We start from the raw sequence: 57,671 nt of genomic DNA on the forward strand, positions 1-57,671 counted from the left end.
TGCTAAATCTTCAAAGTAAGAGATGCTGTAATCTTGGATAGTTTGATTAGGCCCTAAAACTAATTCATTTTGTTGAGTCAGGTCAAAAAATACTTCTCCGTTTTCAAAATTAGATTCACATTCTTCAATATCAGGAATAGGAGTTGTGCCTATTTCTACGTTAAGTAGTTTAATATTAAATGAATATAATTCAGCGCATCCTCCTGTTTCGGGGGTGTTTTGTAGACGAATAAAAATGGTCTGTTCATCAACCCCAAAAGGTAGATTGTAATTTTCTGGGTTTTCAATACTATTAATACCCTCATCAGCATCTGCTTCAGTTAAATAATACGTGGTATTAACATTTTCTGGACTTTCTAAACCTAATGTATTTTCATTATTTTGAGTTAAATCAAAGCTTTGAGAGAAAGTAAAATCGCCACATAATTCAAAATCTTCTACATTACTAGAATCTTCAACCTCAGGACGTTTATATACTTCAACAATCGTGCTACTTGATTCGTTACAGCTGAGGTTGTTGTCTTTGCTTACCGTAACTGTATAAGTACCTTCTTCATCTACCAGTAGTTCTTCTTCTGTTTCTCCTTCAATAACTTCATTGTCTTTAAACCACTGATAGTTTAGATTGTTATAATTAAACCCTTCATCAATAAAAGGAATAATTTCTGATGTTATTGTATTAGAATCTCCTTCACAAAAGCCAAACTCAACTTCGGTTAAAACTTCAAAAGCGTACTCTAACTCAATACTAGATTCTGAAGTTTCTTCTATTACATCACCATTACAGTTAGTGTAAACTATTTCTGCAGTATAAAAATCTTCATCAATTACAGGAACGTTAATGATTTCTTCATCTGAAAAAAAGTTACCATCTTGGTCAAGCCATTGAAATTCATAATTAGGTTCACCATCTGGCACAAACCTCCATGCTTCATTTTGGGCATTCCATGACCCCAAGTTTCTATTAGGTGGAGCATATCCTTGATTGGCACTATCATTTTGAATTCCTAATACCGCCAAATCACTATTCCATGAACACCCATTTGGTTTGTTTTCAATATAAAAATCTATTGCATTAGTAGTTTCGTACAAAACAATCATAAAAGTTGATTTTTTTTCTGTACATGAAAAAAAAGCTACATCTTTAAAACTTACAACAAATGTTCTACATGGGGCTTCACCTATGATTTCCCAGGCTATTTCAGTGTCTGAATTATTCACTGCTGGATTCATGTCATGATTCAACATAATGTTTGCGTCATTCATAGCTTCAACATTGTCTGGAATTGGGTTTGAATCTTGAAGATCCCATAGGTTAGTTCCAGATGGGTTTTGAAAACTGATAATACCATTAGAACCTACTTTAATTTCGGTTTGCACATCACCAAAATAACAAAAGTCAAATGGGAGTTGGATGTTAGGGGACCATACATCATCGGTATTTACAGATATAGGGTTAGATAAACCCTCATAAGGAAATGGTGGATTATAATCGATACTTTCTACTCTATATTGATCTGTTAGTCCTGTTTCTAAAAAATCAGCTTCTATACTTACTGTCTCTGGTTCACCATCATAGCATTCATAATCAATGTTGGTTGTAGTGATTTCAGTTTCTACATTAGGGCAACCTGAGGGTGCTTCTCCAGCATCAAATGTAACGCTAACATTAGTTTGAACTACTTCTACATTTTCGCAACCATTTGCATCAGTAACTGAAAGCGTTACCTGATATTCGCCTAAAGACGCGTAAGTATGTGTGACTACTTGACCAGTAGCAGTATTACCATCACCAAAGTCCCACTCATAAACTGCTCCTTCTGAAAAATCATCACTAAAATCACCTCCTCCAGTAAAGGTTATTTCTTCAGAAAAACCTGTAATATATGTGTCGTCAGAAATTTCGCTTGGCTGTACATCTAAAATTTCAGGAAAAATTATTTGACATGGTACTTGGCAGGAAATGTCTGCTTCAAAGCCTGATTCAAAACCTGGGATTCCCGCTGAATTTATATCCATTACAATAGTTAAACAACCAGATGAATTAAAGTCTGATGCTACAATACCATCAGAAAGCTCATCGTTAGCATTTAAAGTGCCTAAAAAACTTCCAATCAGTGGATCATTATCAGGATCATCACCGTCATGAATTTCAAAATAATTACCCGAACTATTATCAATAAAAAAGGTTGTAAATTCTAAAACTACTCTCAAATCATCTCCATCAGGACATAGTGTAAAAATTTGTTCATTAGGAGTGGTTTCAATTGTTCCTCCTGGGCCTCCACCATTGTCATTCAATACCCCATCACAAGTAGTAGCGGTCTCTCCATCTTCAAATGTGAAGTTTTGTGAAAAACCAAATTGTACAAGTAAACTAAAAAATATATAAATGTAATTTTTATTCATCATTTTTATTTGTTTGGTTCTACAATTACTACATAATTGGTATCATCTATGTGAATGATTGTTTTTTCAGTTAGTTGTTCTAATCCATACTTAAATGGATTAAACTTGGTCGGTAAAAACTTTTCAGTTCTATAGGATTTTTTTGAAATTATAGGATAATCTGAAAGCTTATTTTTAATGTGTTTTGGTGTTTTCCTATTTTGAACTAAATAAATATTTGTTGTTAAGAACTCTTTCATCTCATCAATTACCTCCGGTTTAGAGGTATAAATTTCTTTGGCTTCATTTCCATATCGCTCAGAGAAAAAACTCATTACGTTACTAGTATTTATTTTAATCGCGTTCTTTGGTTGTCCAAAACCAACAAAAACGCTTAAGAATAGAATGATTAAAAGGCTGTGTTTTGAAAAACATTTCATTGAAAACAAATTTTAAAATTTCGGTATAAAACTATGAATAAAATTTAATATAGTCTTAATATTGCAATTTAAAATAACTATAACAATTAAATAAGCACTTAGCTATCGAATTAATTTATATTTGCTGTTAAAAAAAATTGCTAGAAGTTATGGAAATTGATGAAAAATTGAAAGAAATTGAAGAAATGGGAGATAATCACGTAGGTACTTCTACAAACACTCCAATGAGAGAAAATGCCTTTGAAGTACCAGATGATGAAAAAATGGATAAAATTATCCAAAACGTACAAGAAATTATGCACACCTTAGGCTTAGACCTAAATGATGATAGCTTAAGCGGAACGCCTAAACGCGTGGCTAAAATGTACGTGAAAGAAATATTTTCTGGCTTAGATCCAAAAAACAAGCCCAAAGCCTCTACCTTCGAAAATAAATACAATTACGGAGAAATGCTAGTAGAAAAAAACATTACCTTATATTCTACTTGTGAGCACCATCTTTTACCTATTGTTGGTAGAGCACATGTTGCTTATATTTCTAGCGGAAGGGTAATTGGACTTTCTAAAATGAATCGTATTGTTGATTATTACGCTAAACGTCCTCAGGTTCAAGAACGCCTTACTATGCAAATTGTAAAAGAATTACAAGAAGCTCTAGGAACAGAAGATGTGGCCTGTGTTATTGATGCTAAACACCTGTGCGTAAATAGTCGTGGTATTAGAGATATTGAAAGCTCTACGATTACAAGTGAGTTTGGTGGAAAGTTCAAAGAAAAAGAAACCAAAAAAGAATTTTTAGACTATATTAAACTAGATACTGTTTTTTAAAACAACAAAGAATGCCAAATTACCAGCATCAAGCCTTGAAGATTTACAATTCCTTAACTGGCGAAAAAGAGAAGTTAACAAGCATCACTCCCGGCAATATTGGAATGTATGTTTGTGGACCTACCGTTTACAATAAGGTACATTTAGGGAATTGTAGAACTTTTATTTCATTCGATTTAGTTTTTAGGTACCTTAAATACTTAGATTATAAAGTTAGATACGTTAGAAATATTACTGATGCGGGTCACTTGGAAAACGATGCTGAGGAAGGTGAAGATAGAATTGCCAAAAAAGCAAGATTAGAGTCGCTTGAACCCATGGAAATTGTTCAGAAATACACAGTTGATTTTCACCAAATTCTTGCTACATTTAATAATCATCCGCCTAGCATTGAGCCAACTGCAACCGGGCATATTATTGAGCAAATTGAAATCGTGAAATCGATTATTGATAAAGGCCTTGCCTACGAATTTAACGGAAGTGTTTACTTTGATGTGCTGAAGTACAATGAAACTGAAGAATACGGTATTTTAAGTGGTAGGAAAGTAGAAGAATTAATGGCTAATACTAGAGATCTTACAGGACAATCTGAAAAGAAAAATCCACAAGATTTTGCGCTATGGAAAAAAGCTGAACCACAACACATTATGCGCTGGCCCTCACCTTGGGGAATTGGTTTTCCTGGTTGGCATTTAGAATGTACGGCTATGAGCACGAAGTATTTAGGTAATCGATTTGATATTCACGGTGGCGGAATGGATTTAAAATTTCCTCACCACGAATGTGAAATAGCTCAAGGTAAAGCTTCTACGGGAGAAGAGCCAGTGAATTTTTGGATGCACGCCAACATGCTTACTTTGAATGGTAAGAAAATGGCAAAAAGTACGGGGAATAATATTTTACCAGAGGAAATTTTTACAGGTAATAACCCCAATCTTTCTAAAGCTTATTCGCCTGCTGTAGCTCGCTTTTTTATGTTACAAGCACATTACAGAAGCGTTTTAGACTTTTCTGATGAAGCACTTCAGGCCGCTGAAAAAGGCTTTTACCGTTTAATGGAGGCTTACAAGAATATTAGTCAGCTTCCATTTTCAGAGCAATCTAGTTTTGATGTAGATGCCTTTGAACAAAAGTGTTTTGATGCTATGAATGACGATTTTAACAGCCCTGTTTTAATCGCTCATTTGTTTGATGCAGTTAAGTTAATTAATTCGGTAAAAGCAGGAAAAGCTGAATTGACCCAGAAGGATGCTACAAAATTGGAGCAGGTTATAGGCGATTTTGTTTTTGAAGTAATGGGGATTCATAAAAATCAATCGGATGTGCAACAAACCTCTACGGGAGAAACAAAAGTATCTGAACTTGTTGAAATGCTCATCGATTTGAGAAATAAAGCAAGAGCAAATAAAGACTTTGCAACGAGCGATAAAATTAGAAATCAGCTTATTGAAATGGGTATTGAGTTAAAAGACGCCCAAGGCAAAACCGAGTTTAGTATTAAATCTTAAGCCCTTATTCATGTACAAGCTACTGAAGAAATTGATGGTTTTTGTCATTCGAATTTATCAGTATGCGATTTCGCCTTTTACACCTTCAAGTTGTCGGTTTGCTCCAACCTGCTCTGCTTATAGTGTAGAAGCTATCCAAAAACACGGACCATTCAAAGGTTTTTGGTTAAGTTTGAAGCGTATTTCTAAATGTCACCCCTGGGGCAGTAGTGGTTACGATCCGGTTCCAGAAGTTGAAAAAGAAAAATGATTTTTACTAACTTTGAGATGACTCAATTTGAAGTATAAAACCAGTTTTTTTGAATTTTTTGTAAAGTAAAAAAAAACCTTTTATCGTGGTAATTTTAACTGATATAAAATACTTCACTTATCTTTGCCCAAAACAAAAACATGAAAAAAAATAGCTTAGGAATTTTAGTTGTTGCTTTTGCGCTCTCATTTTCTTGCAAAGAAACCCCGAAAGAAAACAATCAAGTAAATCAAACTAATAATTCAGTAGAATCGGTAGAAGAATCTTCATCAAATTATAGTGCTAACTCTCAAAATTCTTTAGATTGGGGAGGGACTTATCACGGCGAATTACCCTGTGCTAGTTGCGCTTATATTCAAACTTCAATCAGCTTGAATTATGATGAAACTTATGTTTTGACTACCATCCACATTGGTAAAGAAGAGGAGATTAAAAACACTAAACGCGGTAATTTCAAGTGGATTGATGGTCAATTTGTTGAACTTCAGGGTATTCCTGACGGCGAACAAGCAAAACTTTATAAGGTTGAAGAAAATAGATTACGTCAATTGGACCTTGAAGGGAACGTAATTGAAGGTGAATTAGCAGATAAATACTTGCTTTTTCAAGAGTAACCCGCAAAACCTTAGTATTTCTCTATGAAAAAATGAATTCATAAACCTTTACATTTGTTCAAAATCAATGCATGAAAGCAAAGTATTCTAAGTACGTTTTAGATTTTAAACGCCCAAGCGGAACTTCAAGAGGAGTTTTAAAAACCAAAGAAACTTGGTTTATTCAGTTGTCTGAAGGAGCTAATTTTGGCATTGGAGAATGTGGGATTTTACGGGGTCTATCTATTGATGACCGACTTGATTATGAAGAGAAACTTAAGTGGACTTGCGCACATATTCATTTAGGTGAAGCTGAATTACTTGCTCAATTGATTGAATTTCCTTCTATTCAATTTGGCTTAGAAACAGCTTTTCGCTCGTTGAAGGCACATCAAAAAACAAATGATGCTTTTCAGTTGTTTTCATCAAAATTTTCTGAAAGTAAAGAAGGAATGAAAATTAACGGACTGATCTGGATGGGAGAATTTGAGTTCATGAAAGAACAAATTCAAGAAAAAATAAACCAAGGCTTCAGTTGTATAAAAATGAAAATAGGGGCTATTGATTTTGAAAAAGAAATTCAATTATTAAAACAAATCAGAACTCATTTTTCAGCTGAAAAAATTGAATTACGGGTAGATGCTAACGGAGCTTTTCATCCTGATGAGGCATTGACGAAAATTCAACAACTAAATGAATTCAATTTACATAGCATAGAACAGCCTATTGCTGTTAAGCAGTACCAAGAAATGAAAACATTATGCGCAAAAACTCCATTGCCTATTGCTTTAGACGAAGAGCTTATTGGTGTTTTTAATCAGGCGGATAAAAAGCAAATGCTGGATCAAATTCGTCCGCAATTCATCATCCTTAAACCGAGTTTAATTGGAGGTTTTCAAGGAAGTGAAGAATGGATTAAACTTGCTGAAGAAAGGAATATTGGCTGGTGGATAACAAGCGCTTTAGAAAGTAATATCGGTCTTAATGCAATTGCTCAATTTACCTATACCAAAAATGTAAGTATGCCTCAAGGACTTGGAACGGGCAGTTTATATACTAATAATTTAGACAGCCCTCTTCAAATTAAAGGCGAAGAAATTTGGTATCAATCCACTCAAAAATGGATGCCGGTTAATTCGATTTTTAAATGAAATATTCACCTATAATTTTACTTAGCTCCTTCAGGAATTAATCATATCTTTCAACTAATGAACTTATTTACAGCATTGACAATTTTTTCAGCATTTTCATTTGTGATTTATGGAGTAAGGTCATTAACTACTGAACACATGAAGTTAGAGTTTAATCGCTATGGTCTGCAAAAATTTAGAATAGTAGTTGGCTCTTTAGAAATTATAGGAGGCTTAGGTCTTATTGGCGGATTGTATTTTCCACCCCTTTATGTAGTGGCTTCCGGAGGATTGTTTTTGCTTATGATGCTAGGAACAGCAACTCGAATTTATATCAAAGATCCATTACCACAGACTTTACCTGCTTTTATGTTCATGTTGGTCAACGCCTATTTGCTTGGGGTAGCTTTAGATATTTTCTAAATTAAACATTTGGCAAATACTTTTTATCAGCGTAAAAAGGACCAAAAGGCAAAACCGAACACAGCATAACAATTCCTAAAACTTTGAAAGTCCAATTGAGCTTTTCATACATCCAATAGGCCCCAAACAAATACATAACAAATAAAATTCCGTGCGCCATTCCAACTACTCTTACATATTCCGGCATATCCCAAATGTATTTAAGTGGCATAGCAATAAATAATAAAAGTAAAAAAGAAATAGCTTCTAAAAAGCTAACAATTTTAAAAATTCTGATACTTGTATTCATAGTAAAGTTTTGAGTTTGCAAATTTACGGAACAAAGTAAATTTTCAAGAGGTTTTTACTTCTTTTTCTCATTTTGTACGCAAAGTGATTATCAATTTTAGTAAATTTACCTCTTTAAAATAAATGTTACTCAAATCCTTATTAAAATGAAACATAGATTTTCTATCTTCATTCAATAGGGAATGATTTTTCTGCTTTTCAAAAAAGTAAAATGATGATTGTAGCCATTCTATTTTAGAAATAATAATCAGTAATCTTTAAGTATTTCAGTTTTTAGGATTTATTGATTAACTTTTGTAACTGCGATTTAAAGAATTAAAATAAAAACCAATGAAAATATTAGTTACAGGTGGTTTAGGATTTATAGGATCACATACTGTTGTGGCTTTGATTGAAAAAGGCTATGAAGTTTTAATTATTGATAATTTATCAAATTCATCCATCAGTGTTTTAGAGGGAATAACAAAGATAACTTCAGTAACTCCCAATTTTACTAAATTAGATGTTAGAGATAAAATCAAATTACGTGAGTTTTTTGAAAAAAACCAAGCTATACAAGGCGTAATTCATTTTGCAGCTTCTAAGGCGGTAGGCGAGAGTGTTGAGAACCCACTTTTGTATTATGAAAATAACATTAATGCATTAGTTCATTTACTTAAAGAGGTTAAAGCATTAGAGCATCAAAATTTTATATTTAGCTCATCGTGTACAGTTTATGGTCAAGCCGATGAGTTACCAATTACAGAAGATGCTCCGGTAAAACCTGCCGAGTCGCCTTATGGAAACACCAAGCAAATAGGGGAGGAGATCATTAAAGATAGCACTAAAGTTAACCCTGAAATGAAAGCTATTGCCTTGCGTTATTTTAATCCAATAGGGGCTCATCCTTCTACTGAAATAGGCGAATTACCCATTGGAGTTCCTCAAAATTTAATTCCTTTTATTACACAAACCGCCGTTGGAAAAAGAGAAAAGCTTTCGGTTTTTGGAAAGGATTATCCAACCGAAGACGGAACTTGTATTAGAGATTATATTCACGTAGTAGATTTAGCTGAAGCTCATATTGTTGCTCTAGAACGTTTGATGAAGAATAAAAATAAATCTAATTTTGAAGTGTTTAATTTAGGTACAGGAAAAGGAAATTCGGTTTTAGAAGTTATCACTACTTTTGAAAAAGTTGCTGCACAAAAACTGGCTTGGCAATTTGCAGACCGAAGACCTGGCGATGTGATTGCCGCCTATGCAGAAACCACAAAAGCCAATCAAGAATTGGGCTGGAAAACAAAATACAATCTTGCTGATGCCTTAAAAAGTGCATGGCAATGGGAGTTAAAATTAGCAAATAAAAATTAAAAAAAATGGCAGACGATAAGAAGATTATTTTTTCGATGTCGGGAGTAACAAAAACTTTCCCAGGGGCATCAAAACCTGTTTTAAATAATATTCATCTTAGCTTTTTCTACGGAGCTAAAATAGGAATCCTAGGGCTCAATGGTTCAGGGAAATCTACTTTGATGAAAATTATTGCAGGTAAAGAGACTAACTTTAGAGGTGACGTTGTGTTTTCCCAGGATTATTCCGTTGGTTTTTTAGCGCAAGAACCCGAATTAGATAATGAAAAAACCGTACTGGAAATCGTAAAAGAAGGAGCAGCAGAAACGGTGGCTATTCTTGACGAATACAATAAAATTAATGACGATTTTGGATTGCCTGAAGTCTATGAAAATCCAGATAAAATGCAAAAATTGATGGATAGACAGGCCGTTTTGCAAGATAAAATTGATGCCACTAACGCTTGGGAACTAGACAATAAGTTAGAATTAGCGATGGACGCCCTAAGAACACCTCCATCCGATAAAAAAATTGGCGTGCTTTCAGGAGGTGAACGAAGACGAGTAGCCTTGTGTAGATTGTTGCTTCAAGAACCAGATGTGCTTCTTCTAGATGAACCTACTAATCATTTAGACGCAGAGTCTGTTCATTGGCTTGAGCATCATCTTCAATCTTATAAAGGAACTGTAATTGCGGTAACTCATGATAGGTATTTCTTAGATAATGTGGCAGGCTGGATTTTAGAATTAGACCGGGGCGAAGGCATTCCTTGGAAAGGAAACTATTCTTCATGGTTGGAGCAAAAATCTAAACGTTTAGAACAAGAACAAAAACAAGAAAGCAAACGAAAAAAGAACCTTGAACGCGAACTAGAATGGGCAAGGATGTCGCCTAAAGGAAGACAAACTAAACAGAAAGCTAGGTTGAAGAATTATGACAAATTACTCAACCAAGACCAACAGAAACTAGACGATAATTTAGAAATTTATATTCCTAATGGCCCACGATTAGGAACCAACGTGATTGATGCCAAAGGTGTAAGCAAGGCTTATGGAGATAAATTATTGTATGACGATTTAAATTTCAGTTTGCCACAAGCAGGTATAGTTGGAATTATTGGTCCTAACGGAGCAGGTAAAACTACCATTTTTAGAATGATTATGGGCGAAGAACAACCTGATGGAGGAAGTTTTGACGTAGGAGAAACTGCAAAAATTGCTTATGTTGATCAAGCACATTCTAATATAAATCCACAAAAAACCATCTGGGAAAATTTTAGTGACGGGCAAGAACTTATTATGATGGGTGGAAGAAAGGTAAACTCCAGAGCCTATTTAAGTCGATTTAACTTTAGCGGTAGCGAACAAAATAAAAAAGTAGAAACCCTTTCTGGAGGTGAGCGAAACCGACTTCATTTAGCCATGACACTGAAGGAAGAAGGTAACGTATTATTACTGGATGAGCCTACTAATGATTTAGATGTAAATACGCTTCGAGCCTTAGAAGAAGGGCTTGATAATTTTGCTGGATGTGCTGCAGTAATTTCTCACGACCGTTGGTTCTTAGATCGAATTTGTACACATATTTTAGCCTTTGAAGGCGACTCACAAGTTTATTTCTTTGAAGGAAGTTTTAGTGATTATGAAGAGAATAAAAAGAAACGATTGGGAGGAGATTTAATGCCTAAACGGATTAAGTATAAAAAGTTAACTCGATAAGAACTTCGCTTAATTCTCTAAAATAGTTTCAGCCTGACATCAAATTTAAAGTTTGTTAGGCTGTTTTTTTTTAGACAAGAATGCTTCTTTGACTTTGTTTCATAACGAATGACAAGTCTATTTTGAAGGCTAGTGTTTTTCCTGTATATCAGCCTAATTTTGCATTTGTGTTAAACGAAGTATTCTTTAAATCACCTGTTTTTAATTAAAAAGTAATTAATTCTTCCCTTTAAGATAATACCTTAACATTTTAGATATTTTGAATTTCTTATATTTGCAAAATATACCCCTATATTAATGAAAAATATAATTTTATTGATAGGCCTATTTTTTTATGGCTTTACAAACGCACAGGTTATCATAAACGAAGTAGATGCCGACACACCAGGTATTGACGATATGGAGTTTATTGAATTAAAAACACCAAATTCTTTCACTGCTTTAGATGGATACGTATTGGTTCATTTCAATGGATCTAACTTTGGAAACAACGAAGTTTATTGGGCTTTAGATTTAGATGATTTTGAAACTGATGTAAATGGACTTTTTACAATAGGTGGCCCCGAGTTATCACCAGTGCCTAATCATTATATTCCTACTAATTCAATTCTTAACGGAAACGCAGCATTTGGAATATACACAGGTTCCTCAGCCGATTTTTCTGAAGGAACTCAAGCTACAACGACAAACTTAATTGACGCATTAGTTTATAGTGTAAATAATCCGCCAAGTCAGACCCTTCTTGATTTAATGGGAGAAACAGAACATCTTGACGAAAACCTTAATGGGAGTAAAGATTTTGAGTCTATACAACGTAATAATGAAGGCGATTGGGTTATAGCTGAACCCACACCAAGAGCCTTAAACGATGGTTCAGGTGTTACACTTAATGGGGTAGCTATTAAGTTTAATGAAGCTATTATTGAAGAAGGAGATATTATCGAAATAGAATTTGAAACCGATTTTCCCGTTGAAGAAGACTTGGTTATTGATTTTACATTAGCAAATGATGATTTTATTCAAAATGATTTTGATGGCGAAACAAGTGTAACTATTCCTTTTGGAGAAACTTCAGCTTCAACAACAATTGATATGCTTTTGGATAATCAGCCTGAAGATGATGAGTTAATGATTATCTCCATGCTGCCTCTTGACCAAACCACTTACATGAAAAATAATAATAATATTCAAGTATGGGTATTAGACGCAGATTTTTTTGTTTCTCCTTACGGAACACCTGCAGAACCTACTTATGGTTTAGTTCAAAAAGCTATTCCACAAGGATATTATGATGGTTTGGATGGAAAATCTGGAGAAGAACTCAAGCAAGCATTAAAAGACATAATAGCTGAAGAAGGCGTAGTAAGAATTCATCCTTATGAAGATGTTTGGGGAATGCTTAATGAATTAGATCAAAACCCTAAAAACTCAAATCAAGTATGGCGAATTTACACGGAATCTCCTGAACAAAAATTTTTAAGACAACGAACTTCAAGTGGAGTTGGAAGATGGAATCGTGAACATGTGTTTCCCCAATCAAGAGGTGGTTTTTCTTCTTATGGTGATTTTGATGATTTTTCTACAGGAATTAATAGTTGGCAAATTACCAGTGTTGATTCATTAAGGCATGGCTATTCAGATATTCACTCATTAAGAGTAGCCGATGCTACCGAAAATACTGTGCGTGGGAATAAACATATTGGTCAATATACTGGTCCTTCAGGAAATCAAGGTAGCTTTTATGGTGATGTCTCGCGTTCTGCTTTTTACATGGCTATGAGGTACAATGGACTTGAACTAGTAGAAGGTTTTCCTACTGAAACACAAAACGGTCAACTTGGAGATTTAACTACTATGCTAGATTGGCATGAACTAGACCCGCCAGATGATTTTGAAATGAATAGAAACAACTTAGCTTGGAATTGGCAAAGAAATCGAAATCCATTTATAGATTTACCTGAATTAGTAGATTATGTTTTTGGTGATAAGCAAGACCAAGTATGGAATAACCCTATGTCTGCCGAAGATTTTAATCAGCAAAGTTTCAGTATTTACCCCAATCCTTCAGCTGATGGAAGATTTTTTATAGAAGGATTAGAAGAAAAAGCAAATATTCAACTATTTACTATGCAAGGAAAAAGAGTTCATCTGCAAAAAATACAAGCTAATGAAGCTGTTGAATCAAATTTAAGCTCCGGAACATACCTGTTAAAAATTGATACCAAAACATCTTCAAGCTCTACAAGAGTTATAATTAAATAGCTAGACTTTTTACCTTACAATAAAGCCAAATAAACAAACAAGTTTATTTGGCTTTATTGTTAAATGACATCAATTTAATTACTGGGCTTAACTCATTCAAAGAAGCTACCTCCTTATAATTAATCTAACCTCTACACGTCTAGCTTCGGCCAAGGAAGAAGCTTCATTGTCAATTCCTTTGTAATCGGTTAAAATCCGGTTTGGAGAAACCCCTTTATGCATAAGTTGTTTCTTTAATTCGTGAGCCCGTTTCATTGAAACCTGCTGGTTGTATTCTTTAGCCCCTGTTTTACTAGCAAAACCAGAAATCATCAAGTCAATTTGATCTTCCTTTTTCAGCAATTCTTTTAATTCATTAACTAAGCTAGCGTAGTTATCTTTTAGTTCAGTTGAGTTATTATCAAAATAAACAACTTCTTTAAAGCCTTTGTATTTTTCTTTTAATTCTTTGTATATGCGGTCTCTTTCGTTTTCAATTTGTTCTTTAATAGAAATGGTGTCTGTAAGTTTATTCTGATTTAGTTGAGTTACTCGAGCAGTTGAATTACTCCCTAAACTGTCTTTATTAATTGAAATAAGTTGATCAATTTTTGCATGAAGCAAATAAACTTGATTCTTTAATCGAATCATTTCTTCATCTATTTTTGATCTTGGGCTTGCTTTAATTTGCAGTGAGTCGCTTTGTTGTAATTCAGCTTGCAAGCTGTCTAGGCGAGAAAGCACTTCTTTGTTTTGGGTAGTATCAACTGTTGTGCTTCGCTGAACAATAACGCCTTGGGGAGTCCTAATATTTCTTTGTTGTGTTCTTACCACAACTTCATCGCTTTTTCCATTTAAAACCCTAACTTCTGGCTGTTGTTGCTTTAATTGTTCAATTTCTCTACGTAATACGCTAAACTCTCTTAATAATTCTTGATTTTGATTGGTTTGATTTTCGTTGAAATTCTCAATAACTTGCAAAAAATCTTTCATTTCTTGAGAATTTAATTGTTTTGCATTTTCCTCAGAAGAAATACTACTTGATCTTAAATTTACTTGATTTTCATTCGTTTCAATGGTAGAATTTTTTTCTGTTTTTTTTTCGTTCGTTTCAGTTGAAGAAATGCTATAGTTTTCTTTCTCTAAAAGTTGATTTTTCAATTTGTCTTCAGAAATTTGAAAGGTATCTATGTTATCAGAGGACCTTGCTTTTTTTAGTTCGTAGAGTTTAATGGCTAGCTCTTGAAGATGTTCTTCAGAAATAACCACCTCACCTTCTTCTTGAGCAATCAAAAGCGAGAAAGGTAAAATTATTAATTGTAGAAAGAATGCTACTTTTTTTTTCATTTTTTTTAATTTTATGGCTAAAGTATTAAGTTATTTTTATTTGTTCTGCTTTTTATAGGTAAATTTAATTTATTTTTGTAATTTAATAATTAAATATTATTTAAATGAAAAAATCAATACTCTACACAATTTTATTAGTGACTAGCTATAGTTTTTCTCAAATGAAAGACATCAGTTTTACTTTATCTCCAATGGCTGAATACACATGGTGGGATGAACAATCTGGATTAGAAGATAATTTATTATATGGAGGGAAAGTGGGTTTTGGCTTTGGACAATACCTCGAGTTGAATGGTATATATATGACTAACAGGAGCATGAGCACTGATTTTAGTTCTTTTGGAAATGGAATAGATGCCAATTTAATTCCACAAAGAGATGTTCGTGTAGATCAATACGGAGGAGAATTAAAAATCAACCTTTCTACCAGTGCAATTTCTCCTTATTTCACTTTAGGAACAGGTATTCAACAACTTCAGCTAGAAGATCAAGAAAAAAACGCACAAATATATGCTAGTTTTGGTCTAGGCTTGAGACTAGCTTTATCTAAGCGTATTAATTTTTTAATTGAAGGTAGAGCTTTAGGTTTCCAAAATAATTCTGTAACTAATTTGTTAACCAGTCAGGATAGAGATGATTTAGGTATTTTAGCCAGCAATTATGAGCGTGAAGATCTTTTAAACTTTAGTGCTATTGCTGCTCTTCAAATTTATTTAGGAGGCAGAAAACCTGGAGAGCTTTCTGATTTAGATCAAGCTTATTTAAATGCGTATAAAAATAACTTTAAAGGATGGTCTTGGATTATAGAGCCAAGTGTTGCTTATATTGACTTCGACTCAAATTCACTGTACCGAGATACTTATTTAGGAGGGGGATATTTTGGTGTAGATTTTAATGAATATGTTGGGGTAAGGGCTTACTTTTTTCAATCTATGGAAGACGAAAAATTATCTTTAGACTTTGACCGCATGAATATGTATGGTTTTGAATTTAGGGCAAAACTGAACGATGGTAATGGAGTAACCCCTTATTTAATTTTGGGCGGCGGTCAATTGGTAACTCAGTCTAATTACGAAACGAGTATCGCTTCAATTAATGCCCCTAACAGCACTTTTGCAAATGCAGGTCTTGGTTTAGATATCCCGTTAGGAAAAAACTTTCTGATTACTGGTGGGGTAAGAGCAATGGCTTCTTCAGAAAGAAGTAACGCTAACCTTTTAGCCCCTGAAGCTCTTCAAACTCACTTGATGTATAATGCAGGGGTGAAATTACAACTGGGTAAAAAGCACAAAATTGATTTAAATGATGAGTTAGAAGAAACTCCATTAAAAGAAGATGCAACACAGAAAGATACTATAACAAACGATAGCTTAAATAAATACAAGATAGAGAAAGATAGGCTAAATGAAGAAAAATTGATGAAGTATGATCCTGTTCAAGATCGTGAAAACTACCGTAAACTTCAACAAATGAAGCTTGATTATAATGAAGAACTGGAAAAAATTGATAAGCAATTAGAACGCGCTTACGAACAAAATAACGTAACTAGAGCAGTACAGCTACTAGCAGCAAAAAAGCAAATTGAAGAAGCTTTACGCGATATTGAACGTACTGAAAAAATGCAAGGTACTTATGGTAAAGAAAACACTAGTGAAGAGTATTTAAAAATGACTCCAGATGAATTTGAGTCCTTAATTGATCGTATCTTACAAGGAATTGATGAAAAATACCAAGAGGAAACTAAAGAAAAATCTGTTAAAACTGAAGATAAAGTTTCTGAAAATGTGCTTAATCTTGAAGAACGATTAGCGAAGTTAGAACAACAACTTGCAGAACGTGATCAAGAGCTTTTAGCAAAACAAAAAGAACTTGATGAAGAGAATCAAGAAAGCAAAGAAAAGGCTAGTAAGGATACCTCATCACAAGTGGCTCCTTCAAATCAAGTAAAGACTGATTCTACTCAGCAAAAATCTGAAGCAGATCAAGCCTTTGAGGATGAAATGGAGTCTATTCTGGAGAAAAAAAACAATGAATTTAAACAACGAGAAAAAGAATTAGATCAACAAATGCAAGAGCTTGATAAAAGAATTAAGGCATTTGATGAAAAGCTAGAAAAGTCTTCAAAGACAACCACTGAAAAAAAAAGAACAGTGAGTCCTGAAGAAAATAAAACAACTAGCTCTGTAAAAAATAAAACTGATAAAAATGAAAAAGCAATAGAGTCTTCTTCTAGAAAAGTGATTTTTAACTCTACTATAGAAACGCGTAATAATGTTGGAAGTCAGTTTATTAGTAATGAAAAACCTTCTTGGATGTGGAGTTTTTTAAAGTATAAAGGGGCTGCAATTTATACAGGATTTAACACTGGAGAACAGACTACTTATAACTTAGGAATTAGAGGATACTATGGGTTGGGTAACTCGGCATTTGAAGCTGTTCCTGAGCTGTTATTTGGCTTTGGAGATGATGTTGCCTATGGTTCACAACTAAATATAATTTTACCCTTTACCATTAGTAAAAATAAAGGCTTAAAGGCTTATTTAGGAACCGGTGGAGGAGTTTTACACATCAATAATTCAACAGGAATTAATTACAACTTGTTAGTAGGTTCCTATATCAACTGGGGTAGAGGTAGAATTTTTATTGATTATACGGTAAGAAATACCTTTGATAACAACCACTTTTCTATAGGATATAGATTACCCTTTTAAAATAAAACGTAAATTTGCACAATTACAATAACCATAAATAATAAATTAAAAACAAGTAAAATGAAAAATAACTTAATCAAAATTTTAGCCCTAGTATTAGTCATAGCCATCACTTCATGCTCAAGCGATGATGATGGGTCAAGTGTATCTCAAGAAAGTAAGGATTTAGTAGGAGTATGGGATGTTGACTTTTTAATTGTAGATGGGCAAAATGAATTTAATGTACCTTGTATAGAACAAACTGAGTTTGAATTTAGAAATGATTTGACATACTCTGAACGAAATTTTGATGGAATTGATCCAGGTGATTGTTCTGTAGCATCAGATGCTAACGGCACTTGGGAAGATATTCAAGAAGGTGTTTTATTATTAAAACCAGCAGGTAATAATCCATCTAAAAGCTATACAATTGATTTTTTGCCTAACAACCGAATGGAATTATCTCAATTTGGCTCTTCAAAAGTGAGGATTTTTAAAAGGAAAAATTAGAATTTTTAAAACCTAAATACTAAACCTGAATTAATCCTAATTCAGGTTTTTTTATATCCCCATTTCTACCTGAAATCTCACATAGTACTCATCAAACTTTTCGGCATTAATAGGAAGAAACTCTCTCCTATTTACTTCAACTTGAATTTTAAACGCATGTTCCCAAAAATAGCGGGTAAGTCCAATAGCTATTTCATTAGAAGAGGGAACAAATTTTTCTATTTCACTTGCTAGATTTTGCTTAGAATAGCGCGCAATGATTTCATAATTTGAAGGGAAGACATAACTCAATTGAGAATCATAACCCTCACCTACCACTATAAATCGTTGATCATTTATATTTTCTGGATTTGACTGAAATACTTCAGGAGAAGTCCTATTCATGTAAGCAAACATACCTGCAAAACCTTGATATTTGAACATGACATCTATAAAACCTGACCTGATGGTAGCCGTCTCCCACAAATCAAGTCCAATTTGCCCACGATTTCTCAATGCATTAGAGTTGTAGTGATAAGCCCCAGAAAGCATTAATTTAAAACGTTTTTCTCTAAGGATATCACCCTCAAAATACCTTCCATCTTTCTGAAATGTTCCAAAGGGAAATAATTCTGCTTTCGTAGTTACAGCGCCTCCTGCATCAAATTCATTTGGAAAATTTCTCCCTCTTCCTGAAGAAAACGCAGTTAAAAAATTATACGATAACTTATCTTGAAAATCTTTTATGTAATGCACTTGAACACCAAAATCACGGTCAATATTAAAACTCGCATTGTTGATGGTTCGGTCTGTAAGTTGAAGGGCTCCCGATGAATTTACCCGTTGCCTGTTTCCTGGAAGTTTAGTTTGACCAAAAATGATATTCCAATTTTCATCAGGACGATACATGACAACCGCATCTCTTATAACATTAAAGCGTTCTTCATTTTCCTGAAATTCTCCTAAATCATCTGAGGTAAAGGACAATTGTATGGCATATAAAAACTTAGGATTACCTAAAAACCCATCAAAACGTAAGCGGAGGCGTCTAATCTTAGCATCCATTTTATCATAATCTTCCTCAGGTAAGTGATAATAACTGGCTCTATTTTGCATTCTGAAGCGCAAATTCATTTGAAATACACTATCTTTTGAGGTTACTCCTAAGCCTCTTCCATAATTGTAATAAGGAAGCGAGGATAGACGCAAATCATTTGATAATGAATCTGCTTCTATTTGAGCCGTAAGTTGACAACTACATATGAAAATAAAAATTTTTACAATTCGTCTCATCGTTCAAAAGTAATTCTAAAATTAAGCACCGCAAAAATATTATTTTTTTACACCTAAAGATTTATTTTTAAATTATTAATAAACTAATTCACCTAAAAAGCCATAAAGCTACATTAATGTTAACTAATCAATGGTGTTAGAACAAAGTAAAAACTCGAAATTTTATCATAAAAACCAATAATAGTTGATGTTTTATAAATCTGTAAGCTCTTTTATTTCTCGAATTTTCACAAAATTTGACTAAATGTTATAGCTAATTAGAGTTTTCTAGATTGAGATTAACCAGCAAGAATAATGAATTGTATTAAACTTATCAATAACAATGATTAAAAATTAAATGATAAGCAAATTCTTTTGTATATTTTAGCATATATTATTTAAATCCCGTACAATGAAAAAATTTATATTAAGTGTCTTGGTAAGCGCTTCCTTGTTAAGTTGCCAGCAAAACACAGAAAAAGAATTAACGATGAACACAGCGAATCCTTTGCTAAAAACCGAATTTTCAACTCCTTTTGAAGTACCCCCATTCAACGATTTACAGCCTGCACATTTTGAAGAAGCCATGCTGAAAGGTATGGAGGAACAAAAAGAAGAAATTCAATTAATTATTGATCAGACTGATGCCCCAACATGGAAAAATACGATTCTTCCAATGGAAAATTCAGGCAAGACCTTCGCTAGAGCTAGTCGAATTTTTTATAATCTTAACTCTTCGCATACCAATGATGAAATTCAAGAAATAGCCAGAAGTATGTCGGCTGAATCAGCGGCTCATTCTGATTTTATTTATATGAATTTAGAGTTGTTTGAACGCGTTTCTTCTGTTTGGGAGGATAATCAAGAAAGCTCAGAATTAAGTCCACAGCAGTTTAAAGTCCTTGAAAACACTTACAAACGCTTTGTAAGAAGTGGAGCAGTTTTAGAAAAAGAAGCCCAGGTGCAACTGGCTGAAATCAATGCCAAAATTGCAGAAATGACCACCCAATTTGGTCAAAATATTCTTTCTGATACAAATGATTTTTCACTTTTAATTGATGATGAAAAACGGCTTAGCGGTATTCCTGCCTCATTGATTGAAGCGGCCAAGAAACGAGCAAAAGAAAATGATTATGAAACGAAGTGGATGTTTACGCTTCAAAATTCGAATGTCATGCCTATCTTAGCTTATGCTGAAGATCGTGAATTGCGAAAAGAAATCTACAAAGCCTACAAAAATAGAGGGAACAACGACAATGACTTCAATAATTCTCAATTGGCGATTGATTTGGCCAATTTACGCTTAGAAAAAGCTAATTTACTTGGATTTGACACCTATGCAGACTATGCATTAGAAAATACAATGGCTAAAGATAGAAACACGGTAGAAGCGTTTCTAGAAAAACTTTGGAAGCCAGCTTTGATTGTTGCTGAAAAAGAACACCAAAATATTGCCCAGCAATTAGTTCAAGATGGAATTGAAGATGAAGTTCAACCTTGGGATTACAAATTTTACCTTGAACAAATTAAAAAAGATGAATTTGAAATCAATAACCAGGAAGTAGCTGAATACTTTAGTTTAGCACAAGTACGAGATGGTATTTTTACTGTGACTGATAAACTTTTTGGACTTCAATTTAAAGAGTTAGAAGATGTTCCTGTATATCATGAAGAGGTTAGTGCTTGGGAAGTAACGGAAAAAGATGGTACGCATGTAGGTGTTTTATACATGGATATGCACCCAAGAAGTTCAAAACGCAGTGGGGCATGGATGACTAGCTTTAGACCGCAGTCTGTAAAAGATGGCGAGCGTTATGCTCCAGTGATTTCAATCAATTGCAATTTTACTGAAGCTACATCAAGCAAACCTTCCTTGCTTACTTTTGATGAGGTAACAACGTTTTTCCACGAATTTGGACATGCGCTTCACGGACTTCTTTCAAATGTTGAATATGAAAGTTTAGCGGGTACAAGTGTGCCTAGAGATTTTGTTGAATTGCCTTCTCAAGTAATGGAAAATTGGGCTACCGATCCAGAAGTATTAAAAATGTATGCTTTCCATTACGAATCGGGCGAAGTAATTCCTGATGAGTTAATTAACAAACTTGAAGAATTAAGTACTTTTGGTCAAGGTTTTGCTACAACAGAGTATTTAGCTTCTTCGCTTTTAGATATGAATTATCATACTATAGAAGTTCCTCTTAAGGTAGATGCATCCACATTTGAAGTGGAAACTTTAAATGAAGCAGGTTTACCTTCTTCCATTACGGCAAGACATAGTAGTACACATTTTGCCCATATTTTTGCAGGCGGATATTCTGCGGGATACTATTCATACATTTGGTCAGGGGTATTAGATTCGGATGCATTTGATCAATTTAAGCAAACTGAATTGTTCAATCAAGAAAAGGCAAAATCCTTTAGAGAAAACATTTTAGAAACTGGCGGCACTGAAGAGCCTATGGAATTGTACAAGCGTTTTAGAGGTTCTGAGCCAAGTATTGAACCACTTTTAAAGAAAAGAGGTTTGGATGTAGAAAGCTATGATGATGAGTTAAAAGGTTAGTTTTTCTCAGTTTCATAAAAAGCATAAAAAAAATCGGTTGAGAAATTCAGCCGATTTTTTTATGGAAATTGTTTTGTAGTTTAACTGAGTAATTTCTGAATTCTATCAAAAGCATTTTTAATATCAGCCTCACTGGCGGCATAAGAGATTCTGATACAATCTGGATTGCCAAAGGCTTTTCCTGTTACTGTTGCTACGTTGGCTTCTTCAAGTAGAAGCATGCTGAAATCTGAAGCATCATGTATCGTTTTTCCTTTGATGGTTTTTCCGAAGTAATGAGCCACATTAGGGAATACATAAAAAGCTCCTTCAGGTTCATTACAAGTAAAACCTGGAATTTGATTTACTAAATCTAAAGTAAGTTTTCTTCGCTCTTTAAACTTGTCAATCATGTATTGTATTTTCTCAACTGGAGCGTCTAAAGCCGCTATCACGGCACGTTGAGCAATACAATTTGCACCACTTGTTACTTGACCTTGTAGTTTTGTGCAAGCTTTGGCAATGTATTCTGGTGCACCTATAAATCCAATTCGCCAGCCTGTCATAGAAAAGGCTTTTGATACTCCGTTTACAGTTACTGTTCGCTCGTTCATAAAATCGATTTGAGCCATAGAGAATTTGTTTCCTGAGAAATTAATGTGTTCGTAAATTTCATCACTTACCACAATAATTTGAGGATGTTTTTTAAGTACCTCTGCCAATGCTCTTAATTCGTTTTCACTATAAATTGAACCGCTTGGGTTGCAAGGTGATGAATACCAAAGCATTTTTGTTTTAGGTGTAATTGCTTCTTCTAATTGCGCTGCAGACATTTTGAAGTCGGTAGCTACACTTGTAGGAACTTCAATGGGTTTTGCTCCGGTAAGCTTTACAATATCTGCATAACTTACCCAATACGGACAAGGTAAAATAACTTCATCGCCAGGATTTAAAATGGCATTGGCTAAGTTATATAGAGACTGTTTTGCTCCTGTGGAAACAACAATTTGAGATAATTGATAATCAAGTTGATTATCTCTCTTGAATTTGTTTTTAATACTTTCCTTAAGCTCTTTGTAACCATCAACTGGAGTGTAAGAATGATAATCTGCGTTAATGGCTTCAATTGCTGCATTTTTTATAAAATCAGGTGTAGTAAAGTCGGGTTCACCTAAACTCAAACCAATAATATCTTTACCTGCTTCTTTTAATTCTCGCGCTTTTGCTGCCATGGCTAAGGTTGCCGAAGTTTGCAATCGGTTAACCTGATCAGAAAGTTGGTTCATTGAAAATCTATTTTTTAAGTTAATTGAGGTTGCCTTCCTAATTCTTTAAGGTGTTTAAAATGAGAGATAATTGCCTTTCGGGTAGATTGATATTCTTTGTAAGGTAAATCAAATTCAGCAGTTGTTCTCTTCACTATTTCTCTAATTTTTGAGTAGTGAATATGACTGATATTTGGAAAAATATGATGTTCTACTTGGTGATTAAGGCCCCCAGCAAACCAATTCATAAACTTATTTTCAGTAGAAAAATTACTTGTTGTAAATAATTGATGCGTTACCCAAGAGTGCGCAAGTTTTCCTTCTTCATCTGGCAAAGGCATTTCAGTATCTTCAACTACATGAGCAAGCTGAAATATAATGCTTAATATTAGGCCTGCGGTATAATGCATCATTAAAAAACCAAGAACAATAACCCACCAACTAACATCTGTAAATACAATAGGCAGTACAATCCAAATAGCTACATAGGCAATTTTTGCTAAAACAACAGTTGACCATTGCTTTAGTGGACTTGGAAGTTTACCGTAAGATAATTTCTTTTTTAGATAGCGTTTGGATTGTTTAAAATCGGTAGTAATAGCCCAATTGATAGTAAGTAGTCCATACAAAAACACAGAATAAATATGTTGAAATTTATGGAATTTGCGCCACTGACTTTCTTGTGAAAATCGTATAATTCTTCCCGCTTCTAAATCTTCATCATGTCCGTGAATATTAGTATAAGTATGGTGTAACACATTGTGTTGAACCTGCCAATTGTAAACATTTCCAGCAAGCAAATAAATGCTAGCACCCATTAATTTATTAATCCAATTGTATTTAGAATAAGTACCGTGGTTTCCATCATGCATTACGTTCATACCTACGCCAGCCATTCCAACTCCCATAACAATAAATAAGGATAATTTAACCAAAACAGGCCAGGAAGTAGCTATGATAAAATACATAGGAACTAAAAGCAATGAGAACATTATACCTGTTTTTAGGTATAATTTCCAATTACCATTTTTTGAAATATTATTTTCTTTAAAGTATTCGTTTACACGTTTGTTAAGGGTTCTTACAAAATCTCTTGAATGTTTTCTAGAAAACCTAATTTGATTTGACATATATAAAATTCAATTTGAAACAAAAATAAGCTTTAAAGTTCAACTAAATTAATTTTTTATGTGAAAGTTTAATTTAACTGACAATCATTAGTATTTTTGCAAATAAAAAAGAGTGGATCAAATTAATCACTACTTCCCAAGTTTAACCGAAGATCAGATTCAAAAAATTAGACAAATAGCTGATTTGTATAAAGATTGGAATCAAAAAATAAATGTTGTTTCTAGAAAAGATATTGATGAAATATACACTAGGCATGTACTTCACTCCCTAGCCATAGCTAAGATACTTCAGTTTAATCCGGGTACTAAAGTTTTAGACGTAGGAACAGGTGGCGGTTTTCCAGGAATTCCTTTAGCTATTATGTTTCCAGAAGTTCATTTTACTTTAATTGATAGTATTGGGAAAAAAATTAAAGTTGTAGATGAAGTAGTAGAAGGTTTACAACTTCAAAATGTTAAAAGTGTAAATGACCGTGTTGAAAACTTAGACAATCAATTTGATTTTATTGTGAGTAGAGCTGTGGCCGCTATGCCTACTTTTACACATTGGGTGAAGGGGAAAATTAAACCAAAATCATCACATTCTGTAAAAAATGGAATTCTTTATTTGAAAGGAGGCGATTTAACAGAAGAGCTTCAAGGATATAAAACAGCTGAAATTTTCCCTATTCAGAATTATTTTGAAGATGAATTTTTTGAAACCAAAAAAGTGGTTTATTTACCAAGAAAAAGATAATGGGAAAAAGTAAAGATTTTGATTTAAAGAAATGGTTCAAAAAACATTGGAGCAATTTATTGTTTGCTATTTTTTTAATTTTGATGCTTATACCAGCTACAAGAACGCCTATTCAGGTTACAGTTAATAGAGTTTTTTCATTTTCTCCATCCATTATTTCGGAAGATAAACAAGAGATTTTAAATACTTTTGAATGGCAATTGATTGATTTAGAAGGGAATGAAATTAACCTGAGTAATTCTAAAAATGAAGTGATTCTCATTAATGTTTGGGCTACTTGGTGTCCGCCGTGTATTGCTGAAATGCCATCGTTACAGGAACTTTACAACGATTATAAAGATCAAGTTGATTTTTATTTTATAGCCAATGATAAGCCTGAGGCAGTTAAGAAGTTTCTTGCCAAACACAAGTATAACTTCCCTGTATTTATGCAAGCCTCTAACGCGCCAAATCAATTACAATCTAATTCCTTACCTACCACTTTTTTAATAGATCAACAGGGAAATATTTTGGTCGATAAAACCGGAGCTGCCAATTGGAATTCAAGCAGCTTTAGAGCAAAACTAGATGATTTACTAAATCGGTGATTTATAGATTGCTGTTTAAAACTGATTAATCTATTACATTCAACAAGGACTTTCATTTACTGCGTTAATTTACATCACGATAGCTAAGGCTATGCTTTAAAAATTTTCTTTTAACTGAATACCCTTATTGATTTTTACATTGTGATTTTAATCGAACTTAGGTTAATAAAAAAAGATAACTTCTGTTTTTGCTAATAAAGTTAGAAAAAATCGGTGTACCCACTTTATTAAACTATTTTTTCTAAATTGCAATGGCCAATGGCGAAGCTTCTTATTTGATTTGTTTATAAATTAAACCAATTAGCCTTAGACTTTTATTATAAACTTATTAAATTTGCTTCTTATAATTAGAAAAAACTTAAGTGAAGGTATTAATTACAGGCGTTGCAGGTTTTATAGGTTCTCATATGGCAGAATGCCTTCATAGTAAGGGTTTTCAAGTAGAAGGCATTGATGATTTTAATACTTACTATTCTAGCAAGCTAAAACACATCAATGCAGAAGAATTAAAATTTTCGGGTATAAAAATCTGGGAAGGTGATTTAACACAGGCTTCGCTTTATCATAAATTAGCTAAAGACTTTGATTTTATTATACACTTTGCAGCACAACCAGGAATTGCTGCCACAAGCAGCTTTGAAAGTTACCTGCAAAAAAATGTAGTAGCTACACAAAGGTTACTTCAGTTTGCTAAACAACAAACTCATTTAAAGCAGTTCATAAATATAGCCACTTCCTCTATTTATGGTAAATTTGCCACACAATCTGAAGATGCAGCACCGGCGCCAACTTCTCATTATGGTGTTACCAAACTTGCTGCTGAACAATTGGTTTTAGCTGAACATAGACTTGGGAATCTAAAGGCATGTTCTCTTCGATTATACTCGGTTTATGGGCCTAGAGAAAGGCCCGATAAACTTTACACCAAATTAATGGCTGCCGGAGTTCATGATGAAAAATTTCCACTATTTGAAGGGAGTAAACTTCACAGGCGGAGTTTTACTTATGTTTCTGATATTGTTGATGGTATTTTTTTATGTATAGAAGAACATAGTCAAACTTACGGAGAAATAATAAACCTTGGAAGCCCAGAACAACGCACCACAGAAGAAGGAATTCTCACTGTTGAAAAATTACTAAATAAGCCAATTGAAATTAAGGTATTGCCTCCAAGAAATGCCGATCAACAAGAAACTGTTGCAAAAATCAACAAAGCCAAAATCTTGTTAGGCTACCAACCTAAAACAAGTTTGGAGATAGGTTTACAAAAGCAATTAAACTGGTATAAAGATTTAATTAAAAAGCATGGAAGAATATAAATTGACTATTGTAATTCCGGTTTATAACGAATACGACAACTTAAACCGACTTACAAAAACTTTTAAAAATTATCTTCAAAATCCTACTTTGGCAAGCAAGGTGCTATTTGTGAACGATGGTTCTAAAGATAATAGCCTAGAACTAATCAAAGAAATTTGTGCAGAAGACCCAAGATTTACTTTTTTGAATTTTACTCAAAACTTTGGATTAAGTGCAGCCATTAAAGCAGGTTTTGACCATGTTGATACACCTTATACAGGCTACATAGATGCAGATTTACAAACCGACCCAGAGGAGTTCAACTTACTAGCTAAATTTGTTGACGAGTATCACTTGGTAACCGGAAATAGAAATAAGGATAGAAAGGATAGTTTTGTGAAAAACACGAGTTCTAAAATAGCTAACGGCATACGAAGACTCTTTACAAAAGACGGCATGGATGACACAGGTTGCCCGTTAAAAATTATCCATACTTCCTATGCTCAAAAAATTCCAATGTTTAAAGGTTTACATCGTTTTTTACCAGCAATGATATTGTTGCAAAATGGAAAAATTAAACAAGTTGATGTAAAGCATTTCCCAAGAATAGCAGGACAAGCCAACTTCGGACTCCTCAACCGTCTTGTTGGACCACTAATGGATTGTTTTGCCTATCTGTGGATGAAAAAAAAATACATTAACTATCAAGTAAAAGATAAAAATTGTTGAATAGCTGGATTGTTTATAGCATAGGTTTTGTTGCGCAGTTATTATTTTCTGCTAGAACCCTATACCAGTGGCTTTCTTCAGAAAAAAAGAAAACAGTTGTTGCACCTAGATATTTCTGGCAAATAAGTCTTTTTGCTTCGTTCCTGTTATTTGCTTATGGTTATCTTAGAAACGATTTCGCTATCATGCTAGGTCAATCATTAACTTATTTCATTTACATAAGAAATATTCAGCTGGAAAAACAATGGCATAAATTTCCACTATTTGCTAGAATTTTTCTTCTTGTTTTTCCATTATTAGTGGGCTTGTTTTATTTTAATAACAATAGAATAGACACTTATTACCTCTTCAATAAAGAAGAAATCTCTACATTTCTTTTGATTTTAGGAGTTTTAAGTCAGCTGTTATTTGTTTCTCGATTTATTTATCAATGGATTTACTCAGAACGAAGAAAACTTTCTAGCTTGCCTAAAGGCTTTTGGGTTATTAGCCTAGCAGGTGCAAGTCTTATTCTCCTTTATGGAATACTTCGAAAAGACCCCGTTTTAATTGCTGGTCATAGCTTTGGGCTATTTGTTTATCTACGCAATTTAATTTTACTTAAAAAATAGATTGATGAATTTTATTTTCAAACATCCATTAGTAAGCTTATTCATTTTTTGTTTGCTTTCGTTTTTTATGTACCTCAACCTTATGCCTGTTTCAATCATGGAAGCACGTAACTTTCTTGTTACTCGTGAAATGTTGTTGGACGGAAATTGGTTCCTTACTACCATGAACGGTCTTCCTAGGTATGAAAAACCTCCATTACCTGCTTGGATAACTTCACTTTTTGTTCAAGGAAACATAGATAACGTATTTTGGTACCGATTACCTACATCTATTATGAGTAGCTTAGGAGTGTTTCTCTTTTATTTCCTAACAAAAACCTTGACTCAAAACAAGAGGTTAAGCTTGGTTAGCGCCCTTGTTTTAGGATCTTCTTTTTATTATTATTCTATTCAATTAGAAGCTCCTTCAGATATGTTTACCCATGTTTTTATGCTAGTAGGTATTTTGTTTTTAATCAAACTATTTAGTAAAAAGACTAATTTTTTAATCTACTTCACAATAAGTGCTCTTGGTATTGCTGCATCAATTCTTAGCAAAGGTCCTGTGAGTTTGTATGCTTTATTTTTACCTTTTCTCCTGGCCTACATTATTGTTTATCGACTAAAGCTTAAACAATCATTTTACTTAGTTGGCGCATTAATTGCAGGTATTGCTATAGGAGGTTCATGGTATTTGTACGTTAGATACGCTGATGCAGAGGCCTTTTTAGAAGTAGCTTCTCGTGAGTCTGGCAATTGGACAAGCTACAATGTTAGGCCATTTTATTATTATTGGAGTTTTTTCATACAGTCTGGAATTTGGACAATTCCTGCCTTACTTAGTTTATTTTACCCTTATTATAAAAACAAAGTTTACCACAAAAAAACCTATTTATTTTCTTGGTTATGGACTATTATTGCTCTTATCCTCTTAAGTCTTATTCCAGAGAAAAAGTCCCGCTATCTTGTACCTGTTTTATTTCCATTAGCTTTAACTACAGCTCAATTTATCTATTATCAGTGGAAACAACTTAAACACGACAAACTTAGTAGAATTAGTGTTTATTTTCACTACGTTTTGCTTCTAATTATTTGTGCAGCAACGCTTGTCGTTCCTTTTTTTCTCAAAGGACACAGCAGTACCTTTTGGATTTGGTACATTCTGCTTGCAGCGGGTGGTATTGGGATAGGTGTTTTTATAACTCGACATTTAGTGCATAAAAAATTTCGTCTGCTTTTTTTGGGAAATATTTTTTTAATTTTCCTTTTTACATGCATTGGAAACTATGGTTTTTCATTTTCATTCAATCAATTAAACCATCCCCCAGTATCAGAAATAAGCACGGTGTTAAAAGATGAAAAAGTATTTTATTTTGAAGAAATTCGTCCAGAAATTATATGGGAAACACAAACCAAGAGTACTATTTTTTCAATTGAAAACCCTCCAAGTTTAAATCAGTTTTTAGTTATAGTAACCGAGAGCAATAAGCCATCTTTTTTAGAAAATCTTCCTAGTGAATTGATTGTTGAAAAAACGAAAACCTTTGAAAGTAGTTATATCAACAACAAAAGGAATATAAGAAATAAACACAACTTTATTCATCATGTATATTTAGTTTCTAATCCCAAATTAAAAAATTAATCTAACTATGTCCATATACTAGTTATTTCAAATGATAAATAGTGTTATTTCTTGATACTTCATTTAAACTTTACATCAACTCTTAGCAGAATTAAAGTTAGTTTTATTGACTAAGTACTACAAGCCTATGATTCCTGTAATTCTAATTAGTTTCCAATTGAATCCAGATCGGCAAGTGATCTGAAATTTTTCTGGCTAATTTGATGTCATCAAAATCCTTATAAAAACGAACAATACCTTGGTCTAGGATTTTGATTTTGTTCTGCGGAAAAATAAAGTGGTCATAAACTTTAGACAAGCAGTCACCTTCTTTTTGAGTATCACATTTCATTTTGAGTGAAGTCTTTTCGCCCTTAAAAGCCAACGCATACCCCATTTTTTTCAAGGGATTAAAAACAGTATGGTGGTCAACTAAATTGAAATCACCCATAAACACTAAAGTTTCATTAGGGTATAAACTAGGATAATTTTTGAAGTGTTTAACTTCACCTTCAGGTTGTTTTTTTGTGGGAACTGCATGAAAATTAAACAAGGTAATTTGTTCATTTTCAACTAAAAAACGAATAACATAAGGTTCGCGTTCAATCTCATTTACATAATTTTGATCCAAAAAAGCCTTTCCCTGAAGCTTTACTTTACTTGTTTTCCAAAGGTAGGCATAGCGTTCACTGCTGTAAGGAGAACTTTGAGTAGGAAGACTAATTTTATAGTCCCATTTACTTCCTTTTCTATTTAATTCATCAGCCAATTGAGCTACCGCCTGAGCACCACCATCTCCGGCAACCACTTCTTGAATAGCAATAACATCAAAGTCTCTAAGCACTTCAGCCATATAAGCAATGTTATTTTTGCTTTTAGATTTTCCTAAATGTTGAATATTCCAAGAAGCTAAATTTAGTTGAGCAATTCCTAGTTGAAAGCTTAGAAAAACTAAGCTTAATGTGATAAATTTTAGTTTCATATTTTTATTTTTGCTTTAGGTAAGTGATCAATTCAATTGGGTTTCTTCAGTCTGATTGCTTGGTTCTTTCCATTAAACCAAAGGCAATTATCTTATGCAATAATAAGCTTTATTGATTAATTTTTAAGTAGCTTAATAACGACTTTTAATTTTAATGTATGAAATAATCATCAAAATTTGTGTTTAGGTGAGTTTAAAGAACCAACTGATTTAGGATTTTTTTCTCATACCATCCTTATCATTTGAATCAAAATAGCTAATATTGTAATGATTTAATCAAATAATTAAAACTTAAGCTTCTTTATCTAATCTGGTTAGATTTGCTGATGAGGGTTGGGCTTCATTTGAAAAAAAAATATTGTTTACAAATTATATTTATTATTTTTGAAATATAAATTAAACCTATGGATATTCAAGCTGAAAAAATACAACTTGCTAAACTTTTATTAGAAACAGAAAACTTGAATATTATCAAATCTGTAAAAAAGATTTTTAAGCAAAACAAGGTATTTGATTTTTGGGATGAACTTTCGCCTGAGCAAAAAAAAGAGATTGAAAAAGCATCAATTGAAATTGAGAATGGAGAAATTGTCGATTATGATTCTTTTATGCAAAAACATAGATAAGTGAAAAGAAAAGTTGTAATCGCAAAAACTGCTGAAAAAAAAGTTAGAAAAACTTTTTGAATATCTTACAGAATAGTGGTCTGGAAAAATAAAAATTGAATTTATTCAAAAGCTTGCCCACAACATTGAAATAATAAGAAATCAGCCTGAGATTTTTCCTGAATCTAAGAAAGGAAAAAAACTAAGGCGTTGTGTTGTAACTAAACAAACGACACTTTATTATAGGTTTAATTCCAAACGAATAAATGTTGTAACGATTTTTGATACCAGACAAAATCCGAATAAATTAGAGTCAGAAATATAAAACTGCACACAACAGCGCATAACAAAAATGGCGAATTTATTGCTGAAACGGGAGTTTTGTGTATTTTTAGAAACTTAAAGTTTAACCGAAAAACTTGCGCATTTTAAGTCGCCACTTATGTTATGCACGAACCGTCGTTGGCAATAATTTGGAAGTGATTCGTTTTTGATGTATATTTGCACCAAAGAATAAAATTATGTCAAGACAAAGTATATCATTTACCGAACTGAATGACGAATGGCTGAAAGCGCAAGTGAATAAAAATGAATATTCAAGTAAAAGCGAATTGGTAAACGATTTGATAAGACAAGCCAGAAAACAACAAATCCAAATTGATTGGGTTCGAGCCAAACTTGATAAAGCTGAAAAAAGCGGATTTACTAAAGATAATAAAAACGAAATTTTAGCTCAATCAAAGACCTTCTTGAATGGCTAAATACAGATTAAGTAACGAAGCTAAAAACGATTTAATACGAATTCATCAATATGGAGTTGAAAAATTCGGAATGACTCAAGCGGATAAGTATTTTGAATCGTTTTTTGAATATTTCGACATTATTGCCCAAAGACCTTTTTCATTTGAACCAGTTGACTACATAAAAAATGACTACAGGCGCTGTGTTTGTGGAATTGACAGCATTTATTTTAAAGTAAATGAAGATATTGTAGAAATAATGGCAATTGTCGGAAGACAAGATTTGAATAAAAAACTGTAAACTGAATTAATAAAAACTGTTGCAAACAGCTAAGTTTTCGTTGCGTCCGCAGGACGGATCCCGAGTAATTCGGGAAAAACAATGTTGAACTGAACCCTTCGATTCAGCAAAAAATCTAGTAAAAAATCATCAACTGGGAATGTCGTTTTTTGGATGCACTATTTTGAGTGGCTATGCTGAGTGTTTTGTTTTTTTACATATTTCTTCTTAATTTTAGCTAAAATGATTACTGTTGTAGTGAATTAATCAAACTTAAAACAAAAGAACTTGTGAATATTAAAACTATTAGTAAGATAAATAAGTCAGAGTTTGGGATATATACGAGTTGTGTGTAATGCACGAAAATCCTATTAAAAATAAAATTGTTTCCTAAAAAAGAAACACATATCTTTGCCAAAACAACTGATTGAATGAATCAAAAATTTAAGGTTGAGTTGATGGACGAAGTTGATGAGTTCTTAAACGAACTGAACGAAAAGGCTCGGAAGAAAATAATTTACAATATGCGGAAAGCTCAAGTAATAAATGACAGTGAACTTTTCAAAAAGCTAGATGACAATGTTTGGGAATTTAGAACTCTTCACAATAAGACCTACTACCGACTTTTTGCTTTCTGGGATAAAACCGACAAAACTGAGACTGTTGTTGTTTCTACTCATGGTATCGAAAAGAAAACGGCTAAAACACCGCCTAAAGAAATTAAAAAGACTGAACGGATTATGAAACAATATTTTGACTCTAAAAAATAATATTATGAACAATAAAAAAATTAAAACAAAAAGCTTAGACGAAATTACCGATAAATATATTGGCGAGATCGGAACACCAGAAAGAGACGAATTTGAAAACGAATTACGTCTTGATTTGATTGGACAAGCAATAAAAAAAGCTCGAAAGGAAAGAAAGCTAACTCAGGCTCAACTCGGAAAATTAGTTGGAGTTCAAAAAGCACAGATTTCAAAAATCGAGAACAATTTAACGGATGCCCGATTTGAAACAATTTTAAAAGTATTTAGAGCACTTAACGCAAAAATCAATTTCAACGTTGAACTGCTGAATCAAAACTTGAACGTAGCAAGCTGAAAAAAGCACTACACACAACAATATGTATCTTCAATGGCGAAATTTGGTGCTCAACCGAAAAAGTTTGGGATTTTTAGAAAATTAAAACCTTAACCGAATGGAAAGTGCATGTTAAGTCGCCACTTCTGTTATGCGCAGACTCCCGTTGGCAAACATTTAAATCTGACAAATAGTTTACAATTAACGAAACTTTTTATATCTTTGAATCGTAATAATAAAATGAATGATAAAACGATTTGAAACAAGACTTTTGAAACAAGACTTTTGAAACAAGACTTTTGAATTTGTTCAAAAGCAAGACTTAAAAGTTAGAAAGAAAATATTTCAGAATATAAGAAGAGCCGAACAACATTCCGACCCGAAATTCTTCAAAAAATTGACAAATGAAATTTGGGAATTTAGAACATTATATTCAGGAATCCAATACAGACTTTTAGCCTTTTGGGACAAAGAAGACAAATCCGAAACTCTTGTTTTTGCTACACACGGAATTGTTAAGAAAACAAGTAAAGTGGACAAAAAAGAAATTGATAAAGCCGATAAGATTAGAGCGAATTATCTAAAAAACAAAAAGAAATGAAAAGTTACAAATTAGACGAAGCAGAAGACCTTTTGATAGGAGAGAAAGGAACGAAAGAAAGAGACGAATATGAATTTGAGCTTAAACTTGAACTCATAGGCGATATGATTAAAACTGCCAGAAGAAAAAGAAAACTGACACAGGAACAATTGGGCGAACTGGTTGGTGTTAAAAAAGCTCAAATTTCGAGACTTGAAAATAGTACTGGAAATGTGACTTTTGAGACTGTAATGCGAATTTTCAATGCTTTGGGAGCAAAATTGAATTTAAACTTACAACTCTAAATAAATAAACGATTTTCCAACAGCGCATAACAAAAATGGCGAGATTTATAATTGAAACGAAAATTTTGGTATTTTTAGAAAGTAAAAGTTTAACCGAAACTTTCATGTATTTTTAGCCCCCACTAACCATACACAAACCTTTGCCCATAATGCTGAAAAAACCGAAAAGTTATCATAATGGTAATTTTTTTGATCATATTTGCATCAAAAAAGTTTATATTGAAAATATTTTCGAGGGGAACATTACGAGATTTTTGGGAAAAACACGGTGATTGTGAATTTCAACTTAAAGCTTGGTATCGTGAAACCGAGAAATCAAATTGGAAAACGATTAACGAATTGAAATCTGAATACCCAAATGCAAGTATTTTAAAAGATAATCGAATTGTATTCAACATCAAAGGTAATGACTATCGACTGATTGTAAAATTCAACTTTGAATATCAACTTGCTTGGATTCGATTCATTGGAACATACGCAGAATACGATAACATTAACCCAAACGAGATTTAAAATGGAAATAAAACCTATAAGAAACGAAGCTGACTACAAAAATGCTCTTGAACGTTTGGAAGTGATTTTTGATGCAAAACGTGGAACAAAAGAAGGCGATGAACTCGAAATTTTGTCGATTTTGATAGATAACTATGAAAGTGAAAACTACCCAATCGAAATGCCCGATCCCATATCAGCAATTAATTTCAGAATGGAACAAATGGGTCTGAAACAAAAAGACTTGGTGGAAATGATTGGCTATAAAAGTCGAGTGAGTGAAATAATGAATAAAAAGCGAAAATTGACTTTGGATATGATTCGAAAATTAAATACGAGTTTAAAAATTCCTACTGAAGTTTTAATTCAGGATTACTAACAAATTTACTGAAAGCACTATGGGCAACAGCGTATATAGCGGTATAAGTGTCAAACCCAAAGTTTTTGTATTTTTAGAAACGTAATACATACAAATCTTAGTTCAAATTTGTAATTTCCTCTCACTCTCTAATAATCATGAAATAATACTCAAGCATACTCATTAAATTTTTATATTTGTCGAAATTAGAAAAAAATAAATAGATGCTTCACGCAATACAGTGGGATCCTTCCGTAGGAATTGAACTAGGTTTTATTACTTTAAGGTATTATAGTTTAATGTTTTTAATTGCTTTTGGAAGTGGTTTTTACATCACCAAAAAAATCTATAAAAACGAATCTATTCCCGAAGAAAAATTAGACAGTCTTTTTATGTATGTGGTAATTGGTACGCTTCTTGGCGCAAGACTTGGTCATGTTATTTTTTACCAGGCAGAACTTTTTACTCAAGACCCACTTTCTGTATTTTTACCCTTTAGCTTTGTGCCAGAATTTGAATTTACTGGTTTTCAGGGTTTAGCTAGCCACGGTGCCACCATCGGAATTTTTATTTCGGCTTATTTATACTCCAAAAAAATATTGAAAAAACACGTGTTTTGGATTTTAGACCGAATTGTACTACCTGTTTCGTTTGGAGCTATTTTTGTTAGAATTGGTAACTTTATGAATTCTGAAATTATTGGGAAACCTACTAACTCAGATTTTGGGGTGGTTTTTGTTCAATTAGGCGAAGATTTTGCCAGACATCCTTCACAATTGTATGAGTCGGCTTGCTACGCCATTTTATTTGTTTTACTAAGTGTGCTTTACTGGAAAACCAATATCCGAAAAAAACTAGGAATGCTATTTGGCCTTTTCTTTGTTATTCTTTGGATCATCAGATTTGTGGTAGAATACTCCAAAGAACCTCAAGTAGCAGAACGTGCCGATTGGCTCTTTAATACTGGGCAATTGCTAAGCATTCCCTTTATTATTATTGGCCTTGGCGTTATGTATTGGTCCAAAAAAAATGCGCAAAAACAAGTTGACCAAGCTTAAAATCATGGCTTAAATTAAGTTAGTGTGCCTGCATTAAATGCTTTTCATAAATTGCCTGAAGTAAGTCCAAAGGAGTTGCCTGAGCGTTTTACGTTTCCATTTTTTTACCAACCTCACCCATTAAGTGTTTTGGCTTCAAATCAATTAATGCATTACTTAAAAAATCAAAATGATTTCATTTATGATTTTGGTTTTAAAAAAGGTTCTCAACAAGTAGGTAAAATGTTTGGCGTGTTGGTGGTTCAAAATACGAACACCAATGAAATTGGATTTTTAGCCGCTTTTTCTGGAAAGTTAGCCGACTCTAATCAACATGATTATTTTGTGCCTCCCGTTTTTGATTTGTTAGATGAAAATAATTTTTTTAAAGCTGAAGAAGCTAAAATTAACGCATTACATAATGACTATGAAGTCTTTTTGAATTCAGACGAGTATAAACTAACTTTAGCTAAGCTGAAAGAAGTTGAAGATAAAGCAAAATCCGATTTAAAAAGTCACAAACAACTTGAAAAAGAAGCCAAAAAACAACGCGACCTCAAACGTAAATTAGCAGAAAATACCATTGAAAAGTCCAATTTTGAGACGTTATTAAAAGAACTTGCTGAAGAAAGTAAGTCGCTAAGCATACTTTATAAGAAAAAACGAAAATACTGGAACTATCAAATTGAAGCCGCCCAAAAAGAAGTTGATTATAGTTTAGCAAAGCAATCTGATTTTAAAGAGCAGCTTCAACAAAAATCTTCCTCATTGCAACAACGTATTTTTAAAAACTACCGATTTTTAAATGCTAAAGGCGAAGTTAAAGATGCCTTAACTATTTTCAATCCACATCAACCTCCCGCTGGCACAGGCGAATGTGCTGCTCCAAAATTACTGCAGTACGCTTATTTACATAATTTGAAACCCATTGCCATGGCCGAATTCTGGTATGGAAAATCCCTAAAATCACAAATTAGAAAGCATGGCGAATTCTACCCCGCTTGTCGTTCTAAATGTGAACCTTTGCTTGCCCACATGCTTCAAGGTTTGGAAGTAGAAGAAAATCCGATTGAAGCTAGTTTACTGGGAAGAAAGAAAATACAACTTATTTTTGAAGATGAGTATTTAGCGGTGATTCTTAAACCCCACGAACTTCTTTCTGTACCTGGCAAGCGAACCAAGTTTTCAGTATTAACTCAATTGCAAGAATTATATCCAAATGCTTCAGGTCCTCTATTAGTGCATCGCCTGGATATGTCCACATCGGGAATTATGCTCATGGCAAAATCGGATGCTATTCACAAGCAACTACAAGCTCAGTTTATTCAACGGAAAGTAAAAAAAACTTATCAAGCTTTGTTGGAGGGAGAGCTTCAAGAAAACGAAGGCGAAATTCAACTTCCATTACGTGTAGATTTAGACAACAGACCACATCAAATGGTTTGTAATAAGCATGGAAAACCAGCTCATACAAAATGGAAGAAAATCAGAGTTAAAGCGGGAAAAACTTTAGTTGAATTTTACCCCATTACAGGAAGAACCCATCAATTAAGAGTTCATGCAGCTCACCCTTTAGGCTTAAATTGTCCAATTTTAGGCGATGACTTGTACGGCAGTCCCGCTAACCGACTTTATTTACATGCTTACACTTTAGGATTCACGCATCCCGTTACCAACGAAAAATTAGTTTTTAAGGAACCAGTTGATTTTGTTAATTAGCTAACTAAACTGATTATTTAAATGTACGCAGTGTAAAAATTATTCAAAAATTTGAATATTTCACGGGACAAGAAGGAGTCTGATTTTTCTTGATTTCACCCTTTAACCTGTTAAATAAAACTATTGTTTTAGGCTTATGCCTATTTCACAGGGTTTACCCTGATAAATAATGCAAAGCATATTTAATAGGGTTGAGGGTAGGGATAAAACATCAAGAAATTCTAAGAAAACTTATTTTTGTTGTGTACTAATGCAGATTATATAAAAACATAACTTCTTTTTGTAACTTTACAATATTTAAAACTAGTATGACTAAAAGCAGAAAACTAAATATTAAAGAGTCAACTATTAAAGTAATCAATCACAATAAAATAGATTACATAAGTCTGACTGATATGACAGCTTCTTTAAGAGAGGGTAGTGGACTTATAGGGAAATGGGTTACCAATAAGAATACTTTAGAATACCTAGGTGTTTGGGAAAAAATAAACAACCCAAATTTTAATTACCCCGAATTCAGGGTAATTACACAAGAAGCTGGTGTGAATAGATTTATAATGTCTGTAGGTCAGTGGATTGAACGAACTAATGCTGATGGTATGCTTGTTAAAGCTGGTCGTTATGGGGGTACTTATGCTCACAAAGATATTGCATTTCATTTTGCAATGTGGCTAAGTCCAGAATTTCAAATTTATTTAGTAAAGGAATTTCAACGACTAAAAGATGATGAAAACGACCGATTAAAATTAGAATGGAACCTGCTACGAACTTTAGCTAAAGTAAATTACAAAATTCACACAGATGCAATTAAACAAAATTTGATACCAAGTAAAGTAACAAAAAAACAGACAAGCTTTGTTTATGCAGATGAAGCTGATTTATTAAATGTAGCACTCTTTGGATTAACAGCAAGAGAGTGGAGAAACAAAAACCCCAATAAAAGTGGAAATATTAGAGATTATGCTACATTAGAGCAATTAGTTGTTTTGAGTAATATGGAAAGTATTAATGCTTTGCTCATAGAACAAGGATTAAATAAAGATCGACGACTTATTGAACTCAACAAAGTAGCTATAACTCAAATGAAATCATTACTCAACAATAAATCGATTAAAAAAATAAATGATGAGAAAAATAAATGATGAGAAAAAATGATTTTTTTAGTATTTTTCACAAATGCTAAATTTATCCTATCGGGTATTTTTTGTTCTAGAAACTCAAAACTCTTTACACTAAACCCCTTTTAAACGATTTTTAGATTAATTTTAGCTACTAATTGAGTGTATTAAATATATTTGCAATAGAGACATAAAGTTAATGGGAAAAAACAAAATTAATATTCAGAACAGAAAAGCAAAATTTCAGTATGAATTTTTAGATAAATATCAGGCTGGAATTGTGTTGAAGGGTACTGAAATAAAATCCATTAGAGATGGGAAAGCTAATATTGCTGAAAGTTTTTGTGAATTCAATGAAAAAGGAGAATTGTTTGTGATTAATATGCATATTGAAGAATATTCACACGCAACCCATTTTAACCATCAACCTAAAAGTGAACGCAAGCTTTTACTTCAGAAAAATGAATTAAAAAAACTTCATAAGGAAGTTAAAAATACTGGGTTAACCATTATTCCGCTTAGGCTTTTTATGAATGAAAGAGGTTTGGCAAAATTAAAAATAGCCTTAGCAAAAGGGAAAAAACTATACGATAAACGAGAAACTATTAAATCTAGAGAAACCAAAAGAAAACTATATCGAATCAAGAAAGCTTATGGATAATTTTAAAAAACTTCATCTCATTACATTTTTAATCTTCACCTCTTTTTTAACTGCTCAAGTTACAGGCGTAGTTAAAGACGAAAACGGAGAAGCCTTAGCTGATGTAAATATTTATTTCGAAAGTTCAACACAAGGAACAACCTCTAATTCTAAGGGGAAATTTGAAATTCAGCAGAAAACAGAAAGCCAACAAGCGGTGTTGGTTTTTCAGTATTTAGGGTTTAAAACACAAAAAGTAAATTTAGACTTTACTGCTGAAATTAAGCCTTTAGAAATTGTACTTTTAGAAGAAGAATACAGCTTGGAAGATGTGGTAATTACCGAAAACGACGAAGATCCTGCACTTGCAGTTATTCGAAGAGCTATTAAGAACAGAAAAGAAAATAGAGCTAAAATTGAAGCTTTTGAAGCCGATTTCTATTCAAAAGCGCTTTGGGAAGCCAAAGATGTGCCAGAAAAAATAATGGGGCAGGAGGTAGGCGATTTTGATGGCGCCTTAGATTCAACTAGAAGCGGTGTGATTTATTTAAGTGAGACGGTTTCAAAAATTAAATTTAAGGCCCCCAGTGATTTTTATGAATATATAGAAGCTTCAAAAGTAAGCGGTGATGACAACGGCTTCAGCTGGAATAATGCAGAAGATTTTAATAATTCATTTTACAACAATACCGTCTATTTCAATGTAGAAATGATTTCGCCAATAGCAAATTACGCTTTTAATTATTACGATTATCGATTAGATGGTGTTTTTTATAGTGATTTTGGACATTTAGTGAATAGAATAGAGGTCATTTCTAAGCGAGAAAATGATCGTACTTTTGATGGATTTGTCTATATTGTTGAAGACACAGGCGAATTGTTTGGTGTTGAATTAAGCACCAACGGAAAGCGAACACAAATACCTCCTTTAGAAAAAATAACGTTTGTCCAGAATTTTAATTTTGATGAAACAAGAGAATTATTTTATGTTAAAACACAAAGCTTCAATTTTAAATGGATGATTTTTGGTTTTGGAGGCGAAGGGAAATTTATTGGTTATTATAATAATTACAATTTTAATCCAGATTTTAAGGCGAAAACCTTCACTAATGAAATTATTACTTTTGCTGAAAATGCAAACAAAAAAGACAGTTTGTTTTGGGAGCAAAATAGACCAATACCTTTAGTAAATCTTGAAGTTGAAGATTACCAAAAAAAGGATAGTATTCAAGAACTTAGGCAATCGAAAACATACCTAGATTCAATTGATGCGGAAGATAATAAGTTTAGGGTGTTTGATGTAATTACCGGCTATTCTTGGAAGAATTCTTACAAGAAACGTTCCGCAGGTTACGGCGGTTTAATTGGTGGAATTAATTTTAATACAGTGCAAGGATGGAATGTGAAAACCGATTTTTACTACCGGCAAAAAGATGAACAAAACTCTTTCCGTGAGTTTTGGGATTTAACCGCTAACGTAAATTACGGTTTTTCTGATGAGCAACTAAGAGGAAGCTTAAATTTTAGAAAACGATTTAATTTTTTTTCTAAGTCTTACCTAAGTTTTTCAGCAGGTTTGGAAGCTAAACAAATTAATAATACCAATCCAATTTCAGAGCGTATTGCTACGGTAGCGGCTACTTTTGCTGAACGAAATTTTTTGAAGTTATATGATCAATTGTATGCAAGGGCCTATTACAGTCAAGAAATTTTAAATGGCTTAAATGCTAGTATTTCTTTGGCGGCCGAAAAAAGAACTCCTTTACTTAACTCTACTACTTCGACGGTTTGGGTGAGTAAAAGCCCAGGTTTTTCAAGCAACGACCCGTTTTTTCCTGAAGATGAAACAAGCCTTTCTTTTGAAGAACATCAAATGTTTGTTTCTCAATTAAACCTAAGGTATAATTTTGGTCAGAAGTACATTTCTAGACCTGACGGAAAATATACCATCAACAATAATAAATTTCCAACCTTGTATTTGACTTACAGAAAAGGATTTGGTTCAGATGTTAGTGAATACGACTTTGACCGTTTAAGTTTTAGTGTCAATCAAAATGTGAATTTAAAGAATGTGGGTAATTTAGCTTATAGTGTAAACACCGGAACTTTTTTTGGTAATGATGCAATGGCATTGGTAGATTTTAAGCATTTTGCAGGTAATGAAACTTATGTAGGAACAACTTCTAACTACATCAATCGTTTTAATTTATTGGGGTATTACGATTATTCTACTACTGAAGATTATATGCACGCACATATTGAGCACAATTTTAAAGGTTGGATTCTCAATAAAATACCTTTAATTAATAAGCTTAATTACAATTTGATTGTTGGCGCAAAAACCCTACAAGTTAATCATAGGGATTCTTACAATGAGCTCTCTATTGGTATTGATAACTTAGGTTTTGGGAAGTTTAGATTTTTACGTTTAGACTATGTGAAACCTTACCAAAATGGCTGGCAAAGTGGAGGTGTTATTTTTGGACTTAAATTTTTAAATTTATTGTAAAGAGGTATCAAAATTTAAATTAGAAAATCAATTAGCATTCATTTTTTTTTATCCAAGTTATTTCATACACGCTAACGTAAGAAGTCGATTTTTTTTATAGTAGAAGTGTGTTTCACAATCGATTTATTTACTTAAATATTTTCTTTTTTCTTAATTCGAAGTTTTGACCAAGGTACACTTTTCTCACCATTTGGTCTTCTGCTAGTTCTTCAGGTTTTCCATGTTTTAAAATTTTACCTTCAAACATGAGGTAAGTTCGGTCTGTAATAGCTAATGTTTCTTGCACGTTGTGGTCGGTGATTAAAATTCCAATGTTTTTATCTTTTAATTGAGCTACAATTTTTTGGATGTCTTCAACAGCTACTGGGTCAACTCCCGCAAAGGGTTCATCAAGAAGAATAAAGTTAGGGTCTGTTGCTAAGGCTCTAGCAATTTCAGTTCGTCGTCTTTCTCCACCAGAAAGTAAATCACCTCGATTATTTCTAATATGACCTAAACCAAACTCATCAATTAAACTTTCCATTTTCATTTGGCGTTCTTTTTTAGAAAGTTTGGTTAATTCAAGAACACTCATGATATTTTCTTCGATGCTCATTTTTCTAAAAATAGAAGCTTCTTGGGCCAAATAACCAATTCCATTTTGGGCGCGTTTGTACATAGCATATTTGGTAATATCGGTTTGATTGAGATTAATATGCCCTCGTGTAGGTTTAACCAATCCTACAATCATATAAAAACTGGTTGTCTTTCCGGCTCCGTTAGGCCCAAGAAGTCCAACAATTTCGCCTTGATTAACTTCAAGCGAAATTCCTTTCACAACTTCAACTCCTTTATAGGCTTTAACCAAATTATTAGCGCTAAGCTTTAGGTTTTCTTTATTCATTCTTACCGTATTTTTCTTCTACTGCATCCCAATATTCATAAGCCCTTCTAAGGTGAGGAATAACAATAGTGCCACCCACTAAAGTCCCAATACTAAGTGCTTCAACCACTTGAGCTTTAGTATAACCTTCTTTATGCGAAGATTCTAAGTGATATTTTACACAATCGTCGCAACGCAATACTAAGGAAGCCACAAGTCCTAAAAGTTCTTTAGTTTTTTTATCTAACGCACCTTCAGCAAAAGAATTGGTGTCTAAGTTAAAAATTCTTTTTAAAACGCGGTTATTATCATTAATAATTTTATCGTTCATTTTAGCCCTGTAGGCTTCAAATTCATCTACTTGATCAATCATTTTAGTTTATTTTTCTTTCTTTTTCTTTTTTCTTCTGATTTTTTACAACAACTTTAGAGATGAAGATACTTATTTCATAAAGGACAAGTACAGGTATAGTTACAATGATTTGGCTAGCTACATCTGGAGGTGTAATAATTGCTGAAAATATGAGAATTAAAACAATTGCGTATTTCCTGTTTTCTTTTAAAAATTGAGGAGTAACTAAGCCTAATTTACTTAGGAAGTAAATTAGAATTGGTAGTTCAAAAATTAAACCTGAAGCTAAGACACAGGCCCTTAACAAACCGATATAACTTCCTAAATCAAAGTCGTTGAATACTATATTACTTACTTGGTAAGAACCTAAAAACCGAATGGAAAGCGGTGATATTATGTAGTATCCAAATAAAACGCCTGTAAAAAACAACAAAGAACCTGCAAGAATAAACCATTTGGCGTTTTTCTTTTCTTCCTCATACAAACCCGGTGATAGAAATTTCCAGAATTCGTAAATTACATAGGGAAATGAAACGATAAATCCAGCGGTAATTGCGGTCCAAATATGAGCGCTAAATTGTCCGGCCATTACTCTACTCTGAATTCTAAAAGGGATTTCAGAAAGACAAAAACTTTCGTCAAATCCAGCCCATTGTGATATGTCACACAACACCCGATAAGTCCAAAAATCTATTTCTACTGGTCCAAAAATAAGCGTGTCAAAAATGAATGACTTGGCCAAAAAAGCAATTGTACCTGCAATTAAAATAGCCAAGCTAGAACGAATTAAATGCCACCTTAAGTCCTCAAGATGATCTAGGAAAGACATTTCGTTGGGATGTTTTTTATCTTTTCTTGCCATTAAATAATACCTTCTTTAATCAGGTTATGTATGTGAACCACGCCTGCATACTTCTTATTTTCAATTGCTAATACTTGAGAAATATCATTGGTTTCCATTAATTCCAAGGCTTTAACAGCTAAGGATTGGTTATCAATAGTTTTTGGATTTTCACTCATGATGTCAATTGCTTTTAATGAGCTAAAATTGGTTGTGGTTGACAACATTCGTCTAATATCTCCATCGGTAATGATTCCTATTACTTGATCATTTTCAATAACAGCGGTAGCCCCTAGCATGTTTTCAGAAATTGTTACAATTACTTCTTGCATACTGGCTTGAGGGGTTACTTGGGGTTTCAGGTTGTTTGTAGTTAAATCATTTACCTTTAGATAAAGTGTTTTACCTAAAGCACCGCCAGGATGAAATTTAGCAAAATCCTGACTAGAAAACCCTTTCATTTTTAAAAGACATACAGCTAACGCATCACCAATCACTAATTGAGCGGTAGTGCTTGTAGTAGGAGCTAGATTATTAGGACAAGCTTCTTTTTCAACAAAAGCGTTTAGCACGTAATTGGCTTGTTTTCCTAAATAAGAATCTTTATTTCCAGTGATAGCTATTAATTTATTTTTAAAGTTTTTGATTAAGGGAACAAGTACTTTGATTTCGGGGGTATTTCCACTTTTAGAAATACAAATAACAATATCATCTTTTAAAATCGTTCCTAAATCGCCATGAATCGCATCGGCTGCATGCATAAAAATAGCAGGTGTACCTGTAGAATTCATAGTAGCAACAATTTTAGTTGCTATAATGGCGCTTTTTCCAATCCCGGTAATTACCACACGTCCTTTAGAATGATATATTTCGTTTACAGCTGCTGCAAAATTAGCGTCCACTAGACTTTCAAGAACCGCTATAGACTTAGCTTGAGTAGCTATAGTTGATTTTGCTAGTGCTAAAATTTTCTCTTCTTCCATAAAATATTAATTTCGCATTTGCGTAATTTAAAATAATGCGTATATTTAGAGTTGCAAATGTAATTAATTCTAAACATTAAAAATAAATTGGCACAAATCAATTTACACAAAGAACTCAAGAAGTATTTTGGCTTTGATGAGTTCAAAGGTTTACAGGAAGAAGTAATAAAAAGCATAGTAAAGAACAATGATACTTTTGTTATTATGCCCACTGGCGGAGGAAAATCCTTGTGTTATCAACTCCCCGCTTTAATAAAAGACGGAACAGCTATTGTAGTTTCTCCTTTAATTGCCTTAATGAAAAACCAGGTAGATGTAATAAGGAGCATATCAGACCATGAAGGTGTTGCTCATGTACTCAATTCTTCTTTGAATAAAACGCAAGTTAAGCAAGTTAAAAGCGATATAGAAAGCGGAATTACAAAGTTACTTTACGTAGCTCCAGAATCTTTAACAAAAGAAGAGTATGTTGATTTTTTAAAGCAACAAGAAATCTCCTTTTTAGCTATTGATGAAGCCCACTGTATTTCTGAATGGGGCCACGATTTTAGACCAGAATACAGAAATCTAAGAAAAATAATAGGTAGAATTGGTGATAATATACCTATTATTGGACTCACAGCAACCGCTACTCCTAAGGTTCAAGAAGATATTATCAAAAACCTTGGAATGAAAAATGCCAATACGTTTAAAGCTTCTTTTAACCGCCCTAATTTATATTATGAAATTAGACCTAAAACTGCTAATGTAGATATAGACATCATAAAGTTTGTGAAACAAAATAGTGGGAAAAGCGGAATTATTTATTGTTTGAGCCGGAAGCGTGTTGAAGAACTTGCGCAAACCTTACAAGTTAATGGTGTAGATGCAATTCCTTATCACGCTGGATTAGACGCTAAAACAAGAGCAAAACATCAAGATATGTTTTTGATGGAGGATGCTCATGTTGTGGTTGCCACAATTGCTTTTGGAATGGGAATTGATAAGCCAGACGTTCGTTTTGTGATTCATAATGATATACCTAAAAGTATTGAGAGTTATTATCAAGAAACTGGTAGAGCAGGAAGAGATGGAGGAGAAGGCCATTGTTTAGCTTATTATTCGTATAAAGATGTTGAAAAATTAGAAAAGTTTATGAGTGGTAAACCACTCGCTGAACAAGAAGTAGGACATGCTCTTTTACAAGAAATTGTTGCTTTTGCTGAAAGTTCTATTTCTAGAAGAAAGTTTATACTTCATTATTTTGGAGAAGAGTTTGATAACGAAACCGGCGAAGGTGGTGATATGGACGATAATGCACGTTATCCAAAAAAACAAAAAGAAGCTAAAGATGATGTAATTTTATTAATTAACGCAGTTAATGAAACTGGCGAAATTTATAAAAGCAAAGAATTAGTCAATACCATAATTGGAAAGGTAAACGCCTTGATAAAGGCCCACAAAGCCAACGAAAAAGAAATTTTTGGTAAGGGAAAAGACCAACCTAAAGAATATTGGATGGCTTTAAGTCGTCAAGTTATTGTTGCTGGCCTGTTGAAAAAAGAAATAGAATCTTACGGTGTTTTAAAAATAACTGAAAAAGGACATAAGTTTTTAGAACATCCCACTTCATTTATGATGACCGAAGACCATAGCTTTCATGAAAATCAAGCACCAGTAGCAACAAATACAGGAGGTGGTACAGACCCTCAGCTGTTAAAAATGCTCAAAAGTTTAAGAAAGCAAGTGGCCAGCCAAAAAAGTGTGCCTCCTTTTGTGGTTTTTCAAGATCCTTCGTTAGAAGATATGGCTTTAAAATACCCAATATCTATTGAAGAATTAGTAAACATACATGGAGTAGGTGAGAGTAAAGCTAGAAAATTTGGTAAAAAGTTTATTGAGCTAATCAATACCTATGTAAAAGAAAATGAAATTATGCGTGCAGAAGACCTAGTAGTAAAATCTACTGGTGCTAATTCTTCACTGAAACTTTACATTATTCAAAATGTTGACAGAAAGCTACCGCTAAATGATATTGCCGATGGAAAAGGAATGTCCATGACCGAATTTATTGATGAAATGGAAGCTATTGTATATTCAGGCACTAAATTAAATATTAATTATTGGATTGACGATGTGTTGGATGAAGATCAACAAGAAGAAATACACGAGTATTTTTTAGATGCAGAATCAGATAGTATCAATGAGGCTTTAGAAGAATTTGATGGCGATTATGATGAGGAGGAATTAAGATTGTATCGATTAAAATTCATTAGCGAAGTAGCTAACTAATTAAGCTCATTCATTTGTACTATTTATTTTTTAAACAGATTCATTTATAATCTTTCGCATTTACAATCGTTTTTATTATGTCAAATTATTCAATTTAGGTTAAAAATAAACTCATGAAACTACATATTTTTAAGATTTGTACCCTTGTATTACTTTTTGGAAACCTACTAACGGCACAACAATCTGAATCAAACCTTAGCGAGATTTCAGACTTTCAAAGAGGTTTAGAATTATACAATAAAGAACAGTATTTGGCTGCTCAAAAATTATTTAAAGAAGTTCAACTTAAAACTTCAAAGCACCAACTTAAATCGAATGCAGAGTTTTATGAAGCACAATCAATGCTAAAGCTTAATCATCCAAAAGCCGCTTTAGTAATGGAGCAATTTATTCGAGAAAATCCTACAAGTAATAAACGTAACAATGCAATTTACGCCTTAGGAAACTATTATTTTTTGCAATCGGACTTTAAAAAGGCAAGACGCTATTTTGCTTCAACCGACACTTATTTACTAGCACGTGAAGAAAAAGTAGCCTATAATTTTCAATATGGTTACACACTTTTTAAAACGGGTAGCGAAGATAAAGCCGAAAACTTTTTAAAACGTGTTAGTAAAAATAAAGAATACGCTAATCAAGCCAATTATTACTTAGGTTTTATAGCTTACGAAAACAATGATTATAAAGCTGCAGAAAGTTATTTTGAGGCTACCGATTTAGATCAAGTGAGCAAAAACACTTCTTATGTTCAGGCAGACATGAAATTTAAAAAAGGGAATTTTCAAGAAGCCATAGATTTAGCTTCAACTTATCTTGAACAAGCTAACCCAAGAGAACGCAGCGATTTAAATAAAATTATTGGAGAGAGTCATTTCAACTTAAAACAATACAACGAAGCTATTCCTTATTTAAATGAATATAAAGGAGAACGCGGAAAATGGAACAATACAGATTATTACCAACTTGGATTTGCTTACTTCAAGCAAAATGATTTTGAAAAAGCAATTTCTGAATTTAATAAGATTTTAGGAGGTGATAATGAAATAGCACAAAATGCTTATTATCACTTGGGGAAATCGTATTTAGAATTAGAGAAAAATAATCAGGCTCTTAATGCATTTAAAAATGCTTATGAGATGGATTTTAATGAAAAAATAAAAAGAGAATCCCACCTTAATTACGCTAAATTAAGCTATCAAGTAGGAAATCCTTACACAAGCGTGCATGAAGTATTAATAAGTTTTATGGAAGCCTATCCAGAAGCTGATGAAATCGAAGACTTAGGAGAGCTTTTAATTGACGCTTACATCAGTGCAAAAAATTATGAAAGCGCTATTCAACTTTTGGAAGGAAGCACAGATTATAATGACAAAGTAGCTTATCAAAAAGTAACCTACTTATATGCAGTTGAACTTTTTAAAGACGACTTGTTAAGCGATGCTAAAATCTATTTTGACAAATCGTTAAGCCAGCGTTTAGAAGCAACATACACAGCAAAAGCTACCTATTGGAAAGCGGAGGTTGATTATTTAAAAGCTGATTACAAAGAGGCTATTATTGGTTTTAAAGAATTTGAAAGGATGAATGCTTCAAAAAATACGAATGAGTTTAAACATATTGATTATAATCTTGGCTATAGTTATTTTAAGAATAAAAATTATGCCAAAGCTCAAGTCCATTTTGATAGATTTTCTAAACAAAAATCTACCAAAGCCATGAATTATGATGCTTATGTTCGACTTGGTGATAGCTATTTTGGACAAGGTAAATATTGGCCTGCCATGGAATCTTATAATGAAGCATTAGCTATTGGTTCGCCAAAAAGTGATTACGCATTCTACCAAAAGGCTTATTCTTACGGATTTGTTGATCGAAATAATAAAAAGATTAAAGAGCTAACTAATTTTGTTAATCAATTTCCTAAATCACAGTACCTAGATAATGCTTATTACGAGCTAGGAAATACTTATGTTGCAGAAAACCAAGATCAAAAAGGCTTACAGGCTTATCAAAACTTAATTACGAAATTACCTAACTCAAGACTTTTGCCTAGGGCTTTATCTAAACAAGGATTAATTCATTATAATAATAATCAGTATGACAAGGCTTTATCTAAACTAAAATTATTGGTAGAAGACCATCCAGAATCAGAACAAGCTACTCAGGCGGTTAATACTGTTCGTTTGATTTACATAGATATGGATCAACCAGAACTTTATGCCACTTGGGTTAATGATTTAGATTTTATTGAAGTGGAAGATGCCGACTTAGATAACACTACTTTTGAAGCTGCTGAAAATTCATTTTTAAATGGAAATAGTGATCGTGCTATCTCAGGGTTTAAAAAGTATTTAAATCAGTTTCCTAAAGGAATTCATTCCTTGAAATCAAATTTCTACTTAGCTCAGTTGCTATATAATGCAGATCAAAAAGACGAAAGTTTACCTTATTATAAAAATGTTTATGAGGCTTCTTTCAACGAATTTTCTGAACAAAGCATGAATAGACTTGCTCAAATATATCTAGGAAATGACAATTACCAAGAAGCAATTCCTGTTCTTGAAAAACTAGAACAAAATGCAGAGTTTAAGCAAAACATTGTTTTTGCCAAAACTAATTTAATGAAAGCTTATTATTCAACCGAAGATTTCAATAAGACGCTAGATTATGCCGATCAAGTTTTAGTTATGAGTGGAGTAGAAGAACGTGCCTTAAACGATGCGCGCATTTTTAAAGCCCGAGCAGCCATGGCTACTGAAGATTTTTCAACAGCAAGAAAAGCCTATCAGTTGGTTTTTGAAAATGCCTCAGGAAGCCGAGCTGCAGAAGCTCTTTACTACGAATCTTTTTTTCAACACAAAGAAGGGAACTACGAAGATTCGAATGAAAGCATCCAACTCTTAACTAAAGATTTTTCGAGGTATCGCGAATTTGCATTTAAATCGCTTGTGCTTTGGGCAAAGAATTTCCGTGCCTTAGATGATGCTTTTCAAGCCAATTATATTCTTGAAAACGTAATTAAAAATGCTTCAAAATATCCAGAAATTGTTCAAGAAGCAGAAAAAGAACTAGCTGAATTGAATAACGAGCAATCTAAAACAAACGCCTCTTTAGAAACTGAAGCTAATGATGCAGAGAAAGTTGAAGGAAATAAAGATACTAATGACGAATAACTATCACATCAGATAAACCAATTAGTTTAATTTGCGCTTTTTTGGAACTGTATTTTGTTTGATTTTTTCCTATGAGTACTTAGATGTTGTGATACTAATAACTGGTATAAATATAAGTTGATAAAAATGTAAAACTGAAATTATAAGAACTATAGTTTTAATTTTCAATAAAATTAGAAAAATGCGCAGTTTAACAATTTTAAATAAAATATTAGACCGGTATTTTGGTTATTTAAAAATCCTTGACAATACAACTAAAAAGAATTTAATAATAAAGTTGACAAAATCTTTAGTTCTCTGCAAGCTGAAACCAGCCGCACGAATAGCACATTTGGTTTTTCCCAACGCTACATCCAATGCTTAAAAAACCAAATTAGCTGTTTTGCCTTTGCGCTGAATGAAAAATACTATATTGTGAAAGAAAAAAACAACAATTCATAAATGCAAATATTTCAAAAATCTGTAATTCAAAAACACGTCAATAATCTTGATAAAGAGAAAGTTGATAAAGCTTTCGATATATTTCAGGAGAATTATAATCAAGCGAAAATTGAGCAAATAAAAACGCTGAAAGAAGAAGAATATCAAGATGGATTTTTTAGAGACATTTTTGTTGATGTTTTAGGTTACACACTTCGACCAGATGAAAACTTTAATTTACAGCGTGAATATAAAAACCAATCTGATGGAAAAAAAGCGGATGGAGCGATTCTAAAAGATGAAAATGCAATTGCAGTTATTGAGTTAAAATCAACCAAAACAAAGGATTTAACTAAAATCACTCAACAAGCTTTTAACTATAAAAACAATCAACCAGATTGTAAATTCATTATTACTTCAAACTTTCAAAAACTTCGATTTTACATTGATTATTCTAACGAATACGAAGAGTTTGATTTGTTTGCAATGGAACGTGAAAAATTCAATCTGTTGTATTTAATACTTCACAAAGACAGTATTTTTAAGGGTTTACCAATTCAACTTAAAAAAGAAACTCAATTTCATGAGAAAGAAGTTTCAGAAGAACTTTATAAAGACTATTCAAATTTTAAAAGCAAACTTTTTGACAACCTAATCTTAAATCATCCAGAAGAAGATAAGTTGTTGCTTTTCAAAAAATCTCAAAAACTTTTAGACCGTTTTTTATTCATTCTTTTTGCAGAAGATAGCGGATTGCTACCGCCAAATTCAATTCCAAGAATGATAAAGCGTTATGAAATTTTAAAGGAAGAAGACGCTTATAAACCAATTTACGAGATTTTTAAACAGTATTTTGGTTATATGAATATTGGCAGAAAAGGTAAAAAGGAAACTGACGATATTCCAGCTTATAATGGTGGTTTATTCTACGAAGACAAAACATTAAACGACTTTAAAATTGATGATGAAGTTTTAATAGATGATTTAAAAAAGCTTTCAACATACGATTTTAATTCTGAAGTGGATGTCAATATTTTAGGACAGATTTTTGAACATTCACTTAACGAAATAGAAGAAGTTACAGCAGAAATTGAAGGCATAATTTCTGACCAAAAACGCAGCAAACGAAAAAAAGACGGTGTTTTTTACACACCGAAATATATCACCACTTACATAGTTACTAACACCATAGGAAAACTTTGTATTGATAAGAAAAAAGAACTTGATATTGAAGAAATTGAATTTGACAATACATTTTTAAAAGCTGATAAATCCTTAAGCGTAAAAGGTGGAAAACTTTATAAGAAATTAACTACTTATAAAACTTGGCTAACCGAGTTAAAAATAATTGATCCAGCATGTGGAAGTGGTGCATTTTTAAATCAAGCTTTAAATTTCCTTATCGAAGAACATGAAAAAATAGATGATATTATTGCAGAGCTAACAAACTCAACTTTTCGTCTCTTTGATACAGATAAAAACATTCTAGAAAACAATCTTTTTGGAGTAGATATAAATGAAGAAAGTGTTGAAATTGCTCAGCTTTCACTTTGGTTAAGAACAGCAAAAAAAGATCGCAAACTTTCTAAATTAAACAATAATATAAAATGCGGGAATTCACTTTTACAGTCTGATTTTGATTGGTATAAAAAATTTCCACAGGTTTTTAAAGAAAAAAACAAAAAACTATATCATATTACAACAGCAATTCACGATAGTCGAACCTCCAAAAGGATGATAGACTATAAAGTGCGACAAAAAAGAGAAATGGGTACAAACCCATACCCGAACATCATTTATTTCACAAAAGAAGAAGATTTAATCATTACAGAGACTATTGCAGATATTGTAAATAAAGACCATTTAAAACTTGTGGCATTTAATATCTGCGCCGATCATATGCATCTATTAATCGCTTGTGATATAAATGAAGTCGCATCCATCATGCAAAAAATAAAATCTATCACTGCAAAGCGTGTAAATGATGCAAGGTACTTTACAAGGGGTCATGAACCCTTGCAGAAAAGTCATGACCCCTTGCATAATAAAGAAAAAAATCGCAAACCTGTATGGCAGCAAAAATACAGTGCTCCTAAAGAAATAAAGAGTGAAGAACAATTACAAAACACAATTACCTACATACAAAACAACAGAACTAAACATCAATTACCACAACACGATGAGAAGATAGAACATATCATAGACAAAATGTGTTGTTCTATTGATGAAGCTCTTGAGCCTGAATTTACAGGCGGTTTTGACGTGGTTATTGGAAATCCGCCATACATAAAAGAATATACCAATAAACAAGCTTTTGATGGTTTACGGGATTTACCTTCCTACCAAGGTAAAATGGATTTATGGTATATGTTTGGTGATTTAGCGTTAGACATTGTGAAAAAAGATTATGGTTTGATTGGCTACATTGCGCCAAATAATTGGATTACCAATGATGGCGCATCAAAGTTTAGAAATATTGTACTTAACAAAGGTAAGATTACTGAATTTATAGATTTTGGAGATTTTAAAGTGTTTGATTCGGCAGGAATTCAGACAATGATTTACATAATGCAACGCTCTGATAATAATAAAAACTACAATTTTAATTTCTCGAAAGTAATTGACAGCAAAATAAAACACGAAGATGCGCAATTGTTTTTAGAGAAAGTTGCTGATGACAAATACGAATATTTTAATTCTAACATCATCAAAGAAGAATTGATAAACCAACCAATTACTTTTATAAATGCAGAACTCAATTTGATAATTGAGAAAATAAAGAATAAAGAAAATTTCAATTTAGAATCTAAAGAAATTGCTTCAGGTATTGACTTATTGCAAGATTTCGTTAATAAGAAACATAAAGAGGTACTTGAAAATGTAGAAGTTGGAGACGGTATTTTTAATTTAAGCCAGTCGGAATATGATAATTTGAATCTTTCCATAAATGAAAAAGATTTAATAAAACCATTTTATACCACGAGCGAATTACAACAATACTATGGTAATCCAAAAAATAGGCTTTGGATTATTTACACAGATTCAAGCTTTAAGGACGAAGAAAAAATACTTCCCTTTCCAAATATTAAAGGACATTTAGATAAGTTCTTGGACGTATTTACTTCTGTTAACAAACCCTACGGTTTGCACCGTTCAAGAGACGAAAAGTATTTTAAAGGAGAAAAGATTTTTTCATTAAGAAAGTGTTCAGTTCGCCCAAGATTTACATATACCAATTTTGACGCATACGTCAACAGAACTTTTATGGTGATTAAAACCGACAGAATTAACCAAAAATATTTGACGGGAATTTTAAACTCAAATTTGATAGCATTTTGGTTAAAGTATAAAGGAAAAATGCAAGGCAACAATTACCAAATTGATAAAACACCTTTAGAAAATTTACCTTTAATAAATCCGAATAAAGAAGTTCAAGAAAAAATTACCGATTTAGTTTCAAGTATTATTTCAAACACTCAAAAAAGTTCAGATTATCAAGAATTGTTAGACAAAGCAAAAAAGGATAACAATTTTGACAGAGAAATACAATTAACAAAAGAATTGGAGCAATTTTCAAAAGATATAAAACAAGCCGAAAGTAAAATCAATTCAATCATCTTTGAACTTTACGAATTAAATCCAACTGAGATTTCAACGATTGAGAAAAATATTAACTGACGAAAGCCAACGCTCAAAGCCATACACATATGCAATTCGCACCAGCCAACCCACAAGCCCAAAATTGCAAATAAGTATGTCTTTCTGCCCACGCTGAATGAATAGCAGAACCTTAAAAAGCTAGCAGAGAATAGCGACTAACAAAAATGGCGAGCTTTGTAGCTGTAACGATTCCGAAGCTTTGGAAGTGTATTTTTAGAAACTTAATGTATAACCGAAAACTTACGCATCTTAAGTTGTCACTTATGCTTTCTTCAAGCCGTTCTACTGAACTATCGAGAACATGATTTTTGATATCAAATCTTGTTGTCGATAGATTTTTTTTAAATTAAATTACATCAACACTTTTTTTGATGATGCAAATGGGGTTAATTTTTCAGAAAACTTCATTTAAGAATTTGATAAACTCTATCATTGCCTATAAACTCACTTGCGTATATTCATTTTTGTAAATTTTCACAATAATCAAAAATATAGAAATCAATAATGGACCAAAGATTAACCCAATAAATCCAAATAGTGGAATTCCAATGATTACGCCTATAAACGTAATTAATGGATGTTCATTAGCCATTCTTTTTAAAATATAAAGTCTAAATAAATTATCTGATGAGTTTACAATGATAAGTCCGTAGAGAGCAAGTCCAATGGCGGCTCCAGTAGCACCATCTGCCCAAAGAATGATGCAGGCTGGTATAATTCCAGAAATAGTTCCCACAAACGGAATAATAGATAAAACAGCTGTAATAACAAACCAAAACCAAGCATCTTCAACACCAAATATCCAAAAGCCAATAAGAGCCACAACACCTTGAAGAAAGGCAACTAATGGAATACCAACAGCATTGGCTTTTACCTTTTCAATAACTTCTTTACCCAACAACTGCTGATTTGTTTTACTTAATGGCGTATAAGTAAATAAGGATTGCTTCATGTTTTTTTGATTAATCAACATAAAAAACAATATAAAATACATGATACTTAATGCAATAAAAACATCAAAAGTTCCAGTGGCTAAACCTTGTAAACCACTAGAAACAAAATCGGCAACTGCGCTAGAATCTATATTGTCTGAAATATTTGCAGCTAAATCAAAACCGTATTTTGTCTTTAAATTTTCAAGTTGTATTTTTAGTGCTTCAACAGTTTCTTCAGAATTTCTAACTGTTTTTCCTATTTTTGTACTTAGCATATATACTACCAAAAACAAGGGAATGATAATTATCAGTGTAGATATCAAAATAAAGGTTGATGAAACAATGTTTCTATTCCACCCTTTATTTAATAGTCTTTGTGCGGGTTTTTTAAATAACACGTAAATAGTTAGTGCGCCTAAAACACCAGACAAATAGGGCAGTAGTTTGTCAATAATTACTCCCCCTATTAAAAAAATACAAATAAGAATAAAAATTTGTCTAATTACATTAGGGTGTATTTGGTTGGTTTTCATAACAATAATTAATTCTAAGGTTTAAAAATTTCGTTTTTATTTTTGAAGGCTTTAAATTCTAAGGCGTTTCCACTTGGATCTAGAAAAAACATTGTGGCTTGTTCGCCTGCTAAGTTTTTAAACCTTATATAAGGTTCTATTTCAAACTGTACTTTCTTTTTCTTCAAATTTTTGGCAAAGCTATGAAAAAACTTCCATTCTAAAATAACTCCAAAATGAGGAACAGGAACTTGGTTTCCATCAACTTCATTAAAATGCTTTTTTGTTTTATTTTTTGATTCATGAAGTACTAATTGATGAACAAAAAAATTAAGGTCAACCCAATGAGCTGATTTTCTCCCTTCTTTACAATCAAGTATTTCCGTATAAAACAATCTTGATTCTTCAAGTTCATTTACAGGAATGGCTAAATGAAACGCTGGCAACTGCATAACTTTTTTTAAAGCTAAAATACATATTTAATTGCTTTTTTTATTTTTTGTGAACGCTAGTTTTATTGCTTTTTTAATTCAAATTATTTCATCTTTAATTAGATGGTAGAAATAAGAAATCTTCAATCTAAATGGTTAAATATTAGTCAATGACTTAAGCTCTAGCAGAGAAATCATTTTCTTTGTAAAAAAAAGCTTATGCCTAAGAAAAAACCAGATCAAGTTGTGTTTAATGAAAAGGAGAACAAGTATAACGCTAGTTTACTTCCTTATGCAACTAATACTGGCGCTCCTAAAATTGAAGCCACCGATGTTACCGCATGGAAAAACAGCAACATAAGTAAAGTCAACCATCAAATTAAAACAAAATTTGAAGCACTTAAAAAAGAATATGAAAATTTGATGGAACAATATGAGTATAACAATTTAGTTTACCAAGCCAATTACAGTTTTGAACCTATTGTAGGTCAGGTATATTTTCTTTATGAATCCTCTAAAAAAGGACTTTTTCTTTCCCTCATTTCTCCTGAAGAATGTAATTTTGATTATAGAGGTAGCTTTCAATTGAATGAGGATAAAATGTGGATAAGAGCTGACAAGGAGGGTTAATTTTTTATTGAATTCCAAAGAAATCAATTAGCTAGCTAATAAACCAAAAAAAGTAGTAACTTCGCCAAAAATTAGAAACACTAATTTATTTCTTTTTCTTTCCTACATCGAAGTTGTTCAACTTCAGATTAATTTTAAAGTTTAAGAATTCTAATAGATTATACTACCCACAAGACCGGGGTTATATTTTCTTTAATTATAGGTCTTAAACAAAATTACAATGAAATTTACAGATTTAAATTTAATACCGCCTATTCTGGAGGCTTTAAAAACACAGGGCTATACACAGCCAACTCCCATTCAAGAACAAACTATCCTACCAGCCTTAGAAGGAAAGGATGTATTAGGTTGTGCGCAAACGGGAACCGGAAAAACTGCAGCTTTTGCTATTCCTGTTATTCAGCAATTAATACAAAAACCATTACATCATTCAGGAAAACGACCGATTAGGAGCTTAATTTTAACCCCAACACGAGAACTTGCCATCCAAATTGCAGAAAGTTTTGAAAACTATGGAGCCAATACTCAACTTAAATACAAAGTAATTTTTGGAGGAGTAAGTCAACACGGACAAGTAAAAGCGCTTCAATCTGGAGTAGATGTTTTAATAGCGACCCCTGGAAGATTATTAGATTTGATGCAACAGAAATATGTGCAACTTCATCAACTTGAGTACTTTGTTTTAGATGAAGCAGACCGAATGTTAGACATGGGG

At 32.7% G+C, this 57,671-nt stretch carries 50 protein-coding genes and 1 pseudogene (1 of these 51 running past the window's edge); 37 read left to right on the forward strand and 14 right to left on the reverse strand.

The genetic code is table 11. The features are described 5' to 3' along the window. Both G7034_RS02495 and G7034_RS02500 read right to left on the reverse strand, forming a co-directional pair. Positions 1-2,412 (reverse strand): PKD domain-containing protein (locus G7034_RS02495; protein WP_166399384.1); only part of this gene is annotated, 2,412 nt, incomplete at its 3' end. Between the two features lie 2 nt (positions 2,413-2,414). Continuing rightward, positions 2,415-2,828, reverse strand: coding sequence for a hypothetical protein (locus G7034_RS02500; RefSeq protein ID WP_166399385.1), 414 nt, complete (start codon positions 2,826-2,828; stop codon positions 2,415-2,417). A 149-nt stretch (positions 2,829-2,977) separates the two neighbouring features. Between G7034_RS02500 and folE the strand changes: the two genes are divergently transcribed. The 6 genes from folE (at position 2,978) to G7034_RS02530 (ending at position 7,559) form a co-directional block, all read left to right on the forward strand. Then, complete coding sequence (folE, locus tag G7034_RS02505; RefSeq protein ID WP_166399386.1) at positions 2,978-3,655, forward strand: GTP cyclohydrolase I FolE; 678 nt, start codon at positions 2,978-2,980, stop codon at positions 3,653-3,655. Between the two features lie 11 nt (positions 3,656-3,666). Continuing rightward, positions 3,667-5,163 (forward strand): cysteine--tRNA ligase, encoded by a 1,497-nt coding sequence (gene cysS, locus G7034_RS02510; protein WP_166399387.1) that lies wholly within the window; start codon positions 3,667-3,669, stop codon positions 5,161-5,163. Between the two features lie 10 nt (positions 5,164-5,173). Continuing rightward, positions 5,174-5,413, forward strand: coding sequence for a membrane protein insertion efficiency factor YidD (gene yidD, locus G7034_RS02515; protein WP_166399388.1), 240 nt, complete (start codon positions 5,174-5,176; stop codon positions 5,411-5,413). Between the two features lie 140 nt (positions 5,414-5,553). Continuing rightward, positions 5,554-6,027: a copper resistance protein NlpE gene (locus G7034_RS02520; RefSeq protein WP_166399389.1), complete on the forward strand. Its 474-nt coding sequence runs from the start codon at positions 5,554-5,556 to the stop codon at positions 6,025-6,027. Positions 6,028-6,098: 71 nt separating this feature from the next. Then, positions 6,099-7,157 carry an o-succinylbenzoate synthase gene (locus tag G7034_RS02525; RefSeq protein ID WP_166399390.1) on the forward strand — a complete coding sequence of 353 codons (1,059 nt, stop codon included), beginning with the start codon at positions 6,099-6,101 and terminating at the stop codon, positions 7,155-7,157. Positions 7,158-7,214: 57 nt separating this feature from the next. Continuing rightward, complete coding sequence (locus G7034_RS02530) at positions 7,215-7,559, forward strand: DoxX family protein (RefSeq protein WP_166399391.1); 345 nt, start codon at positions 7,215-7,217, stop codon at positions 7,557-7,559. A 1-nt stretch (position 7,560) separates the two neighbouring features. Here G7034_RS02530 and G7034_RS02535 read toward each other — a convergent pair whose 3' ends face one another. After that, positions 7,561-7,848: a DUF3817 domain-containing protein gene (locus tag G7034_RS02535; RefSeq protein ID WP_166399392.1), complete on the reverse strand. Its 288-nt coding sequence runs from the start codon at positions 7,846-7,848 to the stop codon at positions 7,561-7,563. 329 nt (positions 7,849-8,177) lie between these two features. On the opposite strand from G7034_RS02535, the gene galE reads away from it, so the two are divergent. The 3 genes from galE (at position 8,178) to G7034_RS02550 (ending at position 13,159) form a co-directional block, all read left to right on the forward strand. Beyond that, the gene (gene galE, locus G7034_RS02540) at positions 8,178-9,200 is read left to right on the forward strand and encodes a UDP-glucose 4-epimerase GalE (protein WP_166399393.1); all 1,023 of its coding nucleotides are present in this window, start codon (positions 8,178-8,180) and stop codon (positions 9,198-9,200) included. Between the two features lie 5 nt (positions 9,201-9,205). Continuing rightward, complete coding sequence (gene ettA / locus G7034_RS02545; protein ID WP_166399394.1) at positions 9,206-10,897, forward strand: energy-dependent translational throttle protein EttA; 1,692 nt, start codon at positions 9,206-9,208, stop codon at positions 10,895-10,897. A 297-nt stretch (positions 10,898-11,194) separates the two neighbouring features. Further along, positions 11,195-13,159 (forward strand): endonuclease, encoded by a 1,965-nt coding sequence (locus G7034_RS02550; RefSeq protein WP_166399395.1) that lies wholly within the window; start codon positions 11,195-11,197, stop codon positions 13,157-13,159. A gap of 105 nt (positions 13,160-13,264) precedes the next feature. On the opposite strand, the gene G7034_RS02555 is transcribed toward G7034_RS02550, so the two are convergent. Further along, entirely contained in the window at positions 13,265-14,485 is a 1,221-nt protein-coding gene (locus G7034_RS02555; protein ID WP_166399396.1) for an OmpA family protein, read from the reverse strand. A gap of 104 nt (positions 14,486-14,589) precedes the next feature. Here G7034_RS02555 and G7034_RS02560 point away from each other — a divergent pair, with 104 nt between their 5' ends. Both G7034_RS02560 and G7034_RS02565 read left to right on the forward strand, forming a co-directional pair. Continuing rightward, positions 14,590-17,196 carry a hypothetical protein gene (locus G7034_RS02560; protein WP_166399397.1) on the forward strand — a complete coding sequence of 869 codons (2,607 nt, stop codon included), beginning with the start codon at positions 14,590-14,592 and terminating at the stop codon, positions 17,194-17,196. A gap of 60 nt (positions 17,197-17,256) precedes the next feature. Next, entirely contained in the window at positions 17,257-17,685 is a 429-nt protein-coding gene (locus G7034_RS02565; RefSeq protein WP_166399398.1) for a lipocalin-like domain-containing protein, read from the forward strand. Between the two features lie 51 nt (positions 17,686-17,736). Here G7034_RS02565 and G7034_RS02570 read toward each other — a convergent pair whose 3' ends face one another. Further along, entirely contained in the window at positions 17,737-18,957 is a 1,221-nt protein-coding gene (locus G7034_RS02570; protein ID WP_166399399.1) for a porin, read from the reverse strand. Positions 18,958-19,348: 391 nt separating this feature from the next. On the opposite strand from G7034_RS02570, the gene G7034_RS02575 reads away from it, so the two are divergent. Beyond that, positions 19,349-21,502: a M3 family metallopeptidase gene (locus tag G7034_RS02575; RefSeq protein ID WP_166399400.1), complete on the forward strand. Its 2,154-nt coding sequence runs from the start codon at positions 19,349-19,351 to the stop codon at positions 21,500-21,502. Between the two features lie 80 nt (positions 21,503-21,582). Here G7034_RS02575 and G7034_RS02580 read toward each other — a convergent pair whose 3' ends face one another. Beyond that, positions 21,583-22,767: a pyridoxal phosphate-dependent aminotransferase gene (locus G7034_RS02580; protein ID WP_166399401.1), complete on the reverse strand. Its 1,185-nt coding sequence runs from the start codon at positions 22,765-22,767 to the stop codon at positions 21,583-21,585. Between the two features lie 14 nt (positions 22,768-22,781). Further along, the gene (locus G7034_RS02585) at positions 22,782-23,876 is read right to left on the reverse strand and encodes a fatty acid desaturase family protein (protein ID WP_166399402.1); all 1,095 of its coding nucleotides are present in this window, start codon (positions 23,874-23,876) and stop codon (positions 22,782-22,784) included. A gap of 112 nt (positions 23,877-23,988) precedes the next feature. On the opposite strand from G7034_RS02585, the gene rsmG reads away from it, so the two are divergent. The 6 genes from rsmG (at position 23,989) to G7034_RS02615 (ending at position 29,459) form a co-directional block, all read left to right on the forward strand. Beyond that, positions 23,989-24,612 (forward strand): 16S rRNA (guanine(527)-N(7))-methyltransferase RsmG, encoded by a 624-nt coding sequence (rsmG, locus tag G7034_RS02590; protein WP_166399403.1) that lies wholly within the window; start codon positions 23,989-23,991, stop codon positions 24,610-24,612. After that, on the forward strand, positions 24,612-25,199 hold the full coding sequence (locus G7034_RS02595; protein WP_166399404.1) for a TlpA family protein disulfide reductase: 588 nt from the start codon (positions 24,612-24,614) through the stop codon (positions 25,197-25,199). The genes rsmG and G7034_RS02595 overlap by 1 nt, the downstream gene beginning before the upstream one ends. A 362-nt stretch (positions 25,200-25,561) precedes the next feature. Further along, positions 25,562-26,518: an NAD-dependent epimerase/dehydratase family protein gene (locus tag G7034_RS02600; protein WP_166399405.1), complete on the forward strand. Its 957-nt coding sequence runs from the start codon at positions 25,562-25,564 to the stop codon at positions 26,516-26,518. Further along, positions 26,505-27,227 (forward strand): glycosyltransferase family 2 protein, encoded by a 723-nt coding sequence (locus G7034_RS02605; protein ID WP_166399406.1) that lies wholly within the window; start codon positions 26,505-26,507, stop codon positions 27,225-27,227. The genes G7034_RS02600 and G7034_RS02605 overlap by 14 nt, the downstream gene beginning before the upstream one ends. Continuing rightward, complete coding sequence (locus G7034_RS02610; protein WP_166399407.1) at positions 27,224-27,838, forward strand: lipid-A-disaccharide synthase N-terminal domain-containing protein; 615 nt, start codon at positions 27,224-27,226, stop codon at positions 27,836-27,838. Before G7034_RS02605 ends, G7034_RS02610 begins: the two co-directional genes overlap by 4 nt. A 4-nt stretch (positions 27,839-27,842) precedes the next feature. Next, positions 27,843-29,459, forward strand: a complete 1,617-nt coding sequence (locus tag G7034_RS02615) for an ArnT family glycosyltransferase (RefSeq protein WP_166399408.1) — start codon at positions 27,843-27,845, stop codon at positions 29,457-29,459. Positions 29,460-29,601: 142 nt separating this feature from the next. On the opposite strand, the gene G7034_RS02620 is transcribed toward G7034_RS02615, so the two are convergent. Continuing rightward, positions 29,602-30,420 carry an endonuclease/exonuclease/phosphatase family protein gene (locus G7034_RS02620; protein ID WP_166399409.1) on the reverse strand — a complete coding sequence of 273 codons (819 nt, stop codon included), beginning with the start codon at positions 30,418-30,420 and terminating at the stop codon, positions 29,602-29,604. Positions 30,421-30,824: 404 nt separating this feature from the next. Between G7034_RS02620 and G7034_RS02625 the strand changes: the two genes are divergently transcribed. From G7034_RS02625 to G7034_RS02690, 14 genes and pseudogenes are all read left to right on the forward strand, one after another. Then, positions 30,825-31,046, forward strand: coding sequence for a hypothetical protein (locus G7034_RS02625; RefSeq protein ID WP_073193781.1), 222 nt, complete (start codon positions 30,825-30,827; stop codon positions 31,044-31,046). A 500-nt stretch (positions 31,047-31,546) separates the two neighbouring features. Then, the gene (locus G7034_RS02630; RefSeq protein ID WP_166399410.1) at positions 31,547-31,786 is read left to right on the forward strand and encodes a ribbon-helix-helix domain-containing protein; all 240 of its coding nucleotides are present in this window, start codon (positions 31,547-31,549) and stop codon (positions 31,784-31,786) included. Next, positions 31,779-32,066, forward strand: a complete 288-nt coding sequence (locus tag G7034_RS02635; RefSeq protein WP_166399411.1) for a type II toxin-antitoxin system RelE/ParE family toxin — start codon at positions 31,779-31,781, stop codon at positions 32,064-32,066. The genes G7034_RS02630 and G7034_RS02635 overlap by 8 nt, the downstream gene beginning before the upstream one ends. Positions 32,067-32,476: 410 nt before the next feature. Then, on the forward strand, positions 32,477-32,815 hold the full coding sequence (locus tag G7034_RS02640) for a type II toxin-antitoxin system RelE/ParE family toxin (RefSeq protein ID WP_166399412.1): 339 nt from the start codon (positions 32,477-32,479) through the stop codon (positions 32,813-32,815). Between the two features lie 4 nt (positions 32,816-32,819). Continuing rightward, entirely contained in the window at positions 32,820-33,149 is a 330-nt protein-coding gene (locus G7034_RS02645) for a helix-turn-helix domain-containing protein (protein WP_187349852.1), read from the forward strand. A 295-nt stretch (positions 33,150-33,444) separates the two neighbouring features. After that, a pseudogene (locus G7034_RS02650) lies at positions 33,445-33,729 on the forward strand (type II toxin-antitoxin system RelE/ParE family toxin); the annotation flags it as partial. Then, positions 33,726-34,013, forward strand: coding sequence for a helix-turn-helix domain-containing protein (locus G7034_RS02655; protein WP_166399413.1), 288 nt, complete (start codon positions 33,726-33,728; stop codon positions 34,011-34,013). The pseudogene G7034_RS02650 and the gene G7034_RS02655, both read left to right, overlap by 4 nt. Positions 34,014-34,232: 219 nt before the next feature. Beyond that, positions 34,233-34,526 carry a type II toxin-antitoxin system HigB family toxin gene (locus tag G7034_RS02660; protein WP_166399414.1) on the forward strand — a complete coding sequence of 98 codons (294 nt, stop codon included), beginning with the start codon at positions 34,233-34,235 and terminating at the stop codon, positions 34,524-34,526. 1 nt (position 34,527) lies between these two features. Beyond that, complete coding sequence (locus G7034_RS02665; protein ID WP_166399415.1) at positions 34,528-34,884, forward strand: helix-turn-helix domain-containing protein; 357 nt, start codon at positions 34,528-34,530, stop codon at positions 34,882-34,884. Positions 34,885-35,087: 203 nt separating this feature from the next. Beyond that, positions 35,088-35,921, forward strand: a complete 834-nt coding sequence (gene lgt, locus G7034_RS02670) for a prolipoprotein diacylglyceryl transferase (protein WP_166399416.1) — start codon at positions 35,088-35,090, stop codon at positions 35,919-35,921. 24 nt (positions 35,922-35,945) lie between these two features. Then, entirely contained in the window at positions 35,946-37,619 is a 1,674-nt protein-coding gene (locus G7034_RS02675) for a pseudouridine synthase (RefSeq protein WP_317163718.1), read from the forward strand. Positions 37,620-37,927: 308 nt separating this feature from the next. Continuing rightward, positions 37,928-38,761: a KilA-N domain-containing protein gene (locus G7034_RS02680; RefSeq protein WP_166399417.1), complete on the forward strand. Its 834-nt coding sequence runs from the start codon at positions 37,928-37,930 to the stop codon at positions 38,759-38,761. 175 nt (positions 38,762-38,936) lie between these two features. Then, positions 38,937-39,398 carry an SsrA-binding protein SmpB gene (gene smpB, locus G7034_RS02685; RefSeq protein WP_166399418.1) on the forward strand — a complete coding sequence of 154 codons (462 nt, stop codon included), beginning with the start codon at positions 38,937-38,939 and terminating at the stop codon, positions 39,396-39,398. Next, the gene (locus G7034_RS02690) at positions 39,391-41,886 is read left to right on the forward strand and encodes a DUF5686 and carboxypeptidase regulatory-like domain-containing protein (RefSeq protein WP_166399419.1); all 2,496 of its coding nucleotides are present in this window, start codon (positions 39,391-39,393) and stop codon (positions 41,884-41,886) included. The genes smpB and G7034_RS02690 overlap by 8 nt, the downstream gene beginning before the upstream one ends. Positions 41,887-42,013: 127 nt before the next feature. Here the strand turns inward: G7034_RS02690 and lptB are convergent, their stop codons facing one another. From lptB to G7034_RS02710, 4 genes are read right to left on the reverse strand one after another with little or no spacing between them, the layout of a single operon-like run. Beyond that, positions 42,014-42,769 (reverse strand): LPS export ABC transporter ATP-binding protein, encoded by a 756-nt coding sequence (gene lptB, locus G7034_RS02695; protein ID WP_166399420.1) that lies wholly within the window; start codon positions 42,767-42,769, stop codon positions 42,014-42,016. After that, the gene (locus G7034_RS02700) at positions 42,762-43,121 is read right to left on the reverse strand and encodes a carboxymuconolactone decarboxylase family protein (protein ID WP_166399421.1); all 360 of its coding nucleotides are present in this window, start codon (positions 43,119-43,121) and stop codon (positions 42,762-42,764) included. Before G7034_RS02700 ends, lptB begins: the two co-directional genes overlap by 8 nt. Before the next feature lies 1 nt (position 43,122). Next, positions 43,123-43,962, reverse strand: a complete 840-nt coding sequence (gene tatC / locus G7034_RS02705; protein ID WP_166399422.1) for a twin-arginine translocase subunit TatC — start codon at positions 43,960-43,962, stop codon at positions 43,123-43,125. Then, positions 43,962-44,924 (reverse strand): KpsF/GutQ family sugar-phosphate isomerase, encoded by a 963-nt coding sequence (locus G7034_RS02710; protein WP_166399423.1) that lies wholly within the window; start codon positions 44,922-44,924, stop codon positions 43,962-43,964. The genes tatC and G7034_RS02710 overlap by 1 nt, the downstream gene beginning before the upstream one ends. An 87-nt stretch (positions 44,925-45,011) precedes the next feature. Here G7034_RS02710 and G7034_RS02715 point away from each other — a divergent pair, with 87 nt between their 5' ends. The 3 genes from G7034_RS02715 to G7034_RS02725 all read left to right on the forward strand — a co-directional run bounded on the left by G7034_RS02715 (position 45,012) and on the right by G7034_RS02725 (position 54,466). After that, positions 45,012-47,195: an ATP-dependent DNA helicase RecQ gene (locus G7034_RS02715; RefSeq protein WP_166399424.1), complete on the forward strand. Its 2,184-nt coding sequence runs from the start codon at positions 45,012-45,014 to the stop codon at positions 47,193-47,195. Between the two features lie 113 nt (positions 47,196-47,308). Beyond that, a complete protein-coding gene (locus G7034_RS02720) occupies positions 47,309-50,368 on the forward strand; it encodes a tetratricopeptide repeat protein (protein WP_166399425.1) in 3,060 nt (1,019 codons plus the stop codon). Positions 50,369-50,809: 441 nt separating this feature from the next. Further along, on the forward strand, positions 50,810-54,466 hold the full coding sequence (locus tag G7034_RS02725) for an Eco57I restriction-modification methylase domain-containing protein (RefSeq protein ID WP_166399426.1): 3,657 nt from the start codon (positions 50,810-50,812) through the stop codon (positions 54,464-54,466). A gap of 418 nt (positions 54,467-54,884) precedes the next feature. Here G7034_RS02725 and G7034_RS02730 read toward each other — a convergent pair whose 3' ends face one another. Both G7034_RS02730 and G7034_RS02735 read right to left on the reverse strand, forming a co-directional pair. Further along, on the reverse strand, positions 54,885-55,916 hold the full coding sequence (locus tag G7034_RS02730) for an AI-2E family transporter (protein WP_166399427.1): 1,032 nt from the start codon (positions 55,914-55,916) through the stop codon (positions 54,885-54,887). A 14-nt stretch (positions 55,917-55,930) separates the two neighbouring features. Further along, complete coding sequence (locus tag G7034_RS02735; RefSeq protein ID WP_166399428.1) at positions 55,931-56,347, reverse strand: VOC family protein; 417 nt, start codon at positions 56,345-56,347, stop codon at positions 55,931-55,933. Positions 56,348-56,545: 198 nt separating this feature from the next. On the opposite strand from G7034_RS02735, the gene G7034_RS02740 reads away from it, so the two are divergent. After that, complete coding sequence (locus tag G7034_RS02740; RefSeq protein WP_166399429.1) at positions 56,546-56,956, forward strand: DUF2452 domain-containing protein; 411 nt, start codon at positions 56,546-56,548, stop codon at positions 56,954-56,956. Positions 56,957-57,176: 220 nt separating this feature from the next. Beyond that, positions 57,177-57,671, forward strand: partial view of a DEAD/DEAH box helicase gene (locus G7034_RS02745; protein ID WP_166399430.1) — the 5' end (the start) only. It continues 729 nt past the right edge of the window; the window shows 495 of its 1,224 coding nt (coding positions 1-495); the start codon lies at positions 57,177-57,179; the stop codon falls past the right edge of the window.

Source organism: Psychroflexus maritimus, from assembly GCF_011089875.1.
Classification (GTDB): Bacteria; Bacteroidota; Bacteroidia; order Flavobacteriales; family Flavobacteriaceae; genus Psychroflexus; species Psychroflexus maritimus.

What these genes read in the sequence shown, in the direction of transcription:
- G7034_RS02725 (WP_166399426.1), top strand. Translation starts at nt 50,810, where the DNA reads ATGCAAATATTTCAAAAATCTGTAATTCAAAAACACGTCAATAATCTT.
- G7034_RS02555 (WP_166399396.1), bottom strand. Translation starts at nt 14,485, where the DNA reads ATGAAAAAAAAAGTAGCATTCTTTCTACAATTAATAATTTTACCTTTC.
- G7034_RS02700 (WP_166399421.1), bottom strand. Translation starts at nt 43,121, where the DNA reads ATGATTGATCAAGTAGATGAATTTGAAGCCTACAGGGCTAAAATGAAC.
- G7034_RS02690 (WP_166399419.1), top strand. Translation starts at nt 39,391, where the DNA reads ATGGATAATTTTAAAAAACTTCATCTCATTACATTTTTAATCTTCACC.
- G7034_RS02560 (WP_166399397.1), top strand. Translation starts at nt 14,590, where the DNA reads ATGAAAAAATCAATACTCTACACAATTTTATTAGTGACTAGCTATAGT.
- G7034_RS02550 (WP_166399395.1), top strand. Translation starts at nt 11,195, where the DNA reads ATGAAAAATATAATTTTATTGATAGGCCTATTTTTTTATGGCTTTACA.
- G7034_RS02575 (WP_166399400.1), top strand. Translation starts at nt 19,349, where the DNA reads ATGAAAAAATTTATATTAAGTGTCTTGGTAAGCGCTTCCTTGTTAAGT.
- folE (WP_166399386.1), top strand. Translation starts at nt 2,978, where the DNA reads ATGGAAATTGATGAAAAATTGAAAGAAATTGAAGAAATGGGAGATAAT.
- G7034_RS02535 (WP_166399392.1), bottom strand. Translation starts at nt 7,848, where the DNA reads ATGAATACAAGTATCAGAATTTTTAAAATTGTTAGCTTTTTAGAAGCT.
- G7034_RS02630 (WP_166399410.1), top strand. Translation starts at nt 31,547, where the DNA reads ATGTCAAGACAAAGTATATCATTTACCGAACTGAATGACGAATGGCTG.
- G7034_RS02735 (WP_166399428.1), bottom strand. Translation starts at nt 56,347, where the DNA reads ATGCAGTTGCCAGCGTTTCATTTAGCCATTCCTGTAAATGAACTTGAA.
- G7034_RS02640 (WP_166399412.1), top strand. Translation starts at nt 32,477, where the DNA reads ATGAATCAAAAATTTAAGGTTGAGTTGATGGACGAAGTTGATGAGTTC.
- G7034_RS02620 (WP_166399409.1), bottom strand. Translation starts at nt 30,420, where the DNA reads ATGAAACTAAAATTTATCACATTAAGCTTAGTTTTTCTAAGCTTTCAA.
- G7034_RS02710 (WP_166399423.1), bottom strand. Translation starts at nt 44,924, where the DNA reads ATGGAAGAAGAGAAAATTTTAGCACTAGCAAAATCAACTATAGCTACT.
- G7034_RS02520 (WP_166399389.1), top strand. Translation starts at nt 5,554, where the DNA reads ATGAAAAAAAATAGCTTAGGAATTTTAGTTGTTGCTTTTGCGCTCTCA.
- G7034_RS02570 (WP_166399399.1), bottom strand. Translation starts at nt 18,957, where the DNA reads ATGAGACGAATTGTAAAAATTTTTATTTTCATATGTAGTTGTCAACTT.
- G7034_RS02565 (WP_166399398.1), top strand. Translation starts at nt 17,257, where the DNA reads ATGAAAAATAACTTAATCAAAATTTTAGCCCTAGTATTAGTCATAGCC.
- G7034_RS02615 (WP_166399408.1), top strand. Translation starts at nt 27,843, where the DNA reads ATGAATTTTATTTTCAAACATCCATTAGTAAGCTTATTCATTTTTTGT.
- ettA (WP_166399394.1), top strand. Translation starts at nt 9,206, where the DNA reads ATGGCAGACGATAAGAAGATTATTTTTTCGATGTCGGGAGTAACAAAA.
- cysS (WP_166399387.1), top strand. Translation starts at nt 3,667, where the DNA reads ATGCCAAATTACCAGCATCAAGCCTTGAAGATTTACAATTCCTTAACT.
- G7034_RS02625 (WP_073193781.1), top strand. Translation starts at nt 30,825, where the DNA reads ATGGATATTCAAGCTGAAAAAATACAACTTGCTAAACTTTTATTAGAA.
- G7034_RS02665 (WP_166399415.1), top strand. Translation starts at nt 34,528, where the DNA reads ATGGAAATAAAACCTATAAGAAACGAAGCTGACTACAAAAATGCTCTT.
- lptB (WP_166399420.1), bottom strand. Translation starts at nt 42,769, where the DNA reads ATGAATAAAGAAAACCTAAAGCTTAGCGCTAATAATTTGGTTAAAGCC.
- smpB (WP_166399418.1), top strand. Translation starts at nt 38,937, where the DNA reads ATGGGAAAAAACAAAATTAATATTCAGAACAGAAAAGCAAAATTTCAG.
- tatC (WP_166399422.1), bottom strand. Translation starts at nt 43,962, where the DNA reads ATGGCAAGAAAAGATAAAAAACATCCCAACGAAATGTCTTTCCTAGAT.
- G7034_RS02605 (WP_166399406.1), top strand. Translation starts at nt 26,505, where the DNA reads ATGGAAGAATATAAATTGACTATTGTAATTCCGGTTTATAACGAATAC.
- G7034_RS02740 (WP_166399429.1), top strand. Translation starts at nt 56,546, where the DNA reads ATGCCTAAGAAAAAACCAGATCAAGTTGTGTTTAATGAAAAGGAGAAC.
- G7034_RS02500 (WP_166399385.1), bottom strand. Translation starts at nt 2,828, where the DNA reads ATGAAATGTTTTTCAAAACACAGCCTTTTAATCATTCTATTCTTAAGC.
- yidD (WP_166399388.1), top strand. Translation starts at nt 5,174, where the DNA reads ATGTACAAGCTACTGAAGAAATTGATGGTTTTTGTCATTCGAATTTAT.
- G7034_RS02530 (WP_166399391.1), top strand. Translation starts at nt 7,215, where the DNA reads ATGAACTTATTTACAGCATTGACAATTTTTTCAGCATTTTCATTTGTG.
- lgt (WP_166399416.1), top strand. Translation starts at nt 35,088, where the DNA reads ATGCTTCACGCAATACAGTGGGATCCTTCCGTAGGAATTGAACTAGGT.
- G7034_RS02635 (WP_166399411.1), top strand. Translation starts at nt 31,779, where the DNA reads ATGGCTAAATACAGATTAAGTAACGAAGCTAAAAACGATTTAATACGA.
- G7034_RS02680 (WP_166399417.1), top strand. Translation starts at nt 37,928, where the DNA reads ATGACTAAAAGCAGAAAACTAAATATTAAAGAGTCAACTATTAAAGTA.
- G7034_RS02580 (WP_166399401.1), bottom strand. Translation starts at nt 22,767, where the DNA reads ATGAACCAACTTTCTGATCAGGTTAACCGATTGCAAACTTCGGCAACC.
- G7034_RS02730 (WP_166399427.1), bottom strand. Translation starts at nt 55,916, where the DNA reads ATGAAAACCAACCAAATACACCCTAATGTAATTAGACAAATTTTTATT.
- G7034_RS02645 (WP_187349852.1), top strand. Translation starts at nt 32,820, where the DNA reads ATGAACAATAAAAAAATTAAAACAAAAAGCTTAGACGAAATTACCGAT.
- G7034_RS02525 (WP_166399390.1), top strand. Translation starts at nt 6,099, where the DNA reads ATGAAAGCAAAGTATTCTAAGTACGTTTTAGATTTTAAACGCCCAAGC.
- G7034_RS02585 (WP_166399402.1), bottom strand. Translation starts at nt 23,876, where the DNA reads ATGTCAAATCAAATTAGGTTTTCTAGAAAACATTCAAGAGATTTTGTA.
- G7034_RS02720 (WP_166399425.1), top strand. Translation starts at nt 47,309, where the DNA reads ATGAAACTACATATTTTTAAGATTTGTACCCTTGTATTACTTTTTGGA.
- G7034_RS02595 (WP_166399404.1), top strand. Translation starts at nt 24,612, where the DNA reads ATGGGAAAAAGTAAAGATTTTGATTTAAAGAAATGGTTCAAAAAACAT.
- G7034_RS02655 (WP_166399413.1), top strand. Translation starts at nt 33,726, where the DNA reads ATGAAAAGTTACAAATTAGACGAAGCAGAAGACCTTTTGATAGGAGAG.
- galE (WP_166399393.1), top strand. Translation starts at nt 8,178, where the DNA reads ATGAAAATATTAGTTACAGGTGGTTTAGGATTTATAGGATCACATACT.